The sequence below is a fragment of the Nocardia sp. NPDC004860 genome (assembly GCF_040609015.1).
Lineage (GTDB): Bacteria > Actinomycetota > Actinomycetes > Mycobacteriales > Mycobacteriaceae > Nocardia.
This window is the reverse complement of sequence record NZ_JBEXJI010000001.1, coordinates 112776-170446: the sequence shown is the minus strand read 5'-3', so window position 1 is coordinate 170446 and position 57671 is coordinate 112776. Positions and strand designations below refer to the sequence as shown.

The 57671-nt window shown below is 69.1% G+C and carries 46 protein-coding genes and 2 pseudogenes (2 of these 48 cut by a window edge); 26 read left to right on the top strand and 22 right to left on the bottom strand.

Translation table 11 applies throughout. From position 1 onward, the window contains the following. The 3 genes from ABZV44_RS00800 to ABZV44_RS00790 all read left to right on the top strand — a co-directional run. Positions 1–262, top strand: the 3' end of a protein-coding gene (locus tag ABZV44_RS00800) for a hypothetical protein (RefSeq protein WP_354830315.1). 683 nt of this gene lie to the left of the window's left edge; the window shows 262 of its 945 coding nt (coding positions 684–945); the start codon falls outside the window, past its left edge; its stop codon occupies positions 260–262. Between the two features lie 161 nt (positions 263–423). Then, entirely contained in the window at positions 424–1005 is a 582-nt protein-coding gene (locus ABZV44_RS00795) for a sigma-70 family RNA polymerase sigma factor (protein WP_213557917.1), read from the top strand. Then, entirely contained in the window at positions 998–2149 is a 1152-nt protein-coding gene (locus ABZV44_RS00790) for an anti-sigma-D factor RsdA (protein WP_354830313.1), read from the top strand. The genes ABZV44_RS00795 and ABZV44_RS00790 overlap by 8 nt, the downstream gene beginning before the upstream one ends. A gap of 121 nt (positions 2150–2270) precedes the next feature. Here ABZV44_RS00790 and ABZV44_RS00785 read toward each other — a convergent pair whose 3' ends face one another. After that, complete coding sequence (locus tag ABZV44_RS00785) at positions 2271–2684, bottom strand: DUF5319 domain-containing protein (RefSeq protein WP_029923780.1); 414 nt, start codon at positions 2682–2684, stop codon at positions 2271–2273. A 410-nt stretch (positions 2685–3094) separates the two neighbouring features. Between ABZV44_RS00785 and guaB the strand changes: the two genes are divergently transcribed. Then, positions 3095–4639, top strand: a complete 1545-nt coding sequence (guaB, locus tag ABZV44_RS00780) for an IMP dehydrogenase (RefSeq protein ID WP_354830311.1) — start codon at positions 3095–3097, stop codon at positions 4637–4639. Positions 4640–4813: 174 nt separating this feature from the next. Continuing rightward, positions 4814–5947: a GuaB3 family IMP dehydrogenase-related protein gene (locus tag ABZV44_RS00775; RefSeq protein WP_354830309.1), complete on the top strand. Its 1134-nt coding sequence runs from the start codon at positions 4814–4816 to the stop codon at positions 5945–5947. 188 nt (positions 5948–6135) lie between these two features. On the opposite strand, the gene ABZV44_RS00770 is transcribed toward ABZV44_RS00775, so the two are convergent. After that, the gene (locus ABZV44_RS00770) at positions 6136–6954 is read right to left on the bottom strand and encodes an alpha/beta hydrolase (protein ID WP_354830307.1); all 819 of its coding nucleotides are present in this window, start codon (positions 6952–6954) and stop codon (positions 6136–6138) included. A 462-nt stretch (positions 6955–7416) separates the two neighbouring features. On the opposite strand from ABZV44_RS00770, the gene guaA reads away from it, so the two are divergent. Beyond that, positions 7417–8982, top strand: coding sequence for a glutamine-hydrolyzing GMP synthase (guaA, locus tag ABZV44_RS00765; RefSeq protein WP_354830306.1), 1566 nt, complete (start codon positions 7417–7419; stop codon positions 8980–8982). A gap of 129 nt (positions 8983–9111) precedes the next feature. Here the strand turns inward: guaA and ABZV44_RS00760 are convergent, their stop codons facing one another. The 4 genes from ABZV44_RS00760 to ABZV44_RS00745 form a co-directional block, all read right to left on the bottom strand. Then, a complete protein-coding gene (locus tag ABZV44_RS00760) occupies positions 9112–9318 on the bottom strand; it encodes a hypothetical protein (RefSeq protein WP_354830305.1) in 207 nt (68 codons plus the stop codon). Further along, entirely contained in the window at positions 9311–11188 is a 1878-nt protein-coding gene (locus ABZV44_RS00755) for a PspC domain-containing protein (RefSeq protein ID WP_354830304.1), read from the bottom strand. The genes ABZV44_RS00760 and ABZV44_RS00755 overlap by 8 nt, the downstream gene beginning before the upstream one ends. Before the next feature lie 116 nt (positions 11189–11304). Next, a complete protein-coding gene (locus ABZV44_RS00750; protein ID WP_354830302.1) occupies positions 11305–11898 on the bottom strand; it encodes an MspA family porin in 594 nt (197 codons plus the stop codon). Between the two features lie 185 nt (positions 11899–12083). Next, positions 12084–13091, bottom strand: coding sequence for an AraC family transcriptional regulator ligand-binding domain-containing protein (locus ABZV44_RS00745; RefSeq protein WP_354830301.1), 1008 nt, complete (start codon positions 13089–13091; stop codon positions 12084–12086). A gap of 168 nt (positions 13092–13259) precedes the next feature. Between ABZV44_RS00745 and ABZV44_RS00740 the strand changes: the two genes are divergently transcribed. The 5 genes and pseudogenes from ABZV44_RS00740 to ABZV44_RS00720 form a co-directional block, all read left to right on the top strand. Further along, entirely contained in the window at positions 13260–13841 is a 582-nt protein-coding gene (locus ABZV44_RS00740) for a UbiX family flavin prenyltransferase (RefSeq protein ID WP_354830299.1), read from the top strand. Between the two features lie 21 nt (positions 13842–13862). Next, positions 13863–15356: a UbiD family decarboxylase gene (locus tag ABZV44_RS00735; protein ID WP_354830298.1), complete on the top strand. Its 1494-nt coding sequence runs from the start codon at positions 13863–13865 to the stop codon at positions 15354–15356. A gap of 30 nt (positions 15357–15386) precedes the next feature. After that, complete coding sequence (locus tag ABZV44_RS00730; RefSeq protein WP_354830296.1) at positions 15387–15797, top strand: DUF3224 domain-containing protein; 411 nt, start codon at positions 15387–15389, stop codon at positions 15795–15797. A gap of 17 nt (positions 15798–15814) precedes the next feature. Then, entirely contained in the window at positions 15815–16558 is a 744-nt protein-coding gene (locus ABZV44_RS00725) for an SDR family oxidoreductase (protein ID WP_354830294.1), read from the top strand. Positions 16559–16614: 56 nt separating this feature from the next. Beyond that, a pseudogene (locus tag ABZV44_RS00720) lies at positions 16615–16806 on the top strand (DUF397 domain-containing protein); the annotation flags it as partial. A gap of 15 nt (positions 16807–16821) precedes the next feature. Here ABZV44_RS00720 and ABZV44_RS00715 read toward each other — a convergent pair. Further along, on the bottom strand, positions 16822–17205 hold the full coding sequence (locus tag ABZV44_RS00715; RefSeq protein WP_354830292.1) for a VOC family protein: 384 nt from the start codon (positions 17203–17205) through the stop codon (positions 16822–16824). Between the two features lie 123 nt (positions 17206–17328). Next, positions 17329–17742, bottom strand: coding sequence for a nitroreductase family deazaflavin-dependent oxidoreductase (locus ABZV44_RS00710; RefSeq protein ID WP_354830291.1), 414 nt, complete (start codon positions 17740–17742; stop codon positions 17329–17331). A 455-nt stretch (positions 17743–18197) separates the two neighbouring features. Between ABZV44_RS00710 and ABZV44_RS00705 the strand changes: the two genes are divergently transcribed. From ABZV44_RS00705 to ABZV44_RS00670, 8 genes are all read left to right on the top strand, one after another. After that, positions 18198–18842 carry a VOC family protein gene (locus ABZV44_RS00705; RefSeq protein WP_354830289.1) on the top strand — a complete coding sequence of 215 codons (645 nt, stop codon included), beginning with the start codon at positions 18198–18200 and terminating at the stop codon, positions 18840–18842. 47 nt (positions 18843–18889) lie between these two features. Then, a complete protein-coding gene (locus tag ABZV44_RS00700) occupies positions 18890–19342 on the top strand; it encodes a hypothetical protein (protein ID WP_354830287.1) in 453 nt (150 codons plus the stop codon). After that, on the top strand, positions 19339–20349 hold the full coding sequence (locus tag ABZV44_RS00695) for a zinc-dependent alcohol dehydrogenase family protein (protein WP_354830285.1): 1011 nt from the start codon (positions 19339–19341) through the stop codon (positions 20347–20349). Before ABZV44_RS00700 ends, ABZV44_RS00695 begins: the two co-directional genes overlap by 4 nt. A 17-nt stretch (positions 20350–20366) precedes the next feature. After that, a complete protein-coding gene (locus ABZV44_RS00690) occupies positions 20367–21245 on the top strand; it encodes an alpha/beta hydrolase (protein ID WP_354830283.1) in 879 nt (292 codons plus the stop codon). A gap of 42 nt (positions 21246–21287) precedes the next feature. Then, positions 21288–24041: an AAA family ATPase gene (locus tag ABZV44_RS00685; protein WP_354830281.1), complete on the top strand. Its 2754-nt coding sequence runs from the start codon at positions 21288–21290 to the stop codon at positions 24039–24041. 153 nt (positions 24042–24194) lie between these two features. Then, positions 24195–26951, top strand: a complete 2757-nt coding sequence (locus tag ABZV44_RS00680) for an AAA family ATPase (protein ID WP_354830279.1) — start codon at positions 24195–24197, stop codon at positions 26949–26951. 200 nt (positions 26952–27151) lie between these two features. Beyond that, the gene (locus tag ABZV44_RS00675) at positions 27152–28036 is read left to right on the top strand and encodes an alpha/beta hydrolase (RefSeq protein ID WP_354830277.1); all 885 of its coding nucleotides are present in this window, start codon (positions 27152–27154) and stop codon (positions 28034–28036) included. Positions 28037–28475: 439 nt separating this feature from the next. Next, a complete protein-coding gene (locus ABZV44_RS00670) occupies positions 28476–29198 on the top strand; it encodes a hypothetical protein (protein ID WP_354830276.1) in 723 nt (240 codons plus the stop codon). A 3-nt stretch (positions 29199–29201) separates the two neighbouring features. On the opposite strand, the gene ABZV44_RS00665 is transcribed toward ABZV44_RS00670, so the two are convergent. Next, a complete protein-coding gene (locus ABZV44_RS00665; protein ID WP_354830274.1) occupies positions 29202–30203 on the bottom strand; it encodes a LysR family transcriptional regulator in 1002 nt (333 codons plus the stop codon). A 205-nt stretch (positions 30204–30408) separates the two neighbouring features. Here ABZV44_RS00665 and ABZV44_RS00660 point away from each other — a divergent pair, with 205 nt between their 5' ends. Together ABZV44_RS00660 and ABZV44_RS00655 are read left to right on the top strand one after the other, a co-directional pair. Further along, positions 30409–31209 (top strand): alpha/beta fold hydrolase, encoded by an 801-nt coding sequence (locus tag ABZV44_RS00660; RefSeq protein WP_354830273.1) that lies wholly within the window; start codon positions 30409–30411, stop codon positions 31207–31209. Between the two features lie 28 nt (positions 31210–31237). Continuing rightward, on the top strand, positions 31238–32023 hold the full coding sequence (locus ABZV44_RS00655) for an SDR family oxidoreductase (RefSeq protein WP_354830272.1): 786 nt from the start codon (positions 31238–31240) through the stop codon (positions 32021–32023). Positions 32024–32063: 40 nt separating this feature from the next. Here ABZV44_RS00655 and ABZV44_RS00650 read toward each other — a convergent pair. The 4 genes and pseudogenes from ABZV44_RS00650 to ABZV44_RS00635 form a co-directional block, all read right to left on the bottom strand. Then, positions 32064–32177: pseudogene (locus tag ABZV44_RS00650) on the bottom strand (SDR family oxidoreductase); the annotation flags it as partial. A 145-nt stretch (positions 32178–32322) separates the two neighbouring features. Continuing rightward, positions 32323–35079 carry an AAA family ATPase gene (locus tag ABZV44_RS00645; protein WP_354830270.1) on the bottom strand — a complete coding sequence of 919 codons (2757 nt, stop codon included), beginning with the start codon at positions 35077–35079 and terminating at the stop codon, positions 32323–32325. A gap of 128 nt (positions 35080–35207) precedes the next feature. Further along, positions 35208–36575, bottom strand: coding sequence for an NAD(P)/FAD-dependent oxidoreductase (locus tag ABZV44_RS00640; protein ID WP_354830269.1), 1368 nt, complete (start codon positions 36573–36575; stop codon positions 35208–35210). A 211-nt stretch (positions 36576–36786) separates the two neighbouring features. Then, entirely contained in the window at positions 36787–39552 is a 2766-nt protein-coding gene (locus tag ABZV44_RS00635; RefSeq protein WP_354830267.1) for an AAA family ATPase, read from the bottom strand. A 309-nt stretch (positions 39553–39861) separates the two neighbouring features. Between ABZV44_RS00635 and ABZV44_RS00630 the strand changes: the two genes are divergently transcribed. Further along, positions 39862–41109 (top strand): PspC domain-containing protein, encoded by a 1248-nt coding sequence (locus tag ABZV44_RS00630; protein WP_354830265.1) that lies wholly within the window; start codon positions 39862–39864, stop codon positions 41107–41109. Between the two features lie 62 nt (positions 41110–41171). After that, on the top strand, positions 41172–41813 hold the full coding sequence (locus ABZV44_RS00625) for a response regulator transcription factor (RefSeq protein ID WP_040855660.1): 642 nt from the start codon (positions 41172–41174) through the stop codon (positions 41811–41813). A gap of 17 nt (positions 41814–41830) precedes the next feature. Here the strand turns inward: ABZV44_RS00625 and ABZV44_RS00620 are convergent, their stop codons facing one another. The 4 genes from ABZV44_RS00620 to ABZV44_RS00605 form a co-directional block, all read right to left on the bottom strand. Next, positions 41831–42985 carry a serine/threonine-protein kinase gene (locus ABZV44_RS00620; protein ID WP_354830263.1) on the bottom strand — a complete coding sequence of 385 codons (1155 nt, stop codon included), beginning with the start codon at positions 42983–42985 and terminating at the stop codon, positions 41831–41833. Positions 42986–43349: 364 nt separating this feature from the next. Beyond that, on the bottom strand, positions 43350–44348 hold the full coding sequence (locus ABZV44_RS00615; protein WP_354830261.1) for a sucrase ferredoxin: 999 nt from the start codon (positions 44346–44348) through the stop codon (positions 43350–43352). Further along, positions 44345–44905 (bottom strand): YdeI/OmpD-associated family protein, encoded by a 561-nt coding sequence (locus ABZV44_RS00610; RefSeq protein WP_354830259.1) that lies wholly within the window; start codon positions 44903–44905, stop codon positions 44345–44347. The genes ABZV44_RS00615 and ABZV44_RS00610 overlap by 4 nt, the downstream gene beginning before the upstream one ends. 24 nt (positions 44906–44929) lie before the next feature. Next, the gene (locus tag ABZV44_RS00605) at positions 44930–45652 is read right to left on the bottom strand and encodes an alpha/beta hydrolase (protein WP_354831584.1); all 723 of its coding nucleotides are present in this window, start codon (positions 45650–45652) and stop codon (positions 44930–44932) included. Positions 45653–45937: 285 nt separating this feature from the next. Between ABZV44_RS00605 and ABZV44_RS00600 the strand changes: the two genes are divergently transcribed. Further along, positions 45938–47515 carry a glycosyltransferase family 39 protein gene (locus tag ABZV44_RS00600; RefSeq protein WP_354830258.1) on the top strand — a complete coding sequence of 526 codons (1578 nt, stop codon included), beginning with the start codon at positions 45938–45940 and terminating at the stop codon, positions 47513–47515. Positions 47516–47594: 79 nt separating this feature from the next. Here ABZV44_RS00600 and ABZV44_RS00595 read toward each other — a convergent pair whose 3' ends face one another. From ABZV44_RS00595 to ABZV44_RS00580, 4 genes are all read right to left on the bottom strand, one after another. Then, on the bottom strand, positions 47595–49232 hold the full coding sequence (locus ABZV44_RS00595) for a DNA polymerase Y family protein (RefSeq protein ID WP_354830256.1): 1638 nt from the start codon (positions 49230–49232) through the stop codon (positions 47595–47597). A 178-nt stretch (positions 49233–49410) separates the two neighbouring features. Then, complete coding sequence (locus ABZV44_RS00590) at positions 49411–50163, bottom strand: hypothetical protein (protein ID WP_354830255.1); 753 nt, start codon at positions 50161–50163, stop codon at positions 49411–49413. A 188-nt stretch (positions 50164–50351) separates the two neighbouring features. Then, on the bottom strand, positions 50352–51617 hold the full coding sequence (locus tag ABZV44_RS00585) for a hypothetical protein (protein ID WP_354830254.1): 1266 nt from the start codon (positions 51615–51617) through the stop codon (positions 50352–50354). A 112-nt stretch (positions 51618–51729) separates the two neighbouring features. Further along, complete coding sequence (locus ABZV44_RS00580) at positions 51730–52761, bottom strand: SDR family NAD(P)-dependent oxidoreductase (protein ID WP_354830252.1); 1032 nt, start codon at positions 52759–52761, stop codon at positions 51730–51732. 184 nt (positions 52762–52945) lie between these two features. On the opposite strand from ABZV44_RS00580, the gene ABZV44_RS00575 reads away from it, so the two are divergent. Next, positions 52946–56302: an error-prone DNA polymerase gene (locus ABZV44_RS00575; protein ID WP_354830250.1), complete on the top strand. Its 3357-nt coding sequence runs from the start codon at positions 52946–52948 to the stop codon at positions 56300–56302. A gap of 106 nt (positions 56303–56408) precedes the next feature. On the opposite strand, the gene ABZV44_RS00570 is transcribed toward ABZV44_RS00575, so the two are convergent. Beyond that, positions 56409–57401, bottom strand: a complete 993-nt coding sequence (locus ABZV44_RS00570; RefSeq protein WP_354830249.1) for a hypothetical protein — start codon at positions 57399–57401, stop codon at positions 56409–56411. Between the two features lie 171 nt (positions 57402–57572). On the opposite strand from ABZV44_RS00570, the gene ABZV44_RS00565 reads away from it, so the two are divergent. Continuing rightward, positions 57573–57671 carry the start of a DUF167 domain-containing protein gene (locus ABZV44_RS00565; protein ID WP_354830248.1) on the top strand. The gene runs 132 nt beyond the window's last position, so 99 of the gene's 231 nt are visible here — the first part of the coding sequence; it begins with the start codon at positions 57573–57575; its stop codon lies beyond the right edge, outside the window.

Genomic DNA, 57671 nt, shown 5'->3' with positions numbered 1-57671 from the left:
GCATCGAGTGAAGTCCCGGCTACTTCTGGCCGCCGCCAGCGCCGCCGCGGGCGACCTCGACCGATCCCGGGCTCTCGCAACCGAAGTCGATCGCGCCTGTGCCGAACATGAGCTGCTGCCGTTGCGCTGGGCCTGCGCCATGCTGCGCTCCGGCGTCGAACCCGGAGGTGACGGCGCGATCGTGGCCGCCGAGTGCGCGCGGTTGCTGGACGCTCGCGGCGGGCGATTGCGTTCGGCCAGCGGTCTTCTCGGCCATCCCTGAGTAGCCCCCGGGACTTCCCTGAGTCGTCCCGGAGAAGGACCCCGTAACGGCTGGCATGAATGCGCCAGCCGCTATTGTTGGACCGTTCCGCCCCCATCGGCGGAAGCACCGGCTCTCCCGCCGCCGTGCCACTCTCGAAAACGCCAGGAACAGCTCTGACGATGAACAACACGGGTGAGGAGTTGGATCCCGCAGTCGTCGCTGCCGCAGCGCAGGGCGACCGGGCGGCCCTTTCCCAGGTACTGGTGAGCATCCGCCCCCTCGTGGTGCGGTATTGCCGTGCGCGCATCGGTTCGGCCGAACGTGGCCAGCTCTCCGCTGACGACGTCGCGCAGGAGGTTTGTCTGGCCGTCATGACCGCCCTCCCCAGGTACCAGGATCAGGGTCGGCCGTTCATGGCTTTCGTCTACGGCATCGCCTCGCACAAGGTCGCAGACGCCCACAGAAATTCCGCCCGTAACAAGGCGGACGCCATGGCCGAAGTACCGGATGTCATATCCACCGACCAGGGACCGGAGCAGCGAGCTCTCGAATCCGAAACGAGCCGGCAGATGAACGCTCTGCTGGCGACCTTGCCGGAAAAGCATCGAGAAATCCTGATCCTTCGCCTGGTCATGGGTCTGTCGGCTGAAGAAACTGCAGTCGCCGTGGGCAGTACGGCGGGTGCTATACGAGTCGCCCAGCACCGGGCACTCGCGAAACTCAAGTCTCAAGTGGCGAGGGCAGGTGAAATGTATGGCTAGGGATGGCGAGCGCGGTCGGGGCGACTGGAAGGCGCGACCTGGATCGCAGAACAGCGGTCCCTACGCCGAGGCGTCCGGTGATACCGGGCCGGTGGACATTGCCGCGGTGCGACGCGACGATGCACTGATCGACGCCATCTCCGGCGACGGCCCCGTGCAGACGGGTACTTCGGAGGAGTATCAGCTCGCCGCTTTGCTGGCGGACTGGCGCGCGGAGATCGTGGCCGAGCCGTTGCCGGCCGGACCGGACCTGGATGCCATTGTCGCCGCGGTCAACCAGGAGATCGGCGCACGGCAGGCCAGAATCGGCGCGTCGAATCGCGGGCGACTGAGGCTCGTCCGGCCCATCCTGGGTACGGCGGCGGCCGTGGCACTCGTCATCGGAGGTCTGACGGCGTTCTCCTACAACGCGAGTCCTGGCGATCCGCTCTGGCGGGTCAAGGAGGTCGTGTTCAGCGAACAGGCCCAATCGACGGTTGTCTCGCGGGCGGACAGTGATCTGGTACAGGCGCAGCAGCTCATCGCGCAGGGCAAGGCCGACGAGGCCAAGCCGCTGATGGAGCGTGCCGCCGACAATGCCTCCCAGGTCAACGACTCCGGCAAGAAGGACAACCTGACCGACCGCTGGCAGCAGCTGTACGCGGTGCTGCAGCAGAAGGCGCCCGAGGTGGCCAGCTCGCTGGCGTCGATCGCCCCGACCAGCAGCACCACCAAGGCCCCGGTCGTGACGACCACGCCGAATCAGCCGGTGCCGCCGGTGAATCCGCCGACCAAGACCGATGGCGGCCCGTCGACGACCGTCGATTCGCGGCCGATCGAAACCGCGCCGAGCCCGAATCCGGGCACCGGAGGCGGAGTTTCGACGGTGCCGACCGTTCCGCCGGTGACCACCCTGCCGTCCCTGCCGCAGGAATCCGAATCGCCGGTGGTGCCGCCGACCGGTGGTGGCGGGAACCCGACGTCGGCCGTGGTGCCGAGCGGAGGCAATACCGGTGGCGGTACGACGGGTGGCGGTACGACGGGTGGTGGCCTGCAGCCGCCGCCGGTCGAAAAGCCCTCGCCCGTCGCGCCCGTCCCGTCCACGATCGTCCTGCCGACCGGCGGCGGCCTGCTGCCGCCGGCTCCGTTGCCGGGGACGCACTAGGGCACCCGCTTCACCCGATCGTCGTGCGCCGATCGGGTTTTCACGTCAGCGGGGCGGAACGGCCTTCGCAGGACATGCGAAAAGGGCCTGCATCCTTGGGATGCAGGCCCTTTTCGATGAATCAGACGTCGAACCCGTCGAATCCGTCGCCGTGCAGTGCCTCGTTCATGGAAGCGTCCGCGTAACCGCGGCAGTAGTCCCAGGTGACGTAGGCCTCGGGCGTCGGGTCGTAGGCGGGCTCGTGCGGTCGCACCGTGCCGTCCACCAGTAGCTGGAGGAGGTTGGCGCGCAACATGTCCCAGTCGTGGTAGTGATCCTGCCGGCAGTCCTCACAGCTGACCACGAGACCGCGGATGCCGCGGTGGGCCAGCAGCGCCTCGTAGACCGCGAGGTCGGCGAGATCCTCTTCGACCGCTAGGCGCTCGTGAGGATCCAGCGGCTCCCCCGGCTCGATGGCATCGAGCGCGGCCGACGGGTCGGAGGGGTCTCCGGCGAACGGATCCGGCGGCAAGCCAGGTGGTAGATGGTCACGCACAGTCCCACGGTACGCAGAACCACCCCATGTGCGCCAGCGCTGAAGGGGATTTGCCCTCACTTCGCTGGTGGTGCGGCGCACAGTGCGCTCTCGGTGTGGCGCACGGTGTTGTCCTGGGCAGGCACAGTGGTTGTCCTGGCAGGCGTAGTGGTTGTCCTGGGCAGGTGTAGTGATGTCGTGGCTGCCGACACAGTAATGGCACGGCCGACAAACCGCAGCGGTTGTGGCCGTCGATCCGGCGCTGTCAGGCCCACTGACGCGGGGTCGGGCGGGGTGCGGCGTGGAATTGTCGAGCCGATACCATGGTTGACCAAAGGCCGGGTAGCAAACGCCGGCATTGCCATTCATCCATGCGTCCACCGGTGTCCGGTCCGGTGGATGATGCCGAGGTCCAGGAGGGGTCGATCCGAATGAGCAGTCCCGTGACGGGCGAACGAAACACTGGCCGCCCCCATACGGGCGGCGACGATCCCGACAAGATCGCCATGCTCGGTCTCACCTTCGACGACGTGCTGTTGTTGCCCGCGGCCTCGGATCTTATTCCGAGCTCGGTCGACACCTCGAGCAAGCTGACGCGTGAGATCTCGCTGCGCACCCCGCTGGTGAGTTCGGCCATGGACACCGTTACCGAGGCGCGCATGGCCATCGCCATGGCGCGCGCGGGCGGTATGGGCGTGCTGCACCGCAATCTGTCGGTGGAGGCGCAGGCCGCGCAGGCCGAGACGGTGAAGCGGTCCGAGGCGGGCATGGTGACCGATCCGGTGACCTGTCGCCCCGATGACACGCTGGCCGAGGTCGACGCCATGTGCGCCCGCTTCCGCATCTCCGGTCTGCCGGTGGTGGACGAGCGCGGCATGCTGGTCGGCATCATCACCAACCGCGATATGCGGTTCGAGGTCGATCAGGACCGCAAGGTCGCCGAGGTGATGACCAAGGCGCCGCTGATCACCGCCCAGGAGGGCGTCACCGCCGAGGCCGCGCTGGGCCTGCTGCGCCGCCACAAGATCGAGAAGCTGCCGATCGTGGACGGCAGCGGCAAGCTGCGCGGCCTGATCACCGTGAAGGACTTCGTCAAGACCGAGCAGTACCCGAACGCCACCAAGGACCGTGACGGCCGCCTGCTGGTCGGCGCCGCGGTCGGCGTCGGCGAGGACGCCTGGGTCCGGGCCATGACGCTGGCCGAGGTCGGCGTGGACGTGCTGGTGGTGGACACCGCGCACGGTCACCAGTCGGGCGTGCTGCAGATGGTCTCCAAGGTCAAGGCCGAGGTCGGCGACCGAGTACAGATCGTCGGCGGCAATGTCGCCACCCGCGCGGGCGCCCTGGCGCTGGTCGAGGCGGGCGTGGACGCGGTGAAGGTGGGTGTGGGCCCCGGCTCCATCTGCACCACCCGCGTGGTCGCCGGTGTCGGCGCGCCGCAGATCACCGCGATCCTGGAGGCCGTGGCGGCGTGCAAGCCGCACGGTGTGCCGGTCATCGCCGACGGTGGTGTGCAGTACTCCGGCGACATCGCCAAGGCCATCGCGGCCGGCGCCTCGACCGTCATGCTCGGTTCGCTGCTGGCCGGTACGGCCGAGTCGCCCGGTGATCTGATCCTGGTGGGCGGCAAGCAGTTCAAGAGCTATCGCGGTATGGGTTCGCTGGGCGCCATGCAGGGTCGCGGCGAGGCCAAGTCGTACTCCAAGGACCGCTACTTCCAGGACGACGTGCTCTCGGAGAAGAAGCTGGTGCCCGAGGGCATCGAGGGCCGGGTGCCGTTCCGCGGCCCGCTGGATCAGGTCATCCACCAGCTGGTGGGCGGTCTGCGCGCGGCCATGGGCTACACCGGTTCGCAGAGCATCACCGATCTGCAGGCGGCGCAGTTCGTGCAGATCACGGCGGCGGGCCTGAAGGAGTCGCACCCGCACGACATCACCATGACCGTCGAGGCTCCCAACTACACCACCCGTTCGTAGCCGGACCGAACCGGCAAATACCAACGCCCACAAGGTTCGCGGCGCGTCTCGTTCTGGACTGAGCGGAGCGGAGGAGCGCAGCGGAGGAGCGGAGGGAGGGAAGAACGAGACCTCCAGCGCCGCGAACCCGCCCGGAGCGAAGCGGAGGGCAAATTAGACACAGGAGGACTGACGATGCGCGATATGGTCGAGATCGGCATGGGCCGGACCGCCCGGCGCACCTACGAACTGGACGATATCGACATCGTTCCGTCCCGTCGGACCCGCTCGTCCAAGCAGGTATCGCTGTCCTGGCAGCTGGACGCCTACCGCTTCGAGATCCCGTTCCTGGCGCATCCCACCGACGCGCTGGTGTCGCCGGAGTTCGCCATCGAGCTGGGTAAGGCCGGCGGTCTGGGCGTCATCAATGGTGAGGGCCTGTGGGCCCGGCACGCCGATGTGGCCGCCAAGATCCAGCAGCTGACCGAGGTCGGCGAGAAGGAGGGCACCGAGGCCGCGGTGGCGCTGCTGCAGGAGCTGCACGCCGCCCCGATGCAGCCCGATCTGCTGGCGGCCGCGGTCGCGCAGGTGCGCGCGGCCGGTGTCACCACCGCGGTGCGGGTGAGCCCGCAGAACGCGCGGGCGCTGACCCCGTCGCTGGTGCAGGCGGGCATCGACCTGCTGGTGGTGCACGGCACCATCATCTCGGCCGAGCACGTGGGCGACGGTGAACCGTTGAACATGAAGACCTTCATCGCCGAGCTGGATGTGCCGGTGGTGGCGGGCGGTGTGTCCGATCACCGCACCGCGCTGCACCTGATGCGCACCGGTGCGGCGGGCGTCATCGTCGGTTACGGCTCCATGCAGGGCGCCACCACCACGGGTGAGGTGCTCGGCATCGGGGTGCCGATGGCCACCGCCATCGCCGACGCCGCGGCCGCGCGTCGCGACTACCTGGACGAGACCGGCGGGCGCTACGTGCACGTCATCGCCGACGGCGAGACGCTGACCTCGGGCCACATCGCCAAGGCGATCGCCTGCGGTGCGGACGCGGTCATGCTGGGCGTGCCGCTGGCCATGGCCCGGGAGACCCCGGGCAACGGCTGGTACTGGCCGTCGGCCGCCGCGCACCCGTCGGTGCCGCGCGGCGCGGTGCTGCCGTACGCCGTCGACGAGGAGCGCGTCCCGCTGGACCAGGTCCTCTACGGCCCCTCCAACGACCCGTTCGGTTCGCTGAATCTGGTTGGCGGCCTGCGTCGTTCGATGGCGAAGACCGGCTACAGCGACCTCAAGGAATTCCAAAAGGTCGGTTTGAACGTCCGCGCCTGACCACGGAGCACAGCCTCGCGCCCTTGTGCATTCACCCGAATGTGCAAGGGCGCGAACTGTATCCGACGTCCGTGCCGCCGGTTGACTTCGGCCGCTGTCGAAGTCCTGGATCGGCCGTTTCGTTCGCAAAGGTGACAACTGATTTCGTACCGATCCGGGTATCTCGTCGGGTACGTCCACAATCGTCTCTACGACTCCCAAGCCGCACGCTGCAGGCGCGGAGCGGCGGGTATGCCGCGGAGGAATTCGCGGACCGCGGTGTTGACGGCCACGGGGTGGGTCATGTTCACCGTCTGCCGGGCGCCTTCGATTTCGAGGTAGTGGGCATTGGGGAGGCGGTCGGCGAGTTCGCGGGCGTGGGAGCGGGGGACGCCGGAGCGGGTGGGGTGGATGACCAAAGTGGGGCAGGTGATTTCGGATAGTCGGTCCAGGACCGAGTCCCTGCCCAGCAGGGCGCCGGCGGCCACCTCGGTGGCGGTGGGGTCGCGGGCGAGCCAGCGTTTCACCCAGACGGCGCGGTACCAGTCGTCGTCGCCGATGAGCCAGCGGGCGAGGTATTCGGCGAGGGCCGGGCGGGGCCCGTCCTCATACCATTTGTCGAGGAACCTACGGGCGTTGGTGAGTTCGGCCGGGGTGGGTTCGTGCGCCTCGCTGGAGAGCAGGACGAGGGCGGCGACGCGGCCGGGTGCCAGCAGTGCGGTGCGCAGGGCGATGAAGCCGCCCTGCGAGATCCCGCCCACCACCGCGCGTTCCGCGCCGAGCTGATCCAGTACGGTCAGCGCGTCCCGGGCGGAGGTCCAGTACGTGAACGGCAGCCCCTCATCGCGAGTGCGGCCGTGCCCGCGCGCATCCCAGGTCACGATCCGGAACTCGGGTGTCAGCGCCGCCTGTTGCGACGCGAACATCGTTCGGTCCATGAGGAATTCGTGCCCCAACAGCACCACCGGGCCTCCGCCCCCGCTGTCTTCGTAGTGGATCTCGGCATCGATCGCACGGGCGAATGGCACGAGGTAGAGGATAGCCAGCACCGGTGACAATCCGGCGAGCTTTCCTGCTCACCGCGACGCTCGGTGAGCACGGGTCGGCCGTGTCCCGGCGCGACTGGCCGAGATTCGTCAGGAATGGGCCGGAAGTCCCTATCGGTGACCCACCCGACGCGAATACCGTCCCGATGCCACCACTTCCGGGCCGGGCGGGCCGCCGCTGCCGCGGCGCACCTCGGCCCGGGGTGGAGGTCCATCCCGCCTCCCCGGGACTGCCGCTCCGCCTCCCCGCGCGGCGGGCGGCTCAGTGCCGTTGACTGCCCCGCACCCGTGCCGGCGGTTGGGTGCCGAACCGAATTTGGACGTACCCGGTGAGTTACCCGCATCCCACAAGATCAGTTGTCACCTACCTGTCCGCAGGTATACCCAGCCGAGAGCGAAGGCCGGGGAGGCGTGGTCAATGTGGTGTGTGTCGCTCACTAGACTGTGGCCGTGGCAGAAACCCAGCGACCAGTCCTTGTCGTCGACTTCGGCGCGCAGTACGCGCAGTTGATCGCGCGCCGGGTGCGCGAAGCGAGTGTGTATTCCGAGGTGGTTCCGCACACGATCACCGTGGAGGAGATCGCGGAGAAGAATCCTCTCGCGGTGATTCTCTCCGGCGGGCCGAGCAGCGTGTACGCCGAGGGCGCGCCGCAGCTGGACGCGCGGCTGTTCGATCTGGAGTTGCCGGTCTTCGGTATCTGCTACGGATTCCAGGCCATGGCGCAGGCGCTCGGCGGGACGGTGGCGCACACCGGGACTCGAGAGTACGGCCGCACCGAGCTGAGCGTGGACGGCGGCATCCTGCACGGCGGCCTGCCGACTCGGCAGCCGGTGTGGATGAGCCACGGCGACGCCGTCACCGATGCCCCCGCCGGGTTCGAGGTGACCGCGACCTCCGCGGGCGCACCGGTCGCCGCGTTCGAGGATCGGGCGCGCAAGCTGGCGGGTGTGCAGTACCACCCGGAGGTGCTGCACTCGCCGCACGGTCAGCAGGTGCTGAGCCGGTTCCTGCACGAGATCGCCGAGATTCCGGGCGCGTGGACGCCCGCCAATATCGCCGACGCGCTGATCGCCCAGGTGCGCGAGCAGGTCGGGGACGGGCACGCCATCTGCGGGCTGTCCGGCGGCGTGGACTCCGCGGTGGCGGCGGCGCTGGTGCAGCGGGCCATCGGTGATCGCCTCACCTGTGTGTTCGTCGATCACGGTCTGCTGCGCGCGGGTGAGCGTGAGCAGGTGCAGCGTGATTTCGTCGCCGCGACCGGGGCCAAGCTGGTCACTGTCGACGCGGTGGAGAAGTTCCTGGGTGAACTGAAGGGCATCACCGATCCGGAGGAGAAGCGCAAGATCATCGGCCGGGAGTTCATCCGGTCGTTCGAGGACGCGGTCTCCGAGGTGGTCGGCGAGCAGGGCGAGACCAAGGTCGAGTTCCTGGTGCAGGGCACGCTGTACCCGGACGTCGTGGAGTCCGGCGGCGGTGCGGGCACCGCGAACATCAAGAGCCACCACAATGTCGGCGGTCTGCCGGACGATCTGGAGTTCGCGCTCGTCGAGCCGCTGCGGCTGCTGTTCAAGGACGAGGTGCGCGCGGTCGGCCGCGAGCTGGGCCTGCCGGAGGAAATCGTTGCGCGCCAGCCGTTCCCGGGTCCGGGTCTGGCCATCCGCATCATCGGCGAGGTGACCCACGACCGGCTGGAGCTGCTGCGTCAGGCGGATGCCATTGCGCGCGAGGAGCTGACGGCCGCTGGTCTGGACAAGTCGATCTGGCAGTGCCCGGTGGTATTGCTGGCCGATGTCCGCAGCGTCGGCGTCCAGGGCGACGGCCGCACCTACGGCCACCCGATCGTGCTGCGCCCGGTCTCCAGCGAGGATGCCATGACGGCCGACTGGACCCGCCTGCCCTACGAGGTGCTGGAGCGCATCTCCACCCGCATCACCAATGAGGTGGCGGAGGTCAACCGCGTGGTGCTCGACGTGACGAGCAAGCCGCCGGGGACCATCGAATGGGAGTGAGTGTCTCCCACTGACACGCGAAGGCCCCGCACCCGGAAGGGTGCGGGGCCTTCGGCCTTCTCGGAAGGGCAGTTCCTCGAAGGAACGTGCGCTACCCCGGCGAGGGGAAGGGGCAGCGCGGCCGGCTCGCTAGTCCCGGTTCTTCCTCGGGGTGAGAACCAGGACGATGCCGACGACAATGGCCGCGATCACCACGATCCAGCCCAGGGACAGTCCGCCGGAGACGGGCCAGAAGTGGGGGCCGACGAAGGCCCACACGCTCACGCCCAGGCCCAGCAGGCCGGCCAGCAGGAGTCCGAACGAGGGACGACGGTTCTTGTTCTGGTTCTCAGCCACGGTTCACCTCCGCATTTCCCATCTGCACATCGACGGTCAGGTTCAGGACGGGACCCGTCGCCGGGCCGGACATTCCGCTCAGGCAATTCGAATCGCCCATGCGGACGGTGCATGTCGTATTGACGCGCAGGTTGGGTGGCAGCACCACGCGGGCGTCGCCCATGCGTACCTTCACCGCGACGTCGCGGTCCTCGGTCAGCTGCAGCCTGCTCAGGTCGAGGGTGCCCGAACCCATGCTGACGTGGTACTCGGGCAGGAGCTCGGAAGCTGTTGCGGCGGCCCACCGGTGGTCGCCCATCGCGCCCTGATCGAATTCGATGGGACCCACCAGCGAGGCCAGGATGACGAATCCGGCCAGCGGGGCGAGGAGCACCATGAGGCCGTGGCCGCGCCGCAGGAACGCGCCGATGATCAGACCGAGCGCGATCACCGCGAGGGCCGCGGACCCGATCCGGGCCGGAGTCATCCAGTCCACGCCCGAGGCGGCCACGGAACCCGCTGCGGCGGCGGCCAGGATCGCGAGGCCGATGGTGACCGCGGTCAGCCGGGAACGCGGGCGGCGCGGCGGTGCCTGCACGGCGGTCTGCTGCGGCGGCATGCCCGGCTCGGGGAGCTCCCAGGCCAGCGGGGCCACGCCGAGTGGATCCCAGCCGGGCGGGGTGGGCCCGAAGTCGGGGGAGATCGGCGCGGGCCCGAATCCGGCCCGGGGGCGATCGGTGGCCGACGGAATCTGGTGCAGCACACGGGGTTCGCCGATCTCGGGGCGGGCGGGCGTCTCGCTTCCGCCGGTATTCCCGTCGTCGGCCGGTGCGGCGGGGCTGTTCGGGGCAGACGGGGCAGGGGCTCCGGGCTTGCTCATGTCGACCGGTGCCGCCGGAGCTGCGCTGCCGGGCTGCCCGGAATCCGCCGCCCGGTTCCCGGCGGCCGCACCCTGATCCGGGGTCCCGGTCCGGGCGGCGTCGGTCGGCTCTCCGGAAGTGCGCGGGCCCGAGGGAGATCCGGACTTCTGCATCACCACGGTGTCGGCCACGGAGGATGCCGGGGCGTAGCGCGTATCGAGCACCTCGGTTACCTCGACGTCCGGAAAAGTTTGCGGGGCAGGCGATTCCGGGCGCAGGGCGGCGGTGTCGGCCTCGGGCGGGTTGGCGCGGAGCACCGCTGTGCCGGCATCGCCGCCCGGGGCGGGCTGCTGCTCCGTGCCGGGTTGCGACATGGGCTGGGCGGCAGCGGATTCCGGCGCGGGTGGCTGGTTCGGGTCGGGCTCGTAGTGGTCCGGGAGGGTGGTGTACGGGCCGTAGGTCTGGAAGGTGACGGCGTTGGCGCCCGGGTAGCCGGTCCAGTACGGGTTGGTGGTGCCGGGGTAGCCGGTGTTGAGGAGGCTGTCGGCGGCCGTCTGGTCGAAATAGGTGGCGGGCGGCTGGGTTTGGCGCTGGTAGAGCAGCCACCAGCCGGCCAGCATGAGCGCGAAGCTGATGACGCCGGACCCGCCGAGCCCGACGCCGACGGGTCCCATCGTGCTCACGGCGATCCCCAACGCCACCATGAGCACGATGGTCCGGGACGAGTTCTGCGAGGACTGGCCGCGGCCGAACAGCGATTCCGCAGGCGAGGACTGATCGCCCGCCTGCGGGAGCAGCAGCCAGCCGAGCAGGTAGAGCACGATGCCCGCGCCGCCGAACAGCGCCGACACCACGAACGCCACCCGCACCAGGACGGGGTCCACGTGGTAGCGGCGGCCGAAGCCGACGGCCACGCCCGCGAGCGGTCCGTCCTTCGGGAAGCGCATCGGCCGGGTCTGCCACAGATCGTGAAGCTGATCGGAGAAGCCGGTACGCCCGGCGCTCTTGGACCAGTCGCTCGTTCTCGTCATGGCTTCCATCGTGCTGTTCGGCGTTGTCCGGGCGCATCGGGGATCACCCTGAATGGGTACCTGAACTTCGGCCCGGAGCCGTGCCCTACCGGCGGCGATGGGCGCGGTCCCGGGCCCTACAGGGTGATGGGGTCGCCGTACACCGCGCCGCTGCCGCCGTCGGGTCCGGAGTCGGCGCTGATGAGCGTGTAGGGCCGGATGGTGAGTGGTCCGCCGCAGTCGCCGACCATGAGGTGGAAGTCCTGGATCAGCAGTGTCCCGGTGCCGCCGTTGCCCGGCAGGTCCTTCTCCCCGGCGACCACGTCGGCGATCTTGCCCGGGGCGATGGAGATGTCGACGCCGACGCCGCCGGTGACCGTGGGTCCGACGCTGAGGTCGACGCCGGCGTGCGGGCCGAGCGAGGTGTCGAGCCCGGCAGTGGCGGTGACGGTGGGGTTGAGGTCGAGTTCCGGGTCGATGTGCAGCTTGGCGTCGATGTCCGCCTGGCAGGCGACGTAGTACCCGGTCTTCAGATGTCCGGTGGCTCCGGCGGGCACGGTCCCGTAGGAAGTACTGTCCAGGAACACTTCTCGATTGGTCGGCATGCCGTTCAAGGGTGCGATCGGCCGGGCGTCCAGGTCCCGCTGTCCGACGGTGAACGCGAATCCGCTTGTCGTCGAATAGGTTTTCTCGTGCGGCGCGTAGGCCGCGCTCACGTGTGCTGTGATCATTGCGTATCCGGCGGCTGCCGCGACAGCCGTCAATACCCGTGCGCCCTGCATTGTTCTCCCCGCGATCCTGCCCAAATCTGCGGCACGCTGCGCGGGCCGTTGTCGATGATCAGCGGCGAATCTCCATGATCACTGCGGGTTTCCTGGGAGTCGGCTGTGGGGATCGGCGATGGGAAGTCCGGTTGTCAGCTCGCCTGTTGCTCCTCCGCGCGCGAGCCCCAGCGGCGAGCCGCGCGGCGCAGTGCGCGCGCATCGGAATACCCGAGACGGTGGGCCAGCGACGACTTGGTGGTGGTCTCGGCGGCCTGCCGGGCCACCGTCTGCCGGGCGAGGTCCAGTTCGCGTCGCCAGGTTGTGCCGGATTCGGCCAGATGGCGTTGCAGGGTTCGCGGGCTCACGGTCAGGCATCGCGCGACGGCGTTCAGTGAGACGTCGTCCCCGCCGAGCATCTCCCGCAGCGCCCGCTGCACCTGCTCCGGCCAGGAGAGCTCGTCGAGCAGCGGGGCCGACAGGGACTCCGCGTGCCCACGCACGATTTCCGCGAGTACCGGATCGGCGGTGCGCAGCGGCAACGCCAGGTCGCAGGTCCGCAGCGTCACGCTGTCGAAGGGGGCGCCGAAGTCGATGGCCGCAGTACCGAAGGCGTCGACGAAAGGTCCCATGGACCGAGGTGGCTTCTGTCGCAAGGTGATTCGGGTCGGCGTGATCGATGCCCCGCTGGCGTGCCGGATGCGAGCCAGCGTGCTGGCGTAGGCGGCCTGGATGGTCAGATCGGCGCCGCGCCCCTCGCCGTCGATCATCTCCAGCACCATGGTGTGCTCGCTGTCGCTCGAGTCCGGAGCCGACCGGTAGTGGTGATTGGTGGTGGCCATCAGCGCGCTGCTGCGCCGCACCGCGGCGAGCCCTTCGGCGACGGTGGCGGCCGTGCTGAACAGGTAGTCGAAGATGCCGAATCGGCCGATCCGGTACGTCGTGGCGATCCGCAATCCGACTTCCGGTGCATCCTGGCGGAATTCGGCGTTCTCCCACAGCCGCAGGTAGGCGCCGCTGGACACCATGCCGTGCTCGGCGGTCAGCACCGACTGCGGCAGGCCGGCGTCACGCAGCAGTATGCGCGTGTCGACTCCTTCGCCCGCCGTGTTCAGTACGCATCGGGCCAATACTGCGCTATAGGCGGGCACCGAATCGAACACATGGTCATCGTAAGCGCTGACCGGAATCCGACGCCCGGGTCACGCTCTCGGCGAAATCGGTGGTGGATCGCCTTCCCCGCGGCGGCCGGTCGAGGATGACGCATTCGGTTCCCTGCCTGACATGAACGGTCCTTCTGCGAGTCGCCCCTGGTCGGCAACGCTGAGGCGGTGTCAGAGACTACGACCGGGACACCGCGTCGGCTGGTGGTGGGAATCAGCGGAGCGACCGGAATCGCCTATGGCATCCGGGCCTTGGAACTTGCGCGCAAGGCCGGGGTGCAGACCCATCTGGTGGTGACACCCGCCGGGCAGCAGACCCGGGCCTACGAAACCGAGTTCAGTGCAAAGGATCTCGCGGCCATGGCCGACGTGGTCTACCGTCCCGCCGACATCGGGGCGGCCATCGCATCGGGCTCGTTCCGGACAGCGGGGATGCTGGTGGCGCCGTGCTCGATTCGCACGCTGTCGGCCATCGCCTACAGCAACGGTGACAACCTGCTCACCCGCGCGGCGGACGTGACCCTCAAGGAACGGCGCCGGCTGGTGCTGATGGTGCGCGAAACCCCGCTGACACTGGGCCATCTGCGCGCGATGACCGCGGTCACCGAATCCGGCGGCATCGTGATGCCGCCGGTGCCCGCGTTCTATCTGCGCCCGGACAGCATCGACGAACTGGTCGACCACACCGTCGGCCGGGCGCTGGATCTGTTCGGCGTCGATCTACCGGATATGCCCCGCTGGGGCGAGTGACACCTCCTCGAAGGGATCATCGTGAAACATCTGAAGAGCCTGCGCGAATTTCTCTCCGAGCTGGAGCGGATCGGCGAGCTGCAGACCATCGATCACGAGGTCGACTGGGATCTGGAAATCGGTGCGGTCACCCGGCGCTCCTACGATCTGCGCGCTCCCGCACCGCTTTTCACCAACGTCACCGGGTACGGCGATACCGGGTTCCGGGTGCTGGGCGCCCCCGGTGCGTTCAGCAGCGCCGAACATCAGTTGGCGCGCATCACGATGGCGCTCGGGCTACCCGCCGAGGCGAAGGGCCAGGAGCTGATGGAGGCGCTGGTCGAGGCCCGTAGCAAGCCGGGTATTCCGCCGGTGGAGGTGCCCAGGGAGGGCGCTGCGTGCAAGCAGAACATCCTGCTCGGTGACGATGTCGACCTGACGATCTTCCCGACGCCGCGCATTCACGGCAACGACGGCGGTCGCTACATCGAGACCTGGGGCATCAATATCGCCCGCACCCCGGACGGGTCGTGGACGAACTGGTCGGTCAACCGCATGATGATCCACGACCGCAGGAGCCTGGCCTGTCTGATCGCTCCGGTGCAGCATCTGGGCATCGTCCGCTCGAAGTGGGCCGAGATCGGCAAGCCGATGCCGATCGTGCTGGCGCTGGGCGTGGAGCCGGGACTGCCGTTCGTCGGCGGAATGCCGTTGCCGGAGGGCGTATCCGAGTGCGACTTCATCGGCGGCTATTTCGGTGAGGGCATCGAGGTGGTGCCGGCCGAGACGGTCGACCTGCTGGTGCCCGCGACCGCGGAGATCGTGATCGAAGGCTTCGTGTCGATCGACGAAACCGTCATGGAGGGCCCGTTCAACGAATTCCCGGGCTACAACGCCACTGTCGCCTCTCCGAAGGCGCGTTTCGATGTCACCGCGATCACCTATCGCGACGGTGCCATCCTGCCGGTGGTCGCCGCGGGCCCGCCGGTCGAGGAAGACCACACCTGCACCGCCACCATGCACGGCGCGGAACTGCTCTACCAACTGCGTCAGGCCGGTTTGCCGGTCTCCTCGGCCTGGCACACCCCCGAGGCCGCCATGCACTGGCTGACCCTGTCGGTGCGCCAGGACTGGCACCGGACTCTCGGGATCTCCTCGGCCGAATTGGTACAGCGGGTCGCCGATGTGGCGTTCACCGGCAAGGCATCGGTCAACGCGCCCAAGATCCTGCTGGTCGAGGACGATGTCGACATCACCAACCTCGACGAGGTGGTGTGGGCGTTCGCGACCCGGTCGCACCCCGACGTGGAGCGCGGTGAATTCCATTTCCCGCACAAGCTCAGCGACGACCTGCCGGTGTACCTCGACGACGAGGAGAAGCACACCTTCATGGCGGGCAAGGTGGTCTACAACTGCCTGCTCGCCGACCTCTACCCGGAGGGCAAGCGCCCGGTGAAGGGCAGCTTCGAAAACGGTTGGCCCGCAGAGATTCAGCAGCGCGTGCTGTCGAACTGGCAGAAGTACGGATACCGCTGATCCGTATTCCGAGAAATGAAGGAGAAATTGATGAGCAATCCCGAAACCACCCACGCCACCGGCCGGATCACCGTCCACAAGTACGAGCCGGCGGCCTACGAGGAGCCGGCCGAGGGCCCGGTGCTGACCCGGATCCACGTCGAGGAGAGCTTCAGCGGCGACATCTCCGGTGAGGGCGTGGTGGAGTTCCTGCAGTCCGCCAATGCGGACGGCACCGCCAGCTTCGTCGGCATCGAACGGGTCACCGGCACCATCGCCGGCCGGGCGGGCACCTTCCTGCTGCAGGACCAGGGCAGCGTCGCCGACAACGTCGTCAGCGGCGAGTGGTTCGTGGTACCCGAGTCGGGCACCGGCAAGCTGGCCGGCTTGCGGGGCACCGGCGGCTTCAAGGCCAACCTCGGTGAGAACGCCGAGATCTGGCTCGACTACTGGTTCGAATAGAAGGCAAGGGACACCGCATGTCTGAATCACTGGCCGGCAGAACGGCCCTGGTGACCGGGGCGGCCACCGGTATCGGCACGGCCATCGCCCGCGCCCTGGCGGCCGCGGGCGCGCAGGTGGTGATCAATCACCCGCACACCCCCGATCTCGCCAAAGCCGCTGTCGCCGAGATCGAATCGGCCGGCGGCAGCGCGATCGAGATCGCGGCGGATGTGACGAACGCGGACGAGTACCGGGCGATGGTGGAGCAGTTGCTCTCCGCCTTCGGTCGCTGGGACATCCTGGTGAACAATGCGGCGGTGGCCATCACCAAGCCGTTCGACCAGGTCACCTCCGAAGAGTTCGATCGCAGTTTCGCGGTGAACGTCAAGGGCGTGTTCCACGGTCTGCAGCTGGCCTGGGATCACCTGGCCGACGGTGGGCGCATCATCACGATCTCGAGTTCGACGACCGGATTGATGTTGCCCGGCTACGCGGTCTACGACGCCACCAAGGGCGCGGTCGAACAGTTCACCCACATCCTGTCGAAGGATTTCGGCAAACGCGGCATCAGTATCAATACCGTCAGCCCCGGCGCCACGGAGACCGAGACCTACCGGATCGGCAAGAGCGAACAGTTCCTCGCCGGCCTGGAAGCGTTGAGCGCCTTCGGCAGGCTCGGCCGGCCCGACGAAATCGCCGCCGTGGTCGCGTTTCTCGCCTCCGACGCGGGTGGCTGGGTAACCGCCCAGAACATCCGCGTCAACGGCGGCACCGTCTGAGTACTGCCGCTGCATTCAGGTGAGTCGCAGCTACAGCCAGGCCGGCGGGGGAGTGTGTCGAGGTCGCGTTCCTGGATGGGGGGAAGGTCGGCGTTCGTCATTCGAAGAACGCCGATGGCCGGGCGCTGGTATTCACGCCCGGCGAATGGGATGTGTTCACTCGCGGCTTGCGCGGCGGCGGGTTCGGCTGCCCGAGGGGCTGGCCGACATTCGAAAGGTCAACGGCCCGTTCAACTTCGGGCCGTTGACCGTCGAGGTCGCGGTCATGCGGAGGTGGCGATCTTCCAGAGGTGGCCGTCGGGGTCGGCGATGTAGCCGAAGTAGCCACCCCATTGGGCGGCGGTGGCGGGCTTGACGATTGCGCCGCCGGAGGAGATGGCGGTGTCGATCACGGCGTCGACTTCTTCGGTGGTGTCGACGATGTGGTGGAAGGAGACGCCGCGGAAGCCGGTGCCCTCGGGGGAGACTCCGGCGTCGCCGGCGGCGTGGGCCACCGGGTAGATGCCGAGGGCGGAGCCGCCGTCGAGTTCGAACGAGGCGAAGTTCGGGAAATCCTGGCCGAGCTTCGCGCCGAGCGCGACGTAGAACTTCTTGGAACGTTCCATGTCGTCCACTGCCAGCATGATGGTGGTGACCTGCAGAGCCATTGCCTTCTCTTTCCTGCCGTTGTTCGCGGGTTCACTCTCTCGACCGGCCGCGTCGGCAGTATGTGACAGGCAGTGGCATGGATCACACCGGCGGAATTCGGGTGGGAACGGCGGTCTGGGATTTCACGCGGTTTCGCGGTACACGGCGATCACGGGAATCTTGCGGGTCGTCTTGACCCGGTATTCCGCGAACACCGGCATGAGCTCGACCATGCGGTCATAGAGCTCGTCCGCTTCCGGCCCGGTGACGAATTCCGCCTTGCCCGTGTACGTTTCGTCGCCGACCTCCACCGTGAGCAGGGGGTTGGCACGCAGGTTGTGGTACCAGGCGGGATGCTTGTCCCCGCCGCCGTTCGACGCGATGAGAACGATGCGCTCACCGTCGGGGACGTAGACGAGCGGATTGGTGATCGCGCGGCCGGATTTCGCCCCGGTCGTGGTGATCAGCACCATGTTGGTGCGCCCCTCGAACGTCCCGCCGACCTTCCCGCCGTTGGCCCGAAACTCCTCGATCACGGATTCGTTGAATGCGTTCATAACCCCTGTCCTGTTCCAGATCTGCTGCTGCCAACCGAGCGGGCCGGGGAGAAATTCCGCTGCGTCAGTGGGCGGGGCAGGGGCGGACAAGCGGACAACCCAGAGTCTGCGACGGTACAGAGGTTCAGAACCCCTGCGGGACTTCGGGACTCGATCGCCTTGCCTACCACCGGCCGGGGACGTGGTGAGCGGCTCTCCCATCGCGACCGTCCCGGACGCCGCCGACGCCATACCGCTCGATCGGCAACTCCCAGCCCCCAGCAGTCGAAGATGAAACCTCTTCGTCTGCTGGGCGCCATGCTGCAGACCCTGTACCTACGCGACCGGCTCTAGTCCGGAACCAAGGGGCTGTGCCCGGGTGTCGACCAGGGTTCGGCACTGGTTCGACGAAGCCGGTCCGATCGCACTCTTGGACTTGTAAGCAACCGCTGGCAACAGAACAAGGAGTGCAGGCAATGAACACCACAGGGGTTCCCGCGCTGAAGCTCGAGGCGGTAGTCATCCCGGTCGTCGACGTGGACCGGTCGAAGAAGTTCTACCACGGTCTGGGCTGGCGCCTGGACGCCGACTTCGAATTCGACAACGGCTTCCGGGTGGTGCAGTTCACCCCACCGGGCTCGCCGACGTCGATCCAGTTCGGCACCAACATCACGACTGCGGAGCCCGGCACGGCGCAAGGCCTGTACCTGGTGGTCTCCGACGTCCAACAGGCACGCGACGCGCTGGCGGCCCAGGGCGCGGAGATCAGCGAGGTCTTCCACCCCGGTGCGCCTGGAGCGCAGTTCCAGCCCATGTCGGGGGACGGCCGCGTGGCGGGAGCGGCGGACGAACGGGCGAGTTACGGGTCGTTCGCGACCTTTACGGACCCGGACGGCAATGCCTTCCTGCTTCAAGAGGTCACCACCCGCATCCGGGGCCGCGTCGAGGCCACCGAGACGTCGTACGCCACTACCAGCGACCTGGTCGAGGCACTGAAGCGCGCGGCTGCCGCCCATGGCGAGCACGAGGCCCGCAACGGCGGCGAGTACGACACGGCCTGGCCCGAGTGGTACGCGGCCTACATGGTCGCCGAGCACCACGGCGAGCAGCTGCCCGAGTAGCAGACCACAAAACATCACCCGAGATATCCAGCGAGGAGAAGAAAGCGATGACCACCATCCGCATGCACGCGAACACGCGCGTGACGCCCGAGGAATTCGTGGCGGCCCTCACCGACTTCGGTCCGGATCGTCCGAAGCTGTTCGGCAACAGCGATGGCGCGTACCTCGAGGTACACGCCCGGGACGACCATCACGCGGACGTCACCGAAGGATCCGGCGGAGTCTGGGAGCGGCTCTGGTACGACTGGAGCAACCCGCAGCACGTGGTGCTGACCACCACCGCGTCCAACGCGTGGGGCCGCGCCTCCGGACACACTTACGACCTGACCCAGCGTGCCAACGGCACCACCGATATCGACTACGTCGTGGTGCGCGAGGGCAAGAACCTTCGCGGGTGGTTCCTCGGAGCGGTGCTCGCCACCGTCGGCAGGAGCGTGCTGACCAAGGCGTTCCGCAACTCGGTGTCCGCGATCGAGGCTCGCAAGGAAGTGCGGTCATGACCGACGTGGACAAGGTGATCGTGACCGCGGTGGGCACGGATCTCGAGAACAACATCGCCCTCGTGTCGGAGGAGAACGTCACGGCAGGTGCCGGCGAGGTCGTGGTCGAGGTCGAAGCCGCGCCCGTCAACGGAGCCGACGCGCTGTTCGCCATGGGCTGGTTCGGGGTCTACCCCGACGTGCCCGCGGCGATGGGCGCGGAAGGCGTGGGCCGTGTCGTCGAGGCCGGGCCGGGCGTGGACCCGGCCCTGATCGGGCGGCGCGTGATCATGATCCCGACGTTCCGGTTCGGCACGTGGGCCACCAAGACGGTCGTGCCGGCAACAAACGTGGTGCCGGTCCCCGAAGACGTGGACCCGCAGCAACTGGCGATGCTCGCCGTCAACCCGGCCACGGCCCACGTGCTGCTGCACGAGTACGTCGATCTGCGGCCCGGCAACTGGGTCGGACTGGACTTGGCCAACTCGGCCGTCGCCCACTACCTCATCCCGCTGGCGAAGCGGGCCGGTCTCAACACCCTGGCAGTCGTCCGCCGTGACGCGGTCGTCGACGAGGTGAAGGCGCTGGGGGCCGACATCGTTCTGGTCGACGGCGAGGATCTCGCCGTCCGGATGGACGAGGCGCTCGCGGGAGCACGCCTTCGGGTGCTGTTCGAGGGCACCGGTGACCCGGACCAGGTGGCGCGATTGGTGACGGCGGTGGCGGACGGGGGAACTGTCGTGGCGTTCGCGTCGGCGACGGGCCGGACACCCGCGATCCCGCTCGGGGATCTGATCTACCGGGGAATCGCGTTGCGGTCGGTCTACATCGTCGGCTGGCTGCAGAATGCGCCGCGCGAGAAGGTCCAGCGGATGTACGCCGAGCTCGCCGGCTTGGTGGCCGAAGGAGTGATCGGCGCGGAGGTCACCGCGACCTACCCGCTCGACGAGTTCGCCAAGGCAATCCAGCACGCCCAGCAGACCGAGCGCAACGGCAAGGTCCTCATCGTCCCCGCAGCCCGGGCCTGAAGCAGAGGAAGAGGCAGATGACCACCACCCAGATCGCCGGGCAGTCGCAGATGACCGCCCGGATCCAGACCATCGACGCCGCGAACGGCGTCACCTACGCCTACCGCCGTTTCGGCAACGCCGCGGCCGACCGGCCGCCGTTGGTGTTCCTGCAGCACTTCCGGGGCAACCTCGACAACTGGGACCCGATCCTGGTGGACGGCCTCGCCGAGCACCGCGAGGTCGTCCTGCTCGACAACACCGGGGTCGGCCTGTCCACCGGCACGGTGCCGGTGACGGTGACCGAGATGGCGCGCGACGCGATCGCGTTCCTGGACGCACTCGACCTCGGCGAAGTCGACCTGCTCGGGTTCTCGCTCGGCGGCATGGTCGCCCAGGAGATCGCACTCCTGCGCCCGCGTGTCGTACGCCGGCTCGTACTGGCCGGCACCGGGCCCCGGGGCGGTCGCCAGATGCACGGCTGGACCTTCGACATCGAGCGCACCGCGAACCAGGCGGACAACGGCCTCGAGGATCTGCTGCACATCTTCTTCGGGGTCACCGAGACCAGCCGCGCACTCGGAATCGATTATGTGCAGCGCATTTTCAGCCGCACCGAGAACGCCGACCGGCAGACCGGACCCGAAGTCGCGCGAGCCCAGTACGACGCGATCGTCGAGTGGGGAATCCCGGACCCGAGCCGCCTGGCCCGCCTCGCCGGAATCACCCAGCCGACGCTCGTGGCCACCGGCGACAACGATCTGATGATCCCCACCGTGAACTCGCAGCTGCTCGTCGACCAGCTGCCGAACGCGCGGTTGCGCATCTTCAGCGACGCGGCCCACGGGTTCCTCTTCCAGTACCCCCGCCAGTTCGCGACGCTGGTCGACGAGTTCCTCGCCGGACCGGCCGAATAGAAGCGCGCGGTCCAACGCGACGGCGGTGGCTAATGTGGCGGAATGGCCCCACGGACCACCGCCTTTCGCGGTCGCATGGAGGAACGCCACCGCCTCGACGACGCTCTGCGCCGTGCTCGCGCCGGTGAGAGCGGGGCGCTGGTGCTGCGAGGCGAAGCCGGAATCGGCAAGACGACACTGCTCGAGTACCTCTCCGATCAGGCGACCGGTTGCCGCGTCGTCCAGGTGACCGGCGTCGAGTCGGAGCTCGAGCTGCCGTTCGCGGCCCTGCACCAACTCTGCTTGCCGATGCTCGACCTGATTCCCGCACTGCCCGATCCCCAGTCCCACGCTCTCCGAGTGGTTTTCGGATATGTGGCGGGAGATGCGCCCGACAAGTTCGTCGTCGGACTGGCGGTCCTCGGACTGCTCTCGGAAGCGGCGACCAACCAGCCGGTCGTGTGCCTGCTCGACGACGCCCAATGGCTCGACGACGCATCGGTCCAGGTCCTCGGCTTCGTGGCCAGGCGGCTGGCAGTGGAGTCGGTGCTCATGGTGTTCGCGGTCCGCGAGCCCGCGGGCGAGCAACTGCTTGCGGGCATCCCAGCACTCGCCGTGTCCAGCCTCGACCATGACGAGGCGGTCGCACTTCTGACGGCGATCCTCCCTGGACAGCTCGACCGCAGGGTCCGCGACCGGATCGTCGCCGAGACACACGGGAACCCCTTGGCACTGCTGGAACTGGCACAGCGCGGGAAGGCCGAGCTGATGGGCGGATTCGCGTTCCCTGCGATCGGGGCCGGCAACCTCCACGACCACTACGTGCGGCGCATTCGGGAGCTGCCCGACCCGACCCGCTGGCTGCTGCTGCTCGCTGCCGCGGAACCCACCGGAGACGCCACCGTGCTGTGGCGAGCCGCCCAGCCGCTGGGCCTGGGGCCGGCTGCCGCAGCGCCCGCGGAGGAGGCGCAGCTTTTCGAGGTCGGGGAACAAGTGCGGTTCAGCCACCCGCTGATACGCAGCGCCGCCTACAGCGCCGGCACGCCGGAGCAACGTCGCGCGGTGAACGCCGCGCTGGCAGATGCGCTAGATGCCGAGGCCGAGCCCGAACGCCGGGTCTGGCACCTCGCCGCCGCGACCACCGGACCCGACGAGGACGTCGCGGCCGCGCTGTACGACGCCGCCGAATGTGCCAGGGCGCGAGGCGGAGTCGCCGCGGCTGCCTCGTTCCTGCAGCGGGCCGCGGCGCTCACAGCCGATGCGCGACAACGCACCGAACGCACCCTGGAGGCCGCGCAGGCACACCTCGACGCGGGCCGCTACGACACGGCCCTCGGACTTGTCGCCGAAGCCGAGGCACATGCGGTCGACGACCTGCAACGCGCCCGCGCGGACCTCGTGCGCGGGCTCACCGGACGCGCGGCGAAATCGGGCAGCGACGCTCCGGTCGCGCTGGTACGGGCGGCTCGCCGGCTCGAGTCCCTCGACCCGAGCTTGGCCCGCGACACGTACCTGGACGCCTGGGGCGCCGCACTCGTCGCAGGGAGCCTGGCGCATCCGGACGGTGACCTGATGCTGGTCTCGCGAGCCGCCTGCTCGGCGCCGTCGTCGAGTTCTGCGAGCCCGATCGACTCGCTGGGCCCCGGACTGGCCACCCTGGTCACGGACGGAACGGCCGCCGCGGCACCCGCGCTACGGCAGGCAGTGACGTCCTTCCTCGACACCAACGTCCCCCTGGACGTCTTCCTGCGTCGCGGCGTGCTGGTGGCGAACGCGGCCCTGTCACTGTGGGACTTCGAGGCATGGGATGCGGCCAGCACCCGGCACGTGGCGCTGGCGCGCGAAGCCGGAGCGCTGGCGCCGCTGGCCAACGCGCTCAACGCCCATCGCGTGGTCGTGCTGTGGCGCGGAGACGTCGAGCACGCGCGCGACCTCGGTCTCGAGGAGCAACGGGTCAAAGAGGCGACCGGAACGCAGAGAGCGTCGTACGGCGACCTGTTCCTGCTGGCCTACCAGGGAAACGCCGCCCAGGCTGCACCGCTGATCGCGACCGTCGCAGCGGAGGCGACGGCTCGCGGCGAAGGGCTCGGTCTGCAGATCGCCGATCGCGCGACCGCCCTGCTCCACCTCGGCCTCGGCCACTACGACCTGGCGTTCGACGCCGCGGTCCGGGCGGCCGAAGGTAACCTCGGCCCCTTCACAGCGCAGGCGCTGCCGGATCTGGTGGAGGCTGCCGTTCGTAGCGGGGCCACCGAAGCCGCCATGAGTGCGCTGGACAGGTTGACCGCCTATGCGGCGGTTCCCGAATCAGACTGGGCGGCAGGGCTTCTGGCGCGCTCGCGAGCCCTGATCAGTGTCGGCGACGCGGCCGAACGTTCCTACACCGAGGCGGTCGAGCATCTCGGCCGCACGCGCCTGCGGTTCGAGCGCGCACGGTCGCGACTGCTGTTCGGCGAGTGGTTGCGCCGGGAACGCCGGCGCAGCGACGCACGCATCCACCTGAAGGCGGCCTTCGAGGAATTCGCCGCGATGGGGGCCGACGGATTCGCCGAACGCACCCGGCACGAACTGCTCGCCACCGGGGAGAAGGTCCGCAAACGAACCTCCGACACACTCAACGACCTGACTCCGCAGGAAGGCCAGATCGCCCGCATGGCGCGCGACGGCCGCACCAACCAGGAAATCGGCAGCGAGCTGTACATCAGTGCCCGCACCGTGGAATGGCACTTGCGCAAGGTCTTCGGCAAGCTCGGGATCAGCTCTCGACGCGAGTTGCGTGACGCGCTCCCGGACCGCGAGGTCGCGCGCGCCACCTGATCCCGACGCACATGCCCGCCGCGGGATCATCGCGGCATTGCGAGAACCCGGGTGTTCACCGGGGGCAACACGGGCGCGAATACCGGGGCTCCTCGGACAGGCTGTGACGTGGTCCAACACGGGGACCGCACAGTTCGAAGGGGAGTTCTCGCAATGAGTTCCATGCGGCCGGGCCGCGCCGGCGGTCTCGTCGGTCGCGACGGCGAGCGCGAGGCATTCACTCGATTGCTCGACGCCGTGCGCGCCGGGGAGAGCCAGGTCCTTGTACTCAGGGGTGACGCGGGCATAGGTAAGTCGGCACTGCTGGACAATCTCACCGGCCGGGCAACCGGTCTGCGGGTGTTGCGCGTGATCGGCATGCAGTCGGAGATGGAACTGGTCTTCGCGGCTTTGCATCAGCTGTGCGGCCCGCTGCTCGATCGGGTGGGCAAACTGCCCGCGCCCCAGGGAGATGCGCTGCGTACCGCATTCGGGCTGAGTGAGGGGCCGCCGCCGAAGCCGTTCATGGTGGGGCTGGCGGTCCTCGGTTTGCTGTCGGAGGCCGCCGAGGATCAGCCACTGCTGTGCGTCGTCGACGACCATCACTGGGTGGACCGGGCCTCGGCCCAGGTGCTCGGATTCGTGGCGAGACGGCTGGCCGCGGAGCGCGTCGGGGTGGTCTTCGGAACCCGAGTCGCCGCAGAGGAATTGGCCGGTATCCCCGAACTCGCCGTGACCGGGTTGTCGGACCCGGACGCGCACTCGCTGCTCGAGTCCGCGATGTCGGGATCGATGGATGCGCGGGTACGGGACCAGATCGTGGCCGAGACCCGCGGCAACCCGTTGGCCATGCTGGAGTGGGCACGCGGAACAACCTGGCATCGCCTCGCCGGCGGTTTCGGGCTGCCCGACGCGGTCACGTTGTCCAGCCGAATCGAGGACGGATTTCGCCGGCAACTCGCCGCGATGCCCGACGACACGTGCCGACTGCTCCAGCTGGCCGCCGCCGACCCGTCGGGCGATGCCGCGCTGGTGTGGAAGGCGGCCTCGGCGCTGGGTATCGGGCTGTCGGCGGCGACCCCCGCGGTGGAAGCGGGGGTCGCGGAATTCAGCACGAGGGTCTGGTTCCGGCATCCGCTGCTGCGGTCAGTCGCCTACCGGTCGGCCAGCGACTCCGATCGTCGCGACATCCACCGGGCGTTGTCCGAGGCAACCGATCCGACCCTCGATCCCGATCGCAGGGCCTGGCACCGGGCCCGTGCGACCGTGGGCCCAGACGACGCCGCCGCTGCGGATCTGGAGAGGTCCGCCGCCCGTGCCCAGGCACGCGGCGGCCCCGCTGCCGCAGCGGCCTTCCTGGAACGGGCCGGGCTGCTGTCCGCGGATCCCCGGCATCGCGTCGAACGACTGCTCGCGGCCGCGCAGGCGAATCTGCAAGCGGGATCATATGATTCGGCTCTCGGATTGCTGGCGACCATGGAAGTAGATCCGCTGGATCCGTCCCAGCATGCGCGCGCGGACCTGTTGCGCGGGCAGATCGCCTTCGCCTCGGGCTCGGGCAACGACGCGCCGGGGCGACTGTTGCGCGCGGCGATCCGATTGTCGGCCTTGGATCTGGGCCAGGCACGCGAGACGTTTCTGTCCGCCTGGATCGCGGCGGTCTTCGCGGGTGGACTCGCCTTCGACGGCAATCTGGCCGAAATATCCCGCGCCGCACAGCGTTTGCCACGGTCGGCCAGTCCCGGCAGGCCCGAGCAGATCCTGCATGCGCTGTCGCTGGCGATCACCGCGGGTGCGGCCCACGCGGCGCCCGTGCTGCGCGAAGTGGTCGATGCCTTCGACGGCACCACCGAATCGCCCGAGGACGTGCTGCGGTGGAGCTGGCTCGCGCACGCGGCCGCCGTCGCGCTCTGGGATCACGCTGCCTGGCGGCGGATCCTGGAGCGTAACGCGGAGGTCATCCGCTGCGCGGCGGCCGCCGACCTGCTGCCGGTCGTATTGTCGACCCTCGGCACGGTCACCGCGTGGACCGGCGACTTCGCCGCGACGGCCGCGATCATCGCCGAGTCCGAAGCCGTGTGCCAGGCGACCGGGGCCAGTGCGTGGTCCTTCGCCCCGATCATCCTCGCCTGCCTGCGTGGCGACCGGGCCGGCTCCGAAGGCCTGGTCCGCTCGATGCTCGAGGTGGCGAAGGCTACGGGGCAAGGCCTGGCCATCACCTACTGCGGGTGGGCAATGGCGGTGCTGCACAACGGACTCGGCAATCACGACGAGGCCGTCACCGAGGCCGTGCGCGCCCGGGAGAGCTCTCCGGACCTCTTCGTCGCCAACTGGGCGCTGCCCGAACTGGTGGAGGCGGCGATGCGAACCGGCCGAACCGGGCTCGCCACGTCGGCGGTGAACCAGCTGGTACAGATCGCATTGCCGGGTGGCACCGAGGAGGGGCTCGGGCTCGTGGCCCGTTGCCGGGCGTTGACGTCCACCGGTGCAGCGGCCGCGCAGTTCTACCGCGAGGCGATCGAACGACTGGCCCGCACCGAGCTTCGCCCCGAACTGGCGCGCGCGCATCTGCTCTACGGCGAATGGCTGCATCGAGAAGGGTTGCGTGACGATGCCCGTGAGCATCTGCGCACGGCCCACGACATGTTCGCCGACATCGGAACCGGAGCGTTCGCCGAGCGCGCTCGGCGCGAACTGCTGGCCACCGGTAAACGCGTTCGCCGCCGCCAGGTCGATCAGGCGGACGCGCTCACCGATCAGGAGGCGCTCATCGCCCGGCTCGCCCGCGACGGCCGCACCAACCCGGAGATCGGCGCCCAATTGTTCCTCAGCGCACGCACAGTGGAGTGGCATCTACGCAAGGTATTCACGAAGCTCGACATCGGTTCCCGCCGCGAACTCGCGAGCGCCCTTGCTCAGCGCGCCCGATAGACCGGGCCGGGCGCCGGATCCGATGGCGGCGCCAGCCTCGAGCGACGGTCCTGCCCGGCACCCTGGCACCACTGGTCGAGTGCTGGGCCGGGGTCGGCACCAGGGATTCTCCCGGGCGCGAGCCGGTACCCGGCGGCGTGACGCTGATCGAGTCACTGCCACACCGGGCTGGGACATCGGCTTCGAACTGGAGAACCACAATGTTCAGCAACCCCCGCTATGCCGTCGGCTTCATGGCCGTGCTGGTCGCCGCCTTCACGGCGACACCGATCTGGGCTTCCGGGCCTGTCTCGGAGGCCGCCGGTCCGTCCGTCGTCCTGCCCGCCGGCGGACGCCTCGACTCCCCTGACGGTCCCGGCAAGCCGAAGCCCGTCAAGCCGACCATCGTGCTGGTGCACGGCGCTTTCGCCGACGGCTCGAGCTGGCAGAAGGTCACCGAATCGCTGCAGCGGGCCGGGTACACGGTCATCGCCGCCGCCAATCCGCTCGAGGGCCTGGCGCAGGACGCCGCGCGGCTGAGCTCCACCATCGCCCCCATCGAGGGGCCGATCGTGCTCGTCGGGCACTCCTACGGAGGAGCCGTCATCTCGCAGGCCGCCGAGGGTAATCCCAAGGTGAAAGCACTGGTGTATATCGCCGCGTTGATACCGGACACCGGCGAGCAGATCAGCGCGCTGGTGGCGCGGGCCACGACGTCGCAGCTCGGTCCCGCGCTGGTGCCGACGAACTACACCAATGCCGACGGCAGCACGGGCACCCAGCTGACGGTCAACCCCGACAAGTTCCGTGACGTGTTCGCCGCCGACGTCCCGGCCGACCTCACCCGCGTGATCGCCGCCCAGCAGCGACCGACCGACGCCGCGGCGTTCTCCTCGGTTCCGACCGCCGCCGCGTGGCACACCATTCCGTCCTGGTCGCTCATCGCCCGCCAGGACCTGGCGCTCAGTGCCGACCTCGAGCGTTTCGAGGCCGATCGCGCCCACAGCACGAGCGTGGAAGTCGACAGCTCGCACGTCCCCATGTTCTCCCAGGCCAAAGCGGTCACGGACCTCATCATCGATGCCGCCGACTCCACGGGTCGATAACCGCCCCACCATGTTTCGCCCCGCCCGAGTTCTCGTGCGGGGCGTTCGTGTATCCGGAGGATGTGAACCAACTCCTCCTGCTCGGAAGGTGACGTGTGGGACACCCAGTCGAATCTCCTTGCGGCGGACGGATTCCGGGCCGTCGCGCACGACCGCCGAGGGCACGGCCGCTCCACCCACACCTGTCTCCGGCCGCGGAAAACGCCTGAACGGCAAGCACGATCCCTGTACGCCGGCCGGGGACGGCGCGGCCTATCGAGGCAGGTTCACCCGGCAGATACGGCCCGACCGGGCTCGTACGCCGTGAATCGACGATCCCTGGCTCGAACCGCGCGGGTCACGGGCCAGGGGTGATCACGGGCGCGAAGCACGACCGGATTGGCGGACCGTGGTTTATGCCGCGGGACGTTCCCGCGGGGCGAGACAAGGAGCGATGGTCATGGATCTACTCGACGATGTGATCGGCGCGTACGGCGGTGTCGAGCGCTGGCGGCGGATCGACGCCATCTCGGTGCATCAGCGCGTCGGTGGGGTGTTGTGGGCGCTGAAGGGCGTCGATGGAATCATCAACGATTCGACCGTCGAGATCAGGCTGCACGAACAGCGCACCCGGCTCCGGCCGGCGTCCACGCCCGACATTCGAATGTCGTTCAGCCCTGACCGCGTCGCGATCGAAACGGACGACCCCGCGCCCCGGACAGTCGAGGAACTGACCACGCCGCGCAGCTCGTTCGCCGGGCACGTATTGGAAACCCCTTGGTCGACCTTGCAATTGGCCTATTTCTCGGGCTACGCGATGTGGACCTACCTGTCCGAGCCCTATTCGCTCACCCTGCCCGGCGTGTACACCGAACAGCTGGGGGCCTGGCACGAGCAGGGCGAGACCTGGCGGCGACTGGGTGTGCGGTACCCGGACACCATCGCCACCCACAGCCCGAACCAGGTGCTCTACATCGACGCCGACGGCCTGATCCGCAGGCGCGACTACTCCGTCGAGATCTCGGCGAATTCGCCTGCCGCCCATTACTCGAGCGACTTTCTGACGGTCGAGGGCATCGTCTTGCCCACCAAGCGTGTCGTCTACGGCCGTGACGTGACCGGGCACCGCATCGAAGATCCGGTGCTGGTCTCGATCGACCTCGACAATGTGAAGGTCAGCTGACCCTCACGGCCGCGGCCGCGGCGCGGTGGTCGCGGCCACGGCTTGGGACGAGTCCGTAGGGTCGTCGGGAGGCACCCAGGGTTTCGCCGGATGGTGGGGTGGTAGGTGCCAGTGGTGCTGCCGGGCGGTGTGTTCAGCGATTCGCAGGAAGTTCGCGACGGCTGCGCTGTGTGGTTCGTCTCGCCAGGCGATGCACCAGGGGTAGTACGGCTGCAGCTCCGCGGGATGGTGAATCGGTATTCCGGACTCTGCGTATCGTGCTGCGTAGCTTTCGAATTCGAGAATATAGCCCGCGTCGGTGGCACGGTGCACGGCGGCCGAGCAGTGTCCGAAGGTGCCGGGGTTGCCCAACCATCGCATCGACATCCCGGTGGCGCGTTCGAAGGTCGTGAGATAGTCGCCGTGCGCGTTGTACAGCCCGGATGCGGGTGTGTCGGCGAAGACCTCCACGGGGCGTTCGAACAGGGATACCGAGGCCTTCGGCGGATCCCCCGGGCGGCCGACCAGCAACATCGGCTCGAGACGCAAGCGATGAAATTGCCAGCCGGTCGGATTCCGCGCGACCATCGCGGCCGTGACACGCAGTATCGCGACATCGAGCCGTTTGTCCAGCAGCGCGTCCAACTGCCGCAGGCTGTCCAGGGAGCGCTCGACGAGCTGGACGCCGGGGTAGGCCGCAGCGAACGCGTCCGCGACGATTCGGCTGGTCTGCAGCTCGAAGATGTGGGCGATGCGCACCGTTCCGGACTCGATGGGCTGTTCGCCGATGCGTGTGGCCAGGGCGATCATCTCCCGAGCGTCGGAGAGCACTCGGTGTCCGTGCGCGGTCAGCGTCACATGGCGGCTGTCCCGTTCCAGTAATCGGCCGCCGAGCTGATCCTCGAGTTTGCGAATCTGCTTCGACAGGGCCGGTTGGCTGATATAGAGCTTCGCCGCGGCACGTCCGAAGTGCAGCTCATCGGCGACGGTGACGAAGTACCGCAATCGGCGCAGGTCCAGGTCCACAATCCGCCCTCACTCGTCGGTCCCCACTGCCTCGCATGCATGCTCGCCCGCAAGTATGCCGTTTCGGTTATCGATCCGGGTCCGATATGACTTGGACATCCGTCCCGGCGCGGTGTTGGACTCGGTAGGGGCCGTGAGCGCCGGCCGATGCGCGGCCGAACCGCCGGTACCGCCGATTCGAAGGTTCGCGCAGAGAGGGATCGAGATGCCGCAGTCTGTTACCCCGGTGGTCTTCATTCACGGCTTGTGGCTGCACGCCACCAGTTGGAGCCCTTGGGTCGAGCACTTCCGCGCTGCCGGATACGCCCCGATCGCGCCCGGCTGGCCGGGCGAGCCCGATACGGTCGCCTCCGCGCGCGAACATCCGGAGGCGGTCGCCAACGTCGGAATCGACGATGCCGCAGCGCATTTCGCCGAGATCATCGACTCCCTGCCCGCCGCGCCGATCATTGTCGGCCATTCCTTCGGCGGCCTGATCACCGAGAAGCTCCTGGGCGAGGGACGGGGCATCGCCGGAGTGGCGATCGATCCAGCCCAGATCAAGGGAGTGCTGCCGTTGCCCCTCGCGCAGCTGCGCGCGGGCCTGCCGGCATTGGGCAACCCGGCCAACCTGCACAAGGCGGTCTCCCTGACCAGCAAGGAATTCCGGTTCGGATTCGGGAATGCGGTGTCCGAGCAGGAATCCGACGAATTGTTCGAGCGCTGGACCATTCCCTCACCGGCCCGCCCGCTGTTCCAAGCCGCCGCCGCCAACTTCGTACTGCATTCGCAGGCAAAGGTGAACACCGGCAACGCGGACCGGGGGCCACTGCTGCTCATCTCGGGTCTCGAGGACCACACGGTGCCCGATGTGGTTACTCGGTCCACACTGAAGCAGTACCGCGACTCCACCGCGGTCACCGAGTTGCGCCAATTCGAGGGCCGCGGCCATTCCCTCACCGTGGACAGCGGCTGGAAAGATGTCGCCGACGCCGTGCTCGCCTGGCTAGCCGACCAGGGCCTGTGAACAAGCCACCGGACTGAGGAGGATCCCCATGGATCTCGGGCTCACCGACGCGCTCGCGGTAGTCACCGGCGCGAGTCGAGGTATCGGTTTGGCCATCACCCGGGCCCTCGTCGAGGAAGGCGCGATCGTGGTGGCCGGTGCCCGCCACACCGGCGACGAGTTGCATGCGATTGCCGACGGCGGCCGGGTGCACCCCATCGAGGTCGACCTGTCCACACCCCAGGGCGCCATCGACTTGGCCGCCGCCGCCGAGAAGTTCGGCGACACAAGCATTCTGGTCAACAACGTCGGCAGGGTCACTCCGAGGCTGACCGGCTTCCTCGACGTCACCGATGACGACTGGCTGGACACGCTCACACTCGATCTGCTCGCCGCGATCCGCACCACCCGCGCCATACTGCCCGCCATGCTCGTCGCGGGCCAAGGCAGCATCGTCATGATCAGTTCGGTCAATTCCACGCTCGCTGATCCCGCGGTGATCGACTACAGCGCCGCGAAAGCCGCCCTCACCAACACCGCGAAGTCGCTCTCGAAACAACTCGGCCCCAACGGCATCCGGGTCAACACCATCAGCCCCGGACCCGTGGCCACGGACCTCTGGCTGGGCGACGCCGGTGTCGCCCAGGCGATCGCCGACGCCACCGGCGGCGAGGCTGATGCCGTCGCCCAGTCCGCTGCGGCCGCATCGGTCACCGGACGATTCACCCGCCCTGACGAAATCGCCGACCTCGCCGTCTTTCTCGCCAGCCCACGCGCCGCGAACATCACCGGCTCGGACTTCGTGATCGACGGCGGCCTGCTCACGACCACCTGAGGCTTCCGCGCCCAGAGCTCCGCCCTGTGGCCGGAGTGGATCACACCTGGGCCATGCCGCCGTCGACGAACAACTCGACACCAGTGATGAAGCTCGACGCGTCGCTGGACAGGACCACGGCAGCCTTGCCGATCTCCCGAGGATCCGCGATGCGACCGGTCGGGTTGCCCCATGATCATCGAACGGCTGAACTGACACGGCCGTGTGACCGAACTTCTCGCCGGGGTCGATCGACACCGCTGAGGAGAGCGAAGCTTCGCACTCATCCGAATGCGGTTGCATTGGAGTCGATTTCGGCCTCAGTCGGCCACAGGAAGGGCATCGGCCAGCTCACGGCGGGAGGCGATCCCGAGTTTCGCGAAGACCTTGTGCAGATGCCATTCGACCGTGCGCGCGCTGATGAACAGCTGCGCACCGATCTCGGGGTTGGTCCGGCCGTCACGGGCCAGCTGCGCGATCAGTGTCTCCTGCGCGGTGAGCGGGTCGGTCTGCTCGGTGCCGAGTGGGCGGACCCGTTCACCGGTGGCCAGCAATTCACGGCGGGCGCGCTCGGCAAAGGCACCCATATCCATCGCGGCGAGCATCTCGTAGGCGGTTCGCAGCTTGGCCCGTGCGTCAACGCGGCGACCGGCCCGGCGCAGCCATTCCCCGTAGAGCAGGTGCGCGCGAGCGAGTTCGGGGCGCAGACAGGTCCGGCCGAGCCGGTCGATCGCTTCGCGATACAGCGCGTCTGCGGCCTCGCCACCGCTCACCAGCGCCCGGGACCGCGCCAGCAATCCCAGCCCGGCTTCCGTGCTGCCGGGACGCACGGATTCCTCGAGCAGCGCCAGCGCCGTGTTCGCGCGATCGGTGTCACCGGTTCGGCAGGCGGCCTCGACAACCTCGGGCAACGGCCAGTGCGCCAGGACGTAATGCCCTGTGCTCTCCGTGGCAGACTGTGTCACGTCCATCGTTTGCCGGTACTGGCCGAGACCGTTGTACAGCACCGCCATCACCCATTGCGCCCAAATCAGCGTGCAGCTGTTGCCGGTGGCTCGGGCATCGTCGATCACCGGTTGTACGAGCGGCTCGGCGACGGATCGATCACCGCGGAAGCAGGCGAGCAAAATCGAAGGGAGCGCGGCCGCGGGGGACCCGGTGGCCTGGCAGATCGCGTCCGATTCGGCCATCAAAGCCGTCGTCGCCGCGAAGTCACCCGACCAAGCCTTGACCGTGGCGAGGCTCGAGAGCGCGATGGGCATCATGTCCAGAGCCCCTGCCGCCCGGATACTTTCGACGTAGCGTTCGAGGATCGCCCGCCACGCGTCGTGATCCCATAGCGCGATGGCCACCGGATGGGCGAACCAACTCCATCGCAGCACCTCGTCCTCCGAATTGCCGGTGTGAGCGAAGAGCTCCACCGCCACCCGCATGGCCGGCGCGGCAGCCGCGAGACCCTCCACCACCATCGACGACAGGGCGTCCAGAACCAGCTCGGGCTTGCCTGGCCGGTCGGAGCGAGGTAGCAGGTCCCGGGCGGCGTGCGACACCTCGGGCAGACCACCCCCGGACACCGGGTTGCCGGCGAAGAACGCGGCTATCCACGCCGTCAGGTAGATCTCGCGAGCCTGGTCGATATCGAATCGCTGCAGCCGTGTCGCCGCTCGCAGCAGCAAGGACGGAGCGGCACTGCCCATCCCCGACGCGAACGCCACCTGGCCGTGCAGAAGATCGGCGGTGGCCCGCTGCAACGGATCCAACGGCCCGGCTTCGACATTCGCCAGCAGTCTCAGCGCTGCGGCGTAGTTGCCGGCAAGCAGATTGGCCTGTCCGGCCGACAGCAACCGCTCGCCACGCCTGCTCGCTTCCGCCGAGAGCAGCCCGGCCCGTTCCAGGAACGCTGCGGCCGCGGCGGGTCCGCCGCGGGCCTGCGCGCGAGCGGCCGACCGCTCGAGTTCTGCCGCGACGTCCTCATCGGGTGCGGTCGCGGCCTGAGCGCGATGCCATGCCCGGCGATCGGGATCCCGCTCCGGATCGGTCGCTTCGGCCAGAGCCACATGGATGTCGTGCCGCTCCGGGATCGACGCGGACCGATAGATCGCCGACCTCAACAGCGGATGCCGAAACCACACCCGGGCACCGAACTCAGCGAGCCCCGACTCCACCGCGGGTGTCGCGGCATGGAATGGGATGCCGAGTGTCGTGGCGGCCCGCCACACCAGCGCGGCATCCCCCGACGGATCGGCGGCCGCCAGCCGCAGCAACCGCTGCGTGTGTGCCGGCATCGCCGCCAGCTGCAGGCGGAACCCGTCCTCGATGCGATTCGACAGCGCCGACACCGCAAGCAGGCCGAACCCGCCGGCCAGCCCGTGCGGGGTGGCGCTGCGCACCCACTCCAGCAGCGCGAGCGGGTTGCCGCCGGTCTCGGTCACGATCTGGTCCCGCACTCGGACATCCATGGCCCCGGTCAGCGCGGAATCCAGTAGCGCCCGGGCGAATTCGTACGACAGCGGGCGCAGCGGCAACTCCGGAATACCTGCCAGCTCGGCGGTGAGGCCGCGGGTGCCGAAGACCAGCCCGACCGATTCGGCGGCGAGCCTGCGGGCGACGAAGCCCAGCGTCTGGGCCGATGCCCGGTCCAGCCACTGGAAATCGTCCACCACACACAGCACCGGTCGTTCCGCGGACGTCTCCGCCAGCAGTCCGAGCACCGCCAGTCCGATCAGGAACGGCTTCGGTGCGGGCCCTTCGCAGAGCCCGAACGCGGCCCGGAGCGCGTCGCGCTGCGGATCGGGCAGCGTGTTCACCCGGTCGAGCATGGGCGCGCAGAGCTGATGCAGGCCCGCGAAGACCAGTTCCATTTCCGACTGCACACCGACGACGCGAAATACCTGGCAATCGGTCGCCTGGCTCGTGAGCTGGTCGAGCAATGCCGATTTGCCCACCCCGGGATCACCATTGAGCACCAGTGCCCGGCTTTCCCCGGTGCTCACGGCTTCGAGCAGGTCACTGCACGTCTCGAGCTCGGCGGCGCGACCGACCAGGCTCGTCGAGCGACCTAGCTCCGGAGCAACCATCGACCTCGAACCATCCTCCGCCGGAAGGGATTCGATGGTCGCACGATCTCGCGAACGATCACAACCGCTGGGGGTTCCGGCCGTCGTCGGCCGTATGGCCTGGCAATCGGTTCCCAGCGATGCCTGAGTTATCGCTGGGGGTGTCGATTGATCAGGCTCGGCACCCGGGCTTCGGTGATTTTGGTACGCAATTCCTTCAGCCCTGCCACGTACGCTTCCGAGAAGGTCGGGAAGGGCTGCACCACATCACGCAGGACGCGGAGCGGGACCTGCGCTCGGATGGCCAGGGTGGCCTGTTGCAGCCATTCGCCGGCCTCGGGTGCGAGTGCGTAGGCGCCGGTCAGACGTTCGCCGTCGCTCAGCAGCGTCAGAAACCAGGAAGTCTCGGCGTAGGACCGGGTGAAGGTGGCGGTCTTGGCCACGTCGGCCAGCCGGACCGTCGCACTGAATCTGTCCTGGACCACGCCGACCGACGCTGCCTGCGGATCGGTATATACGACGTTCGGAATGGCCCGGTAGTCGGCTTCGCGGGGTTCGCCCAGAATATTGGACGCAACGACCTCGCCCTGGTACTTGCCCACATGGGTGAGCAGACGCACGCCGTTGACATCACCGATGGCCCACACGCCGTCCGCGGCGCGCAGACTGCAGTCGACGGGAATGCCGGTCGCCTCGGCCGTGATACCGACTGTCTCCAGCCCGATTCCGTCGACGCGGGGTTTGCGGCCGGTGGCCACCAGTAGCCGATCGCCGCGCCGTTCGGTGCCGTCTCCGAGGCTCAGCACGAAGTCCGTGCCGTCGCGACGCACCGCGGTGGCGCGCACGCCGAGCACGACCTCGATGCCATCGCGGTTCAGCACCTCGGCGAGACCCTCGCCGAGCGGTGCGGGTTCGCGCGGCAACAGGTGGGTGCTACCACCGACCAGCACGACCTCCGCGCCCAGTCTGCGGATGGCCTGCGCCATTTCCACGCCGACAGGCCCGCCACCGAGAACAAGCAGCCGACGCGGAATGGCGGTCAGGCTCGTCGCCTCGCGGTTGGTCCACACGTCTGGCAATTCGGCCAGCCCGGGAAGGGATGGCAAGTTCGGTTCCGAACCGGTTGCGATGACAATGTGATCGGCGGTGTAGCGCATACCCGCGACCTCGACGACACCGTGTCCGGCAAGCCGCCCCGCGCCGCGGATCAGGTCGATGCCCTTGCTCGACAGCCAGCCTTCGGCGCTGGTGTCGGAGTAGTTCGACACCATGAAATCTCGCCAGGCCAGCGAAGCCGCTACGTCGATCTCCGCGCGCGCCTGGGCTTCCCGCGCCTGCTGGACAGCTTCGCCGGGACGCAACAACGTCTTGGACGGAATACAAGCCCAATACGAGCACTCGCCGCCGACCAGATCGCGTTCGACCACGGCGATCCGCAATCCGCCGTCGGCCAGTTCGCCCGCGCAGTGCTCGCCGGGCGAGCCGCCGCCGAGGATGATGACGTCGTAGTCCTTCACGCTCCCACTCCCTGCTCGTCTTCGCGCCGACCCGGCTGCTGGTTGAAGGTCTCGGACCGGTTGGATCGAGTACCCATCGCCGTTGCTCCTCTCGTGCGGATTGCTGCCTCGGTCCAGAATCTGCTCCACCCGGCCGGGCTCGCACCTGTGTTTCCCCCTGGCAGTTCCCCTGGACACTGCCCGGATCACGCCTGCGTGGGTGGCGGAGGCCTCACTCCAGCCCCGGGTCGATCGCGGCCAGGGCCGCCTTCAGTTCGCGTCGCGAGCCGATACCGAGCTTGGCGAACACTTTTCGCAGATGCCATTCGACAGTGCGGGCGCTGATGAACATGTGCTCGGCGATATCGGGGTTGGTCCGCCCGTCAGCCGCCAGGCGAGCAATGAGGGCTTCCTGATCGGTGAGCGTGCCGCCGGATTCGACCGTACGTTTGCGGGCGCGCTCACCACAGGCGAGAAGTTCACGACCGGCACGTTCAGCGAAAGCTGTCATACCGATGGCGGATAGCAGGTCATGAGCGGCGCGCAGCTCGGTGCGCGCGTCCTGGCGGCGGTTCTCCCGGCGCAGCCACTCGCCGAACAGCAGTCGGGCACGGGCGAAGTCGGCGCGCATGCCGGTGCGGCCGAGGCGGTCTATCGCTTCCCGGTAGAGCTTCTCGGCTTCGGGACCGGCGCTGAGCAAAGCGCGCGACCGCGCCTCGATACCCAGGCCGAGATCGGTTCGAGCTGCCTGGGTGCTCTGCGTGAGCCGATCGAAGGCATCGCGGGCGGCCTTCGGATCTCCGGTGCGAGTGGCCGCCTCGATCAGTTCCGGTAGAGCCCATAGCGAGATGTACAGACCCGGCGCATCCAGGGCGGCTTCGGTGGCCATCGTCAGCGCCCTGTCATAGCGGCAAAGGCCATTGTTCAGAATCGAACCCGCCCAATTGGCGCAGGCTTCCGCCACACCCTGCCGCTGCACGCGAGCGGTGGTCGCAGTGGTTTCGATCAGTCGCGACGCGTCGTCCTCGTTGCCGCGCATGGCGGCCAGAACCACCGCAGAGAAGGGCGCGACCTTGGTGCCGGTTGCCTCGCTGATGGTGTCGGATTGGGTCACCAGCGCGGTCGCGGCCTGGAAGTCCCCGGCCCACGCGGTCGCGACTCCCAACGCTCCCAGGGTGACAGGCAGCTGATCCAGAGCACCCACTTCCCGGGCGAGTCGAACCTGGCGGGTGAGCAGGGTACGCCACGTGCCGACGTCCCAGAGGGCGCTGGCCGTGGCCTGCGCGAACCAGCCCCATCTGAGGCGTTCAGCGGTGTCGATCTCCGTGCCGGAGAAGGTATCCACGATCCGCCGCAGTGCTGGTGCCGCGGCCGCCGGACCAGCGGTAACCCACTCGGTCAGAGCGGACAGGATCGAGCCGGGAAGGTCGGACCCGGCCATTTGCGGCGGCAATTCCTGTGCGGCGGTGGATATTTCCACAATCCCGGCCCCCGTTGCATATCTGCCGGCGAAGATCGCCGCCATCCACGCGGTCAGGTAGGTGTCACGGGCCAGATCACGATCGAGAGGTTCCAGACGCCTGGCGGCGGCGAGCAGCAGCGATGGCGCGTCGCCGCCGAGGCCGGAGGCGAATCGAATGTGCGCGCGCAACAGCTCGATTCGCGCCGCCTGCAGGTCGTCGTGCACTGTCATGTCGGCCATCGCCATCAGATCCGTGGCCGTTCCGAAGGCGCCTGCCTGCAGGGCCGAATCCGCCGCCGCCAGAATGCGTTCCACGCGTCGCACCGGGTCGACGCTCATGAGCACCGCTCGCTGAAGGAAGGCTGTGGCGGCGGCCTGCCCACCTCGGGCGCGGGCACGTTCAGCCGATCGCTCGAGATCGGCTGCGATGTCCTCGTTCGGCCCCGCTGCACCGTGGGCGCGATGCCAGGCCCGCCGGTCGGAATCGGCGACGGGATCGGTGACCTCGGCCAGTGCCAGATGGGCGGCCTGCCGTTCTTCGGGCGAGATCGACCGGTACGCCGCCGAGCGCAGCAGCGGATGACGAAACCGCACCCGACCCTCGAACTCCGCGAGCCCCGCCGCCGCGGTCGCGGCGTCTTCGAAAGGGATACGCGAGCGCTCCGCCGCTCGCCGGACCAGACTCACATCCCCGGAGGGATCTGCGGCAGCCAGCAGCAGCAGCTGACGGCTTCGCGCGGGTAGCGCCTCGAGTTGCTCTCGGAAGCCCGCTTCGATCCGCTCCGGAACCGACATGACGCCGGGCAGGCCGAATCCGCCCGCCAGTCGAGCCGGCGTCAGACCTTGGGGCAGTTCGACCAGAGCTAGCGGATTGCCACCGGTTTCTGCTACGATCTGCTCCCGGAATCGCTGATCAAGCGGCCCGGTCAGCACCGAGTCCAACAGATTTCGGGCGTCTTCGTCGTGCAGACCGGTCACCGGCAGCTCGGTCAGTCCGGCCAGGTCGGATCCCGGATCCCGGGTCGCGAACACCATGCCGACGGGGTCGGCAGCGAGCCGACGAGCCACGAAACCCAGCGTCTGCGCGGATTCCTGATCGAGCCACTGGTGATCGTCGATCAAGCACAGCAGCGGCGATTCTCCAGAAACCTCGGCCAGCAGGCCGAGTACGGCCAAGCCAACCGACGAACGATCCGGGGCCGGCCCGTCCGCAAGACCGAAAGCAACCCTCAGCGCGTGCTGCTGTGGTGCGGTCAACGCATCGAGCCGGCCCAGCATCGGTGCGCAGAGCTGATGTAGGCCGGCGAAGGGCAGCTCCATTTCCGATTGCATACCGGTCACTCGCACCGCACGGAATCCCACAGCCAATTCGGCCACGTGTTCGAGCAGCAATGTCTTGCCGATTCCGGGCTCGCCACGGACGACCAGCACCCTGCCCGCACCGGCCCGAACCGCCGCCACCAGTCCCTTCAACACTTCGCGCTCACGCCGGCGATTCACCATGCCGGGCGTACCGAAAGATCCTGTGCCACTCATCTCGGTACCGAATCCTCCCCGCAATCAGGCAAACCCACCAGCGGCCGGGACGGTCCCCTGCCTGATGAAACACTGGCCGGCTACGTGCTTCGCATGGCGCACCGCCGCGAGCTGACACCCTTACCAACGGTGTTGTCGGTCTGCTGGAACGCCTCATAGAAGATCTGCGGGCTATCGGCGGCCTGTCGTCGCACTCAGGGATCGAATCGGGGTGTTTCCTGATGTCGGGTGTCAGCGGGCCGTGCCAGTATCGAAGGCATGTATCCGGCCGCGCCTCTGTACGACCCTGCCCGCGGTGCGGTCACTCCCGTGACCCAGCCCAAGCTGGTGCGGCGTACCGGCGGGCGCATCGTGGGCGGGGTCGCGGGCGGGCTCGCCGATCATCTCGGGATCGACGTGTTCAAGGTGCGGATCGGTTTCGTGCTGCTGTCCGCGCTGGCCGGGGCCGGGATCGTGGCCTACGGGATGCTGTGGATCTTCACGCCCGCCGGGGGTGACGCGGCTCCGCCGACCGGGTCGGAGCGGCGGCAGGCCATCGGATTGGCGCTGCTCGGTATGGCTTTGGCGGTCGCCACCGCGTGGGTGTTCAACGGGACGGCCGCGCATGTGGTGGGGCCGATCATCGTGGTGGCGGTCGGCGCGGCGCTGGTGTGGCGCGAATTCGACGCGGACGGGCCGAGATCCGTCATCGGGCTGCCCGCCAAACCGTCGGTGGTCACCTGGGCGCGCATTGTCGGCGGGGCCACCCTCATCGTGGTCGGGCTGGGCGTGGTGGTGCTGGGGCGGATCAACCTCAGTTCGCTGGGGTCGGCGCTGCTGGCGGTGGCGGTGACGCTGGTCGGGGCCGGGCTGCTGACCGTGCCGCTGTGGCTGCGCATGATGCGCGCGCTGAATGCCGAGCGCTCGGCGCGGATCCGCAACGACGAACGCGAGGAGATCGCCTCGCACCTGCACGATTCCGTACTGCAGACGCTGGCCCTGATCCAGCGGCAGGCCGGCGATCCGCAGGAAGTGGTACGGCTGGCCCGCAGTCAGGAACGCGAGCTGCGCAAGTGGCTGTTCGAGGACACCGGGCCCGCGCAGTCCAGCGTGGCCGCCGCGCTGCGCACCATCGCCGGCGAGGTGGAGGACCAGCACGGGGTGAAGGTCACCCCGGTCACCGTGGGCGACGTGTCCATGGACCTCGACGACAGCGGAATCGGGCTGCCCAAGGAACATTTCACCGCGCTGCTGGGGGCGACCCGGGAGGCGCTGGTCAATGCCGCCAAGCACGCCGGGGTGCCGACCATCGACCTGTACGCCGAGGTGGAGCCGCATCAGGTGAGCGTCTTCGTGCGCGACCGCGGCAAGGGCTTCGACCCGGACGCGGTGTCGAAGGACCGGCAGGGCGTGGCCAAATCCATCCACGCCCGCATCGAACGCCGCGGCGGGCACGTGGAGATCAAGTCCGCGCCCGGCAACGGCACCGAGGTGCGAATCTTCATGCCGCGCAAGGACGGTGGCGACGAGCGGTTGGTGGTGCAGACCGACACCCCGGAAGACGTCACCCAGCTGTGAGCTGCGGAGTGTGGTACCGATGGGGTTCAGGGTTCGGTTCGGCGTCAGGTGAGGAGTCTTAGGTGAGCGTCCGGGTCTTTCTGGTCGACGATCATGCGGTGTTCCGGTCCGGGGTGCGGGCGGAACTGAGCCGCGAATCCGATATGGAGGTCGTCGGCGAGGCGGGCGGGGTGGCCGAGGCCATCGCCGGGATCAAGACGACCGCGCCGGACGTGGTGCTGCTGGACGTGCACATGCCCGACGGGGGCGGGGTCGCGGTGCTGCAGGGCATCGACCCGGGACCGGTGTGCCTGGCGCTCAGCGTTTCCGACGCGGCCGAGGACGTGATCGCGGTGATCCGGGCGGGCGCGCGCGGGTACGTCACCAAGACCATCTCGGGGCCGGAACTGGCCGACGGGATCCGCCGGGTCTCCGGTGGCGACGCGGTGTTCTCGCCGCGGCTGGCCGGCTTCGTGCTGGACTCGTTCACCGGCAAGTCGCCGGTGCCCGAGCCCCCGCTGGACCCGGAACTGGACTCACTGACCCCGCGCGAACTCGAGGTGCTGCGCCTGCTGGCACGCGGCTACACCTACCGCGAGATCGCCGAGACCCTGTTCATCTCGGTGAAGACGGTCGAGACGCACGCGTCGAACGTGCTGCGCAAGACTCAGCAGTCGAACCGGAACGCCCTCACCCGCTGGGCGCACCGGCGCCGCATCGACTGACGAGACTTCGAGAGTCGCTACAGCACAACCAGAACCACGATGATGATCAGCAGGCCGATGAGCAGGCCGATCGCCACGGCGAGCGGGCCCGCATTCGGGCCCAGGGCGCTCAGGTCGAAACCCTTCGACTTGGGTTGCGGGGCGGCCGGCGCCGCGGCCGCCTGCCGCTGCGGGCGGGGGAGCGGGCTGGAGTGCGGGCTGCGCAGCCCGGCGGCGGAATTGCGGGCCGCCCAGGCCGGGATCGTTCCGTCCTCGGTGCGGACCGGCGCGCCCAGGATGTAGGGCGCGGTGCCGGGACCGAAGGCGGCGGTGAGGATTTCGTTGCGCGCCTCGGTCATGGTGGGGCGGCGCTGCGGGGCCGGCTCCATCATGTGCAGCAGCACCTCGGTGAGCGGGCCGCTGCGGGAGGGCGGAGTGATCTGGGCCATGGCGGCGCGTTCCACGATGACATCGCTGTCCTCGTCGAAGCCGTAGGGCGGCCGCCCCTCGATGGCGGTGTACAGCGTTGCGCCGAGCGAGAATACGTCGCTGGCGGTGGTGGGGCGGGCGCCGCGCGCGACCTCCGGCGGCAGGTAGGCCGGGGTGCCGGTGATGACGTCGCCGATCTCCTCGGCGGCGTCGTTGGCGCCGCTGGAGATGCCGAAGTCGCTGAGCTTGACCTTGCCGACCTCGTCGCCGCGATCGGCGACCAGGATATTGCCCGGCTTGATGTCGCGGTGCACGATGCCGGCGGCGTGCGCGGTCGCCAGCGCGTCCGCCACCTGCGCGCCGATCTGCGCCACCTCGATCGGGGACAGCTGATCCACCAGCGCAAGGGCTTTGGCCACACTGCGCGAGGGCAGATACTCCATTACCAGCCAGGGCTCACCGGCCTCCAGCACCACGTCGTACACGGCGATGGCGTGCTCGTGCGACAGCTTGGCCGCCACCCGGCCCTCGTGCATGATCCGGCTGCGGACCTCCTGCGCCTCCTCCTCGTTGAGCCCCTGCGTCGTGAGGACCTGCTTGATGGCGACATCGCGGTGCAGCAGCCGATCGGTCGCCAGCCACACGGCACCCATGCCACCACCACCCAGCTTCGACTGCAGGCGGTAGCGGCCGGCCACCAGATAGTCGGGGCCGACAATGGGACGGGCGCGTTCGGTCACGGGTGCAGGGTAGCGGAAAACCATCCTGACTGGCCTGCTTCGAAACCCGGGGTTTGCTGGGCATCCGGGTGCAGACCTGGGTATTTCTTCCAGACCCATACGGACACAGCGCGTTTCGCTTCTCGGCACCCGCGCGCCCGGCCTGGAGAGAATCTTGCGGGGCTTCTGGCTTACCGGACGAAACTGACCAAACGGCGACAGTCACCGCCGCCGCGGCAGAGGTTCGCGCGGACTCGCCTCTTATCACAATGTGCAGTGAAGAGGCCCGCCCCTATTTTTCGGGGGTTTCTTTTTGTGGCTTCGGACTCGATGACTCGCCGTATTCGTGAACACGTCGCACGCTACCGAGTGAACTCGAATTCCGAACCTGCAATTCGCGTGCCGGCCGTCACGCGAATTGCCTTATATGGTCGACCTCCACTGCGGTGGCGGGTTTCGGGGCGGCGCCGCAGCTGGCCTGGCGAGGCGAGTAGGCGAGGGTGCGGGTGGTGACCAGCCAGCTGCGCCCATCGCGATGGGTGACCCGGGCCGCGCCCGCGAAAGTGGCCGGGTCGGTGGCGTATTCGATGTCGTCCTGGGCCGGTTCGACGGTGAGGTCGTCGATGCCCGCGGTCGGATCGGCGTCCCCGGGGACGGTGGTCGTCAGCCCGCTGTCGTCGAGGAGCGGGGTGGTCAGGGTGTAGGAGGCGTCCGCGATGCGCTGGCGGACAGCGACTTCCGCGACCTGCTCGACCGGGGTGTAGCAGCTGCGGCCGCGCAACCCGGTGAGCGAGACCTCGCCCTTGTCGGCGGCGGCGAGCATGGCGTGGGCCGAATCCTCGTCCAGGCGGCCGTAAGTGAGTCCGGTGGGGAGGACGATGACGGCGGGGGCGAAGCGGTGGCCGCCGGTGTGCGAGCACTCCCACACCCGGTCGGGATGGGCGGCCGACAGGCTCGCGGCGATGGGGCGACCCAGCAGCGCGCAGCACTGATCGCGTTTGCCGTGCGCGCAGACCAGGACCAGCGGATCCGTCACGGCCGCACCGATTCCCGGGGCCGGGCCGTTGAGCAGGTGCAGGTCCAGATCCAGCAGCTCACGCAGGTCACTGATCTCGAGGCGCTCGCACCAGGATCCCTCCGGCCGCGAACTGGCGAGCAGAACCGTTCGCACACCCGTGAATTCCTGGCGCCCGGGCCGCCGGATCAGGGTTGGCCGGACGTGCGCCGCCTTGGTGCGCGCCGCCAGCTCGGGCGTGATGTCGGGCCCGAGCACCTCGTCGCCGATCACATCGCGGCCCCACGCCCCGGGCTGCTCGACGCACAGCCAGCCGGTGATGTGGGTCGCGCTCCCGGGTAGCGGAACCTCCAGCGCCGCAGCCGAACACGACAATCCCTCGAACCCCGTCACAATGGCTTCCCGTCGATCAGCTTCCGGATCACCTGTGCCAGCCGCCGCGCTCGCGCCTCCGGCCGCGCCGCGCTGCCCAGGTGGTAGCCGACCGCGATGCGCGACTGCGTGGGCAGCGTTTCGAAGAAGGCCGCCGCCTCCGGATGCCGGGCCAGCGCCGCCAGGAAGTCCTCCGGCAGATCCCGGCCGACGGCATTGTGCCAGCGGCCGTCCGCCTTGGCCCGGTCCACTTCGGCCTGCCCGGCCGGATGCATGAGCCCGGTCGCGATCAGTTCGTCCACCAGGCCGACATCGCGCTGCGACCACTGGCTGCGCGGGCGGCGCGGCGTGAAACCCATGACGAAGAAGTCCTCGTCGAGCTTCTTGGACTGCCCGTCGATCCAGCCGAAGCACAGGGCCTGCCGCAGCGCGCCGTCATAGTCCAGCGAGGCGTACCCGGAGCCCTTCTTCGCGAACTTCAGCCAAATGCCGTCCACCGCTGCGTGATTGGCCGACAGCCAGTCGCGGAACGACTGCTCGTCGGGAAACCACAGCGTGGGACGCTCGGATACGGACACCGTTCAACTGTAGATTCCGCCAGCTCAGTGCCCCAGAAAGGGGAGCACTTCGGCCTCGAACTCGTGGTAGCGGTCGCGGTGGATGCTGTGCCCGCACCCGAAGGCGCGAATCGTGCAATCGGGCAGGCTCACGCGCACCTGCTCGAGCTTGTCCGGGTCCACCATGCCGCCGGGCCCGCCGCGCAGGAACAGCGTGGGCGCGGTGATGTCGGACAACCCCTCCCACCACTCCGGATACGGCTTGCGGAACTGTTCGAGCGCCACCCCGGTCATGGAGCGATCGAAGGCCAGCACCGCGCGCGGATGCCGGATGATGCTGGTGGTGGCGTGCCACAGTTCCGGGATCGACGGCAGCCTGCGCGTGAACCGGATCTGCTCGTCGCCTGAGCGCAGCGGCAGCGGCTGTTCCTCGATCACCAAGCGCCGCACCAGTTCCGGGCGTTCCATCGCCAGCCACGAGATGGCGTATCCGCCGAGCGAGTGCCCGACCAGATCCGCCGTTTCCAGTCCGAGCCGATCGCACAGCCGCAGCAGGTCGGCCCCGAACTCCGGGAATCGGTAGGAGGCGGTGTGGCCGCTGCGTCCGTGCCCGCGCAGGTCGGGAATGATCACCCGGCGTCCGCGCCGTACCAGCTGGGCGGCGAATCGATCCCAGGTGTGCCCGTCCCCGCCCATGCCGTGCACCAGCACCACGGGTGTGTCGCTGTAGAGATGCCCGCCCGTCGCGCCGGAATCCCGGTAGGCGATCCGGACGTCTTCGAACTCGACCCGGGTGACCGCTGACTCCACGATGGTCCAGAGTACGGATCGGGGTCCGGGTGGCGCCCCAGTTTGTGCGCAGCGCCATATCGAATTACCGATTCGGTTGCCTATTCATTCCGATGGCGAATGATGGCGAAACCCTGCACATCCTGGCGTGATATCCGCTTGCTACAGCATGTGAAATAGATCACTTTCACATTGTCGATAATCGGTCAACCGTGACGGTAGCGTCATTGCCCGATTCACCAATAGCTTTTCTGCCGGGGAAATATGGTTCTCAATGCTGCCGCCCCCGCGGTCGATCTCCAGGATCTCCAGGAACCGAGCCCGCCGCGGCCCACCTTCGCTACGGCGTGGGTCCTTCTACTAGCCGCACTCAGCGGGGCCTTTCTCGCCGTCCCCACGCTGCGCTACGACTTCTTCGGCGACGAACTGTATTTCGTCGCCGCGGGCGCGCACCGCAGCATCACCTACGCCGACCAAGGCGTGCTCATACCGCTGATGGCCCACCTGGCCGACGCCGTGGCGCCCGGCTCGGCGCCCGTGTTGCGATTGCCGGCGGTCCTGATGACCGCGGCCGCAGTGGTGATCAGTGCCGCGGTCGCCTACGAACTGGGCGGCTCGCGCACCGGGCAATTGCTCGCGGCCGCCGCCTACGGGGTCTCGCCACTCGCCGCGACCCAGGCCGTCCAGCTGAGCACCTTCTCCTTCGACGCCACCCTGCAGGCCGCCGTCATCTGGTTGCTGATCCGTTGGATCCGCACCCGCGACGACCGTCTGCTCGTCGCGCTCGGCCTCGTCGCCGCCATCGATCTGCAGGTCAAATGGTTCATCCCCACGATCCTGCTGTGCCTGGGCGCGGGCGTGCTCGTCGCGGGACCGCGGCAGCTGCTGTGGCGGCCCGCGCTGTGGCAGGGCGCGGCGATCTTCGCGGTCTCCGCGGTGCCCGGTCTGTGGTGGCAGCACACGCACGGCTGGCCGGCGCTGGCCATGAGCAAGGTGATCGGCGCCGAGCAGGACGCGGCCGGCGGCGGGCCGCTCGCGTGCATGCCGCAGATGATCGGACTGACCGGTTTGCTGGGCGGGCTGCTCGCCGGCTGGGCCTTCTGGTGCCTGGCCCGGCAACGCTGGCTGCGGCCCTACCTTTTCATGCTCGTCGCCTCGGCGCTGCTGGTGCTCGTCGTCCTCGTCGGGCACGGGCGGCCTTACTACACAGCGGGATTCCTGCCCGTGCTGTTCGGCATCGGCGCGGCCTCGCTGCCCTACTCGGTGAACGATCGCGGCGGCCGATTGCTGCGGGTCGTCGCGCCGCCGATCGTGGTGCTGTCGCTGGCCATCATCGCCGCGCTCGTGGCCACCCTGCCGCAGCCGCCCTCCCGCGTGCACGGCGCCATCCGGAACCAGGCCGACTTCGCCATGCGGACGAGCATTTTCGGCTCCTCGGGATGGTCCGATCTGACCGCGAAGGTCGCCGACGCCTACCGGCAGCTCCCGGAGGCGGAACGCCCGAAAGCGATCATCGCCCAGAACTATTGGCAGGCGGCCGCGATCCAGAACTTCGGGCGCGACTACGACCTGCCGCCCGTCTACAGCCCCAACCGCGGCTTCGGCTACTTCGGCCCGCCGCCGTCGGACACCGACGCCATCCTCTACGTCGGCCTCGACAGCGCCGAACCCACCCTGCGGCGGCAGTTCGGCGAGGTGACAGTCCGTGCGCACCTGAACATTCCGAACGGATTCCCCGGCGTGAACAGCGATATCGCCATCGCGGTCTGCCGTGAACCCGTGCATCCGTGGACCGAACTCTGGCCCACCATGATGGATCTGCGCCTGCCGCTGGGCATTTGAGCAGCACCGCCGCAGCGCATTTGAGCAGCACCGCCGCAGCGCATTTGAGCAGCACCGCCGCAGGGCATTCGAGCGGCGTCTACTCGTAGAGCCCCTCCACATGCCAGGCGCTGTTGTAGCCGAGCAGGAGCAGCGCGCGCAGGCGGGTGGCGTCCTCGGCGTCCAGCTGCACCTGGGCGCGGGCGGCGAAGCCGTGCTCGAAACGGTGTGTCCACCAGCGATCGTCGACCGGCCAGGGTCCGGCCCAGCCGGTCAGCCGCCAGGAGCTGCTGCCCCAGTGCAGGTGGGCAGGATCAGCGGTGAACAGGCCGCGCTCGGTGACCCAGATCGGGGAACCGTCGGCAGCCTCCAGGCGCACCTCAGGATGATGGGTGAGCACCAGCGCCGGAGCGGGCTCGGGAAGCCGGCCGGGCCAGGGCTGGGCCGGATCGGTCGCGGGCACCGGCTCGTCACCGAGGGTGACCATGGTGATGCGCTCCCCCGGGCCGCGGCCGCCGCTGAGCACACCCATGCGCACCGCGTCACCGCCCAGCAGACTCTGCACCCGGATCAGCGCGCGGCGCGCCCGCTCCTCGTCCTCGCCGACCCCACCCCACAGGCCGAGCTGCAGGGCGCCGGCCGACACCACCTCGACGGGTTCCAGGCGCAGGAGGGTGACGGCCGCGTTCGGGCCGGCATCCCAGTCGTCGTGCGCCTCCGGTGACCCGGGAGCCGCGGCGCGGGTCCGGCCGTGATCGAGGGCACGGCGGGTGAGCCAGCCGTCGAGCTGCCAGCGGATGCGGTCGGCGGTGCTGTCCGGGGTGAGCGGTTCGGCGCAGCGCCAGATGCGGGAGAACTCCTCGCCCGCTTCGGTTTCGGCGTGGATGACCAGGCGGGTGCAGGCCACGGCGGCGGCGGAGAGCTTGGTGTGCAGCTCGGTGGCGAGCAGGCGGCCCGCGAAGGCGGCCATGTCGACGCGTTCGATCGGGGGATCGCAGCGGTGCTCCACGGTCAGGTCGGCGGCGGGCAGGCGGGCGGCGGGCGGGCGCTCCGGGACCGCGCGGGCGCAGCGGTGCGCGATGATCGCGTCCGCGCCGAACCGCGACGCCACCTCGGCGGGGGTGAGGGCCGCGAAGTCGCCGATGCGGCGCAGGCCCAGCCGGTGCAGCAGGTCCACCAGTTCGACGCGCTGCGGCGCGGCCAGCACCGGTTCCACCGCCAGCTCCGAAACCGGCATGGGCGCAAGGAATTCCGCGCCCCGGCCGGGCGGGACCAGGGTGGCGCGGCGGGCGGCGAAGACCGCGGTGGACAGCTCGTCGGCAATGCCGATCTGGCATTCCACGCCGACCGCCGCCACGGCGTCCACCAGGCGCTCGGCGGCGGCCTCCTCGGAGCCGAAGAACCGCGCCGCGCCGCGCGCGGAGAGCGCCAGCATGCCCGGGCGCAGCACCTCCACGCCCGGCACGGTCGCGTCCACGGCCGCCACCACGGATTCGAACAGACGGGCGTCGCGATCCGGATCGTCCTGTGCCACCAGCAGATCCGGGCAGCGACCCTGAGCCTCCCGCTTCCGCAGACCCCGGCGGATCCCTTCCGTCCGTGCCACCGCCGTACAGGCCACCACCCGATTGGCCGCGAACACCGCCACCGCGTGAGTGGCCTCCGTGCCCGCCTCGGCGGCCGCAGCCACCGCGGGCCAATCCGGGCACCACACCACGAGCACCCGCCGCGCCTTCACGACCGGTCTGCTCTCGCGGCGCTACCGCAGCGGTAGGCAGCCGGACGACAATCGCGGCGGTCAGCTCGCGACACGACGCCCGCCCACACATGGGGGCACCCGGAAGGCGCGGGAAACCCGCTGCGCCGCAGGCGCTATCGCCTGGCCGGCGGCGGTCGGGGCGGCGGTCGGCGATCGGTCAGGACGCGACATGACGCGCCGGGCGCAGTGGTTCGGGAGCGGCGGCGGGCCGGGCGGGGCCGGGGGTGGCGACCCATTCGACGCGACCGTCGGCGGGGCTGAGGGCCAGGTGGCCGGAGCGGGGTTGGGCGGAACGGCCGCGGACGGAGACGTCGAGGCGGACGGTGCGCAGGCGGCCGCAGCCGCGGCCCAGGCCGCTGTATCCGGCGACCCGGGTGTCGATGTGCAGGGCGGAACCGGACCAGGAGCCGTTGGTCACCATCAGGGTGGAGTTCTTGCTGCGGGCGCGGGCGGCGAGAATGCGGGCGCGGGACATGGGGACGGCGAGACCGTTCAGCCCGAGCACCACCAGGTCCAGGCCATCCAGCAATACGGAGGCAACTTCGAGCGGGTCCGGTCCGGGATCGGAGACCACCGCCAGCCGGTCGAGCCGGGCCCCCATCTCCGCGGCGGCCAGCAAACCCAGCCGCGGCAGCCCGACCACCGCGGCATGCCCCCCGGAACTCGTCACCGCGGCCAGCAGCCCCGAGATCAGCGACCCCGCGCCGTTGTAGACGACCACCGACCCCTTGGCCAATCCGCCATCGGGTAAAAGGTTTTCGAGCGCGCCCGGCACCGGCAAGGACTCCCGCCGCGGCTCCTCGGACACGGGCACATGGGCCGCCACCTCGGCCCCGCGCGCGGGCACGGCGGCCATCCGCCGCCGCAACTCGGCCAACTGCGCCCGCCTGGCCTCCGCAGCCGCACCCATCCAGTGACCACCTCTCCCAGTCGACGGGACCCAACCCTCGGCAACGCAAGCCAGCACCGAGCCAGCTACCTAACATAATCGAAAGTTTGTTCGATCAATGCACAGTAGAACTCGAATCCCAGGACGCGTCAAGAGGCGTGTGATCAAGCGCCGTATCCGTCACGCTGCCCGAGCGTCAGCGCGGGGAGTCAGTCGAGGGTGATCACCACGGTTTCGCCGTGGCGGGTTATTTCGATGCTGCTGCCTGCCGGAGCTTTGGCAGTGAGCAGGACATCGCGTATTACTTCGATCGCCGCGCGCCAATCGTCGATCACTGTCAGGGGGAGATCGTCGACCCAGCTGCCGTCCCTGCGGCCCACGCGGGCGGGTCCGTGCTTGGTGGTTCCCAGTCCGGCGGCCCGGAGGGCGGCGTTGAGAAGAGGCTTCAGCTGTGATGCCGGGCCGTTTCGAGGGGCTTCGGAGGAGGAAACGGGCAGGTAGGCGTGGGCGTGGTGGCGGCGAGGCGGTGGGGCTGTGTGGCCGGAGCGGGTTCGCGGCAGGGTGTGCGGGTCGACGCCGAGGAGGAGTTCGGTCATGACCAGGGCGCGGAGTTCACCCGCGCCGGGGGACAGCGCCGACAGGACGGACCGGTCGGTGCAACCCACGGTGTGCAGCGCGGTGGTCAGGGCTGTCCGATGCGCCGCTGTCGGATCGGCGGCGAAGGTCCGGGCGGCCGCCTCCACCTCGGGGCGTCTGGACCAGGGCTGGTCGCGGACGGCCGCGCAGCGGGCGCGTGCCCGGTCGACAGCGGTTGCCAGTGCGGCGAAGGGGAATTCGGGATCGTCCGGGTCGCGCATCGAGTACAGGTCGCCGGCGGGGTAGTCCGGATCATCGCGATAGGGATTGTCCGGCTGCTCGACGTAATCGAGGTACCACCAACCGGTTTCGTCGTCCTGCAGCCAATCCACGCCGAATGCCCGGATATCGCCGTGCGCGGCATAGGCGCGCCGCTGATAGGGGTCCAGGCCCGGCAGGGCGGCGAATGCCTCGCGCAGCAGCGGGACGGCGATCGCGGCGTCGGCGTCGGTGCACAGCGGGGCGAAACGGCCGAGCAGGGCCAGGTGCGGGCCGGGGTAGGCCGCGTCGGGGTCGGACAGTGCGGTGGCCCGGCAGATCAGGTCGACCTCGGACCAGCGCAGGGCGTGCGGATGCCAGTGCGCGAGATCGTCCCAGCCCAGCTCGACCGGGCCGGTGGCGCCGGGATGGCGCAGGGTCAGCGAGGAACCGTAGAAGCCGGATGCGACCCGGAATACGTACCCGTCGCCGAGGTCGTACTCCGCCTCGAAGTCGTCGTACTCCTCCTCGCGGTCGGCGCGGTCCCCGCCGGGCACATCGGAGGCGTACTCGTCGAGAAAGCTCGCGGCCCAGAGCTCGGGTCGCGAGAACAGGGAATCCGGCTGCCAGACCTCGGTCATGCCGAGATCCTGCCAGGTCCGATCCTCTCGGCAACCCTTGGGGCGCACAGGCTTCGGTGTGCCGCGGCGTGGAGCGCCGGGTGTCGCAGGGCGGTCCCGGGTCAGCGGGTGGTCACCAGTAGGTGCCCGGGACCAGCCGGGCCGCGCGGCGCAGGGCGGTTCCGGTGACGCGGACCGCGGGCGGGACGGTGCGGCGGCGTTGCGGGACAACGATGTCCACGTCGGCCGTCGCCGGTTCGGGCACCGCCTCGCCCTTGGCGGCGGGGGAATCGGGGATGGCGCGGTAGTAGCGGTGCAGGACCCGCTCCTTGATGCCGGGCGCGAACATGGAGCCGTACTCGGCCAGGGTGCCGAGCGGCACGTCGATGCGGCGGGGGCGCTCGGTGAGGGCCCGCACGATGAGCGCCGCCGCCCACTCCGGGGACTGGGTGCCGGCGCCCTGATCGCCGCTCGGGGCGATCATGGGGGTGCGGACCAGCGGCATGTGGATGGTGGTGAAAGTGATGTTGCTGGACCGCATTTCGGCCGCGGTCACCTCGGCGAACTTGTCCAGGGCGGCCTTGCTGGCCAGGTAGGCGGCGAAGCGCGGGGTGGCGACCTGGACGCCGGCACTGGAGATGTTCACGATGTGACCGTCGTGGCGCTCCCGCATGCCGGGCAGCAGGCCCAGGGTCATGCGCACCGCGCCGAAGTAGTTGACGGCCATGGTGCGCTCGAAGTCGTGCATGCGGTCGGTGGAGCGGTGCACGGCGCGGCGGATGGAGCGGCCGGCATTGTTGACCAGCATGTCGACGTGCCCGTGGGTGTCGAGCACGGCCTGCAGGGTCCGATCGACCGAGTCCTGATCGGTGACATCGCACGGGTAGCCGAACGCGGCACCGCCCGCGGCGGTGATCTCGTCCACCACGGTGGACAGCTCGTCGGCGCGGCGGGCCAGCAGGATGACGACCGCGCCCTTCTCGGCGACGGCGAGCGCGGCCGAGCGGCCGATGCCGGAGGATGCGCCGGTGATGACGACGTGCTTGCCGGCCAGATCGCGGCGGGCGCGCCGCCGGGCCAGGTAACCGGTGCCGTTGTCGGCCGAGCTGTCGGGCCCGCCCGTCGCCCCGCCGCCACCCCTGACCGAATCGCTTCGCGATGCCATCATTTCTGCTCCCTTGCAGGTGAAATTGCCTCGAACTTACTCCAAAGTAAGTTACCGCGCCACAGTGTGGTTGCCCACCCCTGAATCGGCCTCCGGGGATTTGGCGCGTGCCGCTGTAGAGACCAATCGGTTTCGAATGTATGTTCGATACTCGAGACCGGTCGGATTGCGGAGGAGGTGCGTCATGGGCTGGCACAACGGCCCGCCTTCGTGGGCGGAGATGGAACGGGTGCTGTCCGGACGGCCCGATCCCGCGCGCAAGCCGGTCGACGGCGACGGCGGCGACAGCCCGGCCTGGTCACGGAAGCGGGAGAAGTACGAGGCCGGGGAACTCGGGCGGGTCGCGCGATCGGCGGTGCCGTACGCCGAGCTGCACACGCACTCGGCCTACAGCTTCCTCGACGGCGCCAGCCAGCCCGAAGAACTCGTGGAGGAGGCCGTGCGACTGGGCCTGGAGGCCCTCGCGCTGACCGACCACGACGGGTTCTACGGCGTGGTGCGGTTCGCGGAGGCGGCGCGGGAATGGCGGATGCCGACCATCTTCGGCGCCGAGCTGTCCATCGGCACCGCGGCCCGTGCCGGTGCGCACCTGGCGCCCCGCGGGCGGCGGCGCGGCCGCGAATCCGAGTCGGACGCACTGAATTCCGAACCGCGCACCGGCACACCCGACCCGGCCGGACCGCACCTGCTGGTGCTGGCGCGCGGGCAGGAAGGGTACCGGCGGCTGTCGCGGGAGATGGCCGCCGCGCACATGGCGGCGGGGGAGAAGGGCATCCTGCGCTACGACCTGGAACGGCTCACCGCCGCGGCGGGCGGGCACTGGCACATTCTCACCGGCTGCCGCAAAGGGACTGTGCGACAGGCGCTTCAGCAGGGCGACGCGGCGGCCGAGGCGGCGCTGCGCGATCTGATCGACCGGTTCGGGCGCGAGCACGTGAGCGTGGAGCTCACCCACCACGGCATCCCCGAGGACGATGAGCGCAATGCCCGGCTCATCGCCCTCGCCGACCGGGTCGGGCTGCCCGTACTCGCCACCACCGGAGCGCATTTCGCGGCCCCGCCGCACCGACGCCGAGCCATGGCGCTGGCCGCCATCCGGGCCCGCTCCAGCCTCGATGACATGGCCGGCTGGCTGGCCCCCACCGGCGGCGCGCACCTGCGCTCCGGCGACGAGATGGCGCGGCTGTTCGCCGCCTGCCCCGAGGCGGTGGCGAATGCCGTTGCGCTGGGCCGGGACTGCGCGTTCGACCTGCGGCTGATCGCGCCCCAACTGCCGCCCTTCGACGTGCCGGACGGCCACGACGAGAACTCGTGGCTGCGCGAGCTCACCCTCCGCGGTGCGGCCCGCCGCTACGGACCCCGGGCCGGGAGCCCGGACGCCTACCGGCAGCTGGAACACGAACTGGACGTGATCGCCACCCTGAAATTCCCGGGCTACTTCCTGGTCGTGCACGACATCGTCAGCTTCTGCCGCGACAACGACATCCTCTGCCAGGGCCGGGGTTCCGCGGCCAATTCGGCGGTCTGCTACGCCATCGGCATCACCAATGTGGACCCGGTCGCCAACAAGCTGCTGTTCGAACGGTTCCTGTCGCCGGAGCGGGACGGGCCGCCCGACATCGACGTGGACATCGAATCGGATCGGCGCGAGGAGGCCATCCAGCACGTCTACGCCAAATACGGGCGCGAGTACGCGGCGCAGGTGGCCAATGTGATCACCTATCGCGGGCGCTCCGCGGTGCGGGATGCCGCACGCGCCCTGGGCTTTTCGACCGGACAGCAGGACGCCTGGAGCAAACAGGTGAGCCGCTGGACGGGCGTGGCGGAAGAGCAGCACACCGACATCCCCGGCGACGTGCTCGCGCTGGCCGGTGAATTGGAGGGGCTGCCAAGGCATTTGGGCATCCACTCTGGCGGCATGGTGATCTGCGACCGGCCCATCGCCGATGTGTGCCCGACCGAATGGGCGCGCATGGCCGATCGCAGTGTGCTGCAGTGGGATAAAGACGACTGCGCGTCGGCGGGACTGGTCAAGTTCGACCTGCTCGGGCTGGGCATGCTGTCGGCGCTGCACTACATGATCGACCTGGTGGCCGAGCACAAGGGGCACACCGTCGAACTGCATCGGCTGGACCTGGGCGAGGAAGCCGTCTACGACATGCTGTGCCGCGCCGACTCCGTCGGCGTCTTCCAGGTGGAGTCCCGCGCGCAGATGGCGACCCTGCCGCGCCTGAAGCCGCGGAATTTCTACGACCTGGTGGTGGAGGTGGCGCTCATCCGGCCGGGACCGATCCAGGGCGGGTCGGTGCACCCCTACATCCGTCGCCGCAATGGCAGGGAGAAGCCCGATTACGACCATCCGGCACTGGAGAACGCGCTGGAACGCACCCTCGGCGTGCCGCTGTTCCAGGAGCAGCTCATGCAGATGGCCGTGGACGTCGCCGGATTCACCGCCGCCGAGGCCGATCAGCTGCGCCGCGCCATGGGATCCAAACGGTCACCGGAGAAGATGGAACGGTTGCGGGCCCGCTTCTATCAGGGCATGAAGGACCTGCACGGCATCACCGGCGAGGTGGCCGACCGCATCTACGAGAAGGTATACGCCTTCGCGAATTTCGGTTTCCCGGAAAGCCATTCGCAGAGTTTCGCCTCACTGGTGTTCTACTCGGCGTGGTTCAAGCTCCATCACCCGGCCGCCTTCTGCGCCGGACTGCTGCGCGCCCAGCCGATGGGGTTCTACTCGCCGCAGTCGCTGGTCGCCGACGCGCGACGGCACGGGGTGGTGGTGCACGGGCCCGACATCAACCACAGCCTGGCCGAGGCGACCCTGGAGGCGCGGGGCCTGGAGATCCGGCTGGGGCTGGCCGCGGTCCGGCACATCGGCACCGAGCTGGCCGAACAGATCGTGGCCGCCCGCGAAATCGGGTCCTACACCACGTTTCTCGACCTCACCGGGCGCGTGGAGCTGAGCGTGCCACAGGCCGAAGCGCTGGCCACCGCGGGCGCGCTGACCAGTCTCGGCGGCACCCGCCGCGAGGCGCTGTGGGCGGCGGGCGCGGCTGCCGGGGAACGGCCCGACCGGCTGCCCGGCACCGGCGCGGCCACCGCCGCACCCGCCCTGCCCGGGATGAGCGCGCTGGAGCTGGCCGCCGCCGACGTGTGGGCCACCGGCGTCTCGCCCGGCAGCTATCCGACCGAATTCCTGCGCGAGCGCCTCGACGCGCTCGGCGTCATCCCCGCCGCGCAGCTGCTCGACATTCGCGACGGCACCCGGGTTCTCGTCGGCGGCGCGGTCACCCACCGGCAGCGTCCGGCCACCGCGGGCGGGGTCACCTTCCTCAATCTGGAGGACGAGACCGGCATGGTGAACGTGGTCTGCTCGGTCGGCCTGTGGGCCCGCTACCGCCGCCTGGCCACCACCGCGCCCGCCCTGCTCATCCGCGGGCGGGTGCAGAACGCCGAGGGCGCGGTCACCATCGTCGCCGACCATCTGCAGCGCATGGACCTGCGCATCGAGGGCCGTTCCCGCGACTTCCGCTGAACGCGGCCGCCGGCACCATATTTCGGTTGTCGCATCGAACGGTTCGCCCCGCACTTCGAGTGAGATGCAGGGCGCGCCAAGGGTTTTCGCCTGGATCGGCGAACGGCTAGAAGTCGCCGCCGCCGGAATCGCCGCCGCCGCCGAAGTCACCGCCGCCACCGGAGTCGCCGGCGCCGAAATCGCTGCCGCCGCCGAAGTCGTAGTCGCCGCCGCCTCCGCCCCACTCCTGGGGGCCGGGGTCGTAACCGCCGTAGCCGCCGGACTCCGGGGGCGGGCCGTATTCCGGGCCGCGGTCGCGCTCGTGTTCGCCTTCCATCCGGCCGAGTTCGTAGCCGAGCAGGCCGCCGCCCAGGGCGCCGCCGACCGCGCCGAGACCGGCCGCAGCGCCGGGGCTCATGCCGGGACGGCCACCGCCGTAGGGCGGCGGGGGCGGGGCGCCGTAGCCCGGGCCACCCTGGGCGTAGCCGCCGCCGAAACCACCGCCGCCGAACGGGGCGGGTGGGGGCTGCGGGGTGCCACGGCGACGGCGGACGAACGCGACGACCGCCGCGATGATGCCGCCGATGACCAGGATCGGGCACAGCAGGCCCAGCCAGCCCCAGCCGCTGCTCTTGCTCTCGGGCTTGGCGGCGGGCTGGTGCGCGGGGGCCGGGTTGCCGGCCTTGACATTGGTGGGCGCGGCCTGATCGGCGGCCGTCTTCAAAGCGCCCAGCGCCGCGATGGTCGCACCCGTGTAATCGCCGCTGCCGAGCGCGTTTCCGAAGGCGGTCCCCGCGGGCGTGGTGTCGCGGATGTGGGAATTCGCGCCGGTGCGGATGGTCAGCCACTTGGTCTTGGTATTGATGGCCAGCACCACGTCGGTCGGATTCTTGACGTGGGTCTGGGTCTCCGTGTCGAACTTGGCCCGATCGTCGGAGTACTTCTCGGTGGTGAAGATCTGCACCGGATCCGTCAGCTGCAGCGCGGCATTCGTCACCTTGGTGACATCGAGCACCTTGGAATCGTCGTGAACGGTGACCGGCCCGGCCGCGGCCGTACCCGTCGCCAGCAGGATCACCCCCGCCACCGCCGACAGCAGCAACAGCAAACGCTTGACCATCTGAACTTTCCTTCCCGGGCGACCTTTCTGCCGCCGCGGCATCGCCTGCGACACTACGACGTCCCCGCCTCGATCGCTGACCTCGAGCCTGTGCGCGGTATCGCAGGCCCCACCCGTTAACCCGGACCCCGTCCGCGACAATGGGGGTCGGGCGCGGGAAGGGAGTGCGGCGTGTCGACAGTGGTCCGGGCGACCATCAAACCCGGCAGCAAGAAGGGGCCCCTGGTCGAGATCCTCGATGACGGCGCGCTGCAGCTGTACGTGCGCGCC

Bases quoted from the DNA above. Each gene is read 5' to 3' on its own strand.
- ABZV44_RS00795 (WP_213557917.1), top strand. From the start codon at position 424: ATGAACAACACGGGTGAGGAGTTGGATCCCGCAGTCGTCGCTGCCGCA.
- ABZV44_RS00790 (WP_354830313.1), top strand. From the start codon at position 998: ATGGCTAGGGATGGCGAGCGCGGTCGGGGCGACTGGAAGGCGCGACCT.
- guaB (WP_354830311.1), top strand. From the start codon at position 3,095: ATGAGCAGTCCCGTGACGGGCGAACGAAACACTGGCCGCCCCCATACG.
- ABZV44_RS00775 (WP_354830309.1), top strand. From the start codon at position 4,814: ATGCGCGATATGGTCGAGATCGGCATGGGCCGGACCGCCCGGCGCACC.
- ABZV44_RS00755 (WP_354830304.1), bottom strand. From the start codon at position 11,188: ATGACGAGAACGAGCGACTGGTCCAAGAGCGCCGGGCGTACCGGCTTC.
- ABZV44_RS00750 (WP_354830302.1), bottom strand. From the start codon at position 11,898: ATGATCACAGCACACGTGAGCGCGGCCTACGCGCCGCACGAGAAAACC.
- ABZV44_RS00730 (WP_354830296.1), top strand. From the start codon at position 15,387: ATGAGCAATCCCGAAACCACCCACGCCACCGGCCGGATCACCGTCCAC.
- ABZV44_RS00725 (WP_354830294.1), top strand. From the start codon at position 15,815: ATGTCTGAATCACTGGCCGGCAGAACGGCCCTGGTGACCGGGGCGGCC.
- ABZV44_RS00715 (WP_354830292.1), bottom strand. From the start codon at position 17,205: ATGGCTCTGCAGGTCACCACCATCATGCTGGCAGTGGACGACATGGAA.
- ABZV44_RS00710 (WP_354830291.1), bottom strand. From the start codon at position 17,742: ATGAACGCATTCAACGAATCCGTGATCGAGGAGTTTCGGGCCAACGGC.
- ABZV44_RS00705 (WP_354830289.1), top strand. From the start codon at position 18,198: ATGAACACCACAGGGGTTCCCGCGCTGAAGCTCGAGGCGGTAGTCATC.
- ABZV44_RS00700 (WP_354830287.1), top strand. From the start codon at position 18,890: ATGACCACCATCCGCATGCACGCGAACACGCGCGTGACGCCCGAGGAA.
- ABZV44_RS00695 (WP_354830285.1), top strand. From the start codon at position 19,339: ATGACCGACGTGGACAAGGTGATCGTGACCGCGGTGGGCACGGATCTC.
- ABZV44_RS00690 (WP_354830283.1), top strand. From the start codon at position 20,367: ATGACCACCACCCAGATCGCCGGGCAGTCGCAGATGACCGCCCGGATC.
- ABZV44_RS00685 (WP_354830281.1), top strand. From the start codon at position 21,288: ATGGCCCCACGGACCACCGCCTTTCGCGGTCGCATGGAGGAACGCCAC.
- ABZV44_RS00680 (WP_354830279.1), top strand. From the start codon at position 24,195: ATGAGTTCCATGCGGCCGGGCCGCGCCGGCGGTCTCGTCGGTCGCGAC.
- ABZV44_RS00675 (WP_354830277.1), top strand. From the start codon at position 27,152: ATGTTCAGCAACCCCCGCTATGCCGTCGGCTTCATGGCCGTGCTGGTC.
- ABZV44_RS00670 (WP_354830276.1), top strand. From the start codon at position 28,476: ATGGATCTACTCGACGATGTGATCGGCGCGTACGGCGGTGTCGAGCGC.
- ABZV44_RS00660 (WP_354830273.1), top strand. From the start codon at position 30,409: ATGCCGCAGTCTGTTACCCCGGTGGTCTTCATTCACGGCTTGTGGCTG.
- ABZV44_RS00655 (WP_354830272.1), top strand. From the start codon at position 31,238: ATGGATCTCGGGCTCACCGACGCGCTCGCGGTAGTCACCGGCGCGAGT.
- ABZV44_RS00645 (WP_354830270.1), bottom strand. From the start codon at position 35,079: ATGGTTGCTCCGGAGCTAGGTCGCTCGACGAGCCTGGTCGGTCGCGCC.
- ABZV44_RS00635 (WP_354830267.1), bottom strand. From the start codon at position 39,552: ATGAGTGGCACAGGATCTTTCGGTACGCCCGGCATGGTGAATCGCCGG.
- ABZV44_RS00620 (WP_354830263.1), bottom strand. From the start codon at position 42,985: ATGGTTTTCCGCTACCCTGCACCCGTGACCGAACGCGCCCGTCCCATT.
- ABZV44_RS00600 (WP_354830258.1), top strand. From the start codon at position 45,938: ATGGTTCTCAATGCTGCCGCCCCCGCGGTCGATCTCCAGGATCTCCAG.
- ABZV44_RS00590 (WP_354830255.1), bottom strand. From the start codon at position 50,163: ATGGGTGCGGCTGCGGAGGCCAGGCGGGCGCAGTTGGCCGAGTTGCGG.
- ABZV44_RS00585 (WP_354830254.1), bottom strand. From the start codon at position 51,617: ATGACCGAGGTCTGGCAGCCGGATTCCCTGTTCTCGCGACCCGAGCTC.
- ABZV44_RS00580 (WP_354830252.1), bottom strand. From the start codon at position 52,761: ATGGCATCGCGAAGCGATTCGGTCAGGGGTGGCGGCGGGGCGACGGGC.
- ABZV44_RS00575 (WP_354830250.1), top strand. From the start codon at position 52,946: ATGGGCTGGCACAACGGCCCGCCTTCGTGGGCGGAGATGGAACGGGTG.
- ABZV44_RS00570 (WP_354830249.1), bottom strand. From the start codon at position 57,401: ATGGTCAAGCGTTTGCTGTTGCTGCTGTCGGCGGTGGCGGGGGTGATC.